General features: G+C 75.0%; 49 protein-coding genes (1 of these 49 running past the window's edge). 34 read left to right on the forward strand and 15 right to left on the reverse strand.

The annotated features are described in order from the left end of the window. Positions 1 to 59 precede the first annotated feature (59 nt). Together ACFQ8E_RS20295 and acs are read right to left on the reverse strand one after the other, a co-directional pair. A complete protein-coding gene (locus tag ACFQ8E_RS20295; RefSeq protein ID WP_430552372.1) occupies positions 60 to 1,451 on the reverse strand; it encodes a cellulase family glycosylhydrolase in 1,392 nt (463 codons plus the stop codon). Positions 1,452 to 1,605: 154 nt separating this feature from the next. After that, positions 1,606 to 3,621 (reverse strand): acetate--CoA ligase, encoded by a 2,016-nt coding sequence (gene acs, locus ACFQ8E_RS20300; protein ID WP_430552373.1) that lies wholly within the window; start codon positions 3,619 to 3,621, stop codon positions 1,606 to 1,608. 258 nt (positions 3,622 to 3,879) lie between these two features. On the opposite strand from acs, the gene ACFQ8E_RS20305 reads away from it, so the two are divergent. Next, positions 3,880 to 4,455, forward strand: a complete 576-nt coding sequence (locus ACFQ8E_RS20305; RefSeq protein ID WP_430552374.1) for a GNAT family N-acetyltransferase — start codon at positions 3,880 to 3,882, stop codon at positions 4,453 to 4,455. A 203-nt stretch (positions 4,456 to 4,658) separates the two neighbouring features. On the opposite strand, the gene ACFQ8E_RS20310 is transcribed toward ACFQ8E_RS20305, so the two are convergent. Further along, entirely contained in the window at positions 4,659 to 5,489 is an 831-nt protein-coding gene (locus ACFQ8E_RS20310) for an HAD family hydrolase (RefSeq protein ID WP_430552375.1), read from the reverse strand. 104 nt (positions 5,490 to 5,593) lie between these two features. Here ACFQ8E_RS20310 and ACFQ8E_RS20315 point away from each other — a divergent pair, with 104 nt between their 5' ends. From ACFQ8E_RS20315 to ACFQ8E_RS20355, 9 genes are all read left to right on the forward strand, one after another. After that, positions 5,594 to 6,220: a winged helix-turn-helix domain-containing protein gene (locus ACFQ8E_RS20315; protein ID WP_430552376.1), complete on the forward strand. Its 627-nt coding sequence runs from the start codon at positions 5,594 to 5,596 to the stop codon at positions 6,218 to 6,220. Continuing rightward, a complete protein-coding gene (locus ACFQ8E_RS20320; protein WP_430552377.1) occupies positions 6,217 to 7,539 on the forward strand; it encodes an MFS transporter in 1,323 nt (440 codons plus the stop codon). The genes ACFQ8E_RS20315 and ACFQ8E_RS20320 overlap by 4 nt, the downstream gene beginning before the upstream one ends. Before the next feature lie 91 nt (positions 7,540 to 7,630). Beyond that, positions 7,631 to 8,476, forward strand: a complete 846-nt coding sequence (ssd, locus tag ACFQ8E_RS20325; RefSeq protein WP_430552378.1) for a septum site-determining protein Ssd — start codon at positions 7,631 to 7,633, stop codon at positions 8,474 to 8,476. Next, positions 8,473 to 9,633, forward strand: coding sequence for a TadA family conjugal transfer-associated ATPase (locus ACFQ8E_RS20330; protein WP_430552379.1), 1,161 nt, complete (start codon positions 8,473 to 8,475; stop codon positions 9,631 to 9,633). The genes ssd and ACFQ8E_RS20330 overlap by 4 nt, the downstream gene beginning before the upstream one ends. Before the next feature lie 397 nt (positions 9,634 to 10,030). Then, a complete protein-coding gene (locus ACFQ8E_RS20335; RefSeq protein WP_430552380.1) occupies positions 10,031 to 10,315 on the forward strand; it encodes a hypothetical protein in 285 nt (94 codons plus the stop codon). After that, positions 10,312 to 10,956 (forward strand): type II secretion system F family protein, encoded by a 645-nt coding sequence (locus tag ACFQ8E_RS20340; protein WP_430552381.1) that lies wholly within the window; start codon positions 10,312 to 10,314, stop codon positions 10,954 to 10,956. The genes ACFQ8E_RS20335 and ACFQ8E_RS20340 overlap by 4 nt, the downstream gene beginning before the upstream one ends. Positions 10,957 to 11,105: 149 nt before the next feature. Then, positions 11,106 to 11,372 carry a DUF4244 domain-containing protein gene (locus ACFQ8E_RS20345; protein WP_430552382.1) on the forward strand — a complete coding sequence of 89 codons (267 nt, stop codon included), beginning with the start codon at positions 11,106 to 11,108 and terminating at the stop codon, positions 11,370 to 11,372. Between the two features lie 83 nt (positions 11,373 to 11,455). Continuing rightward, a complete protein-coding gene (locus tag ACFQ8E_RS20350; protein WP_430552383.1) occupies positions 11,456 to 11,773 on the forward strand; it encodes a TadE family type IV pilus minor pilin in 318 nt (105 codons plus the stop codon). Beyond that, a complete protein-coding gene (locus ACFQ8E_RS20355) occupies positions 11,770 to 12,342 on the forward strand; it encodes an Rv3654c family TadE-like protein (RefSeq protein WP_430552384.1) in 573 nt (190 codons plus the stop codon). Before ACFQ8E_RS20350 ends, ACFQ8E_RS20355 begins: the two co-directional genes overlap by 4 nt. A 35-nt stretch (positions 12,343 to 12,377) precedes the next feature. On the opposite strand, the gene ACFQ8E_RS20360 is transcribed toward ACFQ8E_RS20355, so the two are convergent. Then, positions 12,378 to 13,247 carry an HpcH/HpaI aldolase/citrate lyase family protein gene (locus ACFQ8E_RS20360; protein ID WP_429765942.1) on the reverse strand — a complete coding sequence of 290 codons (870 nt, stop codon included), beginning with the start codon at positions 13,245 to 13,247 and terminating at the stop codon, positions 12,378 to 12,380. Continuing rightward, entirely contained in the window at positions 13,244 to 15,835 is a 2,592-nt protein-coding gene (locus ACFQ8E_RS20365) for a DEAD/DEAH box helicase (protein WP_430552385.1), read from the reverse strand. The genes ACFQ8E_RS20360 and ACFQ8E_RS20365 overlap by 4 nt, the downstream gene beginning before the upstream one ends. A gap of 202 nt (positions 15,836 to 16,037) precedes the next feature. On the opposite strand from ACFQ8E_RS20365, the gene ACFQ8E_RS20370 reads away from it, so the two are divergent. Then, positions 16,038 to 16,889: an LPXTG cell wall anchor domain-containing protein gene (locus ACFQ8E_RS20370; protein WP_430552386.1), complete on the forward strand. Its 852-nt coding sequence runs from the start codon at positions 16,038 to 16,040 to the stop codon at positions 16,887 to 16,889. Between the two features lie 154 nt (positions 16,890 to 17,043). Further along, positions 17,044 to 17,835: a transglycosylase family protein gene (locus ACFQ8E_RS20375; RefSeq protein WP_430552387.1), complete on the forward strand. Its 792-nt coding sequence runs from the start codon at positions 17,044 to 17,046 to the stop codon at positions 17,833 to 17,835. Positions 17,836 to 17,857: 22 nt separating this feature from the next. On the opposite strand, the gene ACFQ8E_RS20380 is transcribed toward ACFQ8E_RS20375, so the two are convergent. Genes ACFQ8E_RS20380 through ACFQ8E_RS20390 form a run of 3 tightly spaced genes read right to left on the reverse strand, consistent with a single transcriptional unit; the run spans position 17,858 to position 21,222 of the window. Continuing rightward, a complete protein-coding gene (locus tag ACFQ8E_RS20380; RefSeq protein ID WP_430552388.1) occupies positions 17,858 to 19,153 on the reverse strand; it encodes a M18 family aminopeptidase in 1,296 nt (431 codons plus the stop codon). Between the two features lie 42 nt (positions 19,154 to 19,195). After that, the gene (locus ACFQ8E_RS20385) at positions 19,196 to 20,641 is read right to left on the reverse strand and encodes a hypothetical protein (RefSeq protein ID WP_430552389.1); all 1,446 of its coding nucleotides are present in this window, start codon (positions 20,639 to 20,641) and stop codon (positions 19,196 to 19,198) included. Continuing rightward, positions 20,638 to 21,222 (reverse strand): sigma-70 family RNA polymerase sigma factor, encoded by a 585-nt coding sequence (locus ACFQ8E_RS20390; RefSeq protein WP_430552390.1) that lies wholly within the window; start codon positions 21,220 to 21,222, stop codon positions 20,638 to 20,640. The genes ACFQ8E_RS20385 and ACFQ8E_RS20390 overlap by 4 nt, the downstream gene beginning before the upstream one ends. 211 nt (positions 21,223 to 21,433) lie before the next feature. Between ACFQ8E_RS20390 and ACFQ8E_RS20395 the strand changes: the two genes are divergently transcribed. Continuing rightward, a complete protein-coding gene (locus tag ACFQ8E_RS20395) occupies positions 21,434 to 23,722 on the forward strand; it encodes a sodium-translocating pyrophosphatase (protein ID WP_430552391.1) in 2,289 nt (762 codons plus the stop codon). A gap of 66 nt (positions 23,723 to 23,788) precedes the next feature. Here the strand turns inward: ACFQ8E_RS20395 and ACFQ8E_RS20400 are convergent, their stop codons facing one another. Continuing rightward, on the reverse strand, positions 23,789 to 24,367 hold the full coding sequence (locus ACFQ8E_RS20400; protein WP_430552392.1) for a DinB family protein: 579 nt from the start codon (positions 24,365 to 24,367) through the stop codon (positions 23,789 to 23,791). 193 nt (positions 24,368 to 24,560) lie between these two features. On the opposite strand from ACFQ8E_RS20400, the gene ACFQ8E_RS20405 reads away from it, so the two are divergent. Next, complete coding sequence (locus ACFQ8E_RS20405; RefSeq protein ID WP_430552393.1) at positions 24,561 to 27,209, forward strand: M14 family zinc carboxypeptidase; 2,649 nt, start codon at positions 24,561 to 24,563, stop codon at positions 27,207 to 27,209. 63 nt (positions 27,210 to 27,272) lie between these two features. Here the strand turns inward: ACFQ8E_RS20405 and ACFQ8E_RS20410 are convergent, their stop codons facing one another. After that, the gene (locus tag ACFQ8E_RS20410) at positions 27,273 to 28,145 is read right to left on the reverse strand and encodes a hypothetical protein (RefSeq protein ID WP_430552394.1); all 873 of its coding nucleotides are present in this window, start codon (positions 28,143 to 28,145) and stop codon (positions 27,273 to 27,275) included. 53 nt (positions 28,146 to 28,198) lie between these two features. Beyond that, on the reverse strand, positions 28,199 to 28,741 hold the full coding sequence (locus ACFQ8E_RS20415; protein ID WP_430552395.1) for a DinB family protein: 543 nt from the start codon (positions 28,739 to 28,741) through the stop codon (positions 28,199 to 28,201). A gap of 99 nt (positions 28,742 to 28,840) precedes the next feature. Between ACFQ8E_RS20415 and ACFQ8E_RS20420 the strand changes: the two genes are divergently transcribed. The 4 genes from ACFQ8E_RS20420 to ACFQ8E_RS20435 all read left to right on the forward strand — a co-directional run bounded on the left by ACFQ8E_RS20420 (position 28,841) and on the right by ACFQ8E_RS20435 (position 32,357). Next, positions 28,841 to 29,440: a hypothetical protein gene (locus ACFQ8E_RS20420; RefSeq protein ID WP_430552396.1), complete on the forward strand. Its 600-nt coding sequence runs from the start codon at positions 28,841 to 28,843 to the stop codon at positions 29,438 to 29,440. 43 nt (positions 29,441 to 29,483) lie between these two features. After that, entirely contained in the window at positions 29,484 to 30,080 is a 597-nt protein-coding gene (locus tag ACFQ8E_RS20425; RefSeq protein WP_430552397.1) for a hypothetical protein, read from the forward strand. Next, complete coding sequence (locus ACFQ8E_RS20430; protein ID WP_430552398.1) at positions 30,077 to 31,714, forward strand: methyltransferase; 1,638 nt, start codon at positions 30,077 to 30,079, stop codon at positions 31,712 to 31,714. Before ACFQ8E_RS20425 ends, ACFQ8E_RS20430 begins: the two co-directional genes overlap by 4 nt. A gap of 103 nt (positions 31,715 to 31,817) precedes the next feature. Further along, positions 31,818 to 32,357 (forward strand): hypothetical protein, encoded by a 540-nt coding sequence (locus ACFQ8E_RS20435; protein ID WP_430552399.1) that lies wholly within the window; start codon positions 31,818 to 31,820, stop codon positions 32,355 to 32,357. A gap of 85 nt (positions 32,358 to 32,442) precedes the next feature. Here the strand turns inward: ACFQ8E_RS20435 and ACFQ8E_RS20440 are convergent, their stop codons facing one another. Further along, positions 32,443 to 33,867 carry a TrkH family potassium uptake protein gene (locus tag ACFQ8E_RS20440; RefSeq protein WP_430552400.1) on the reverse strand — a complete coding sequence of 475 codons (1,425 nt, stop codon included), beginning with the start codon at positions 33,865 to 33,867 and terminating at the stop codon, positions 32,443 to 32,445. A 116-nt stretch (positions 33,868 to 33,983) separates the two neighbouring features. Between ACFQ8E_RS20440 and ACFQ8E_RS20445 the strand changes: the two genes are divergently transcribed. After that, positions 33,984 to 35,135, forward strand: coding sequence for a S1 family peptidase (locus ACFQ8E_RS20445; protein WP_430552401.1), 1,152 nt, complete (start codon positions 33,984 to 33,986; stop codon positions 35,133 to 35,135). Between the two features lie 196 nt (positions 35,136 to 35,331). Here the strand turns inward: ACFQ8E_RS20445 and ACFQ8E_RS20450 are convergent, their stop codons facing one another. Next, positions 35,332 to 35,979, reverse strand: a complete 648-nt coding sequence (locus ACFQ8E_RS20450) for a TetR/AcrR family transcriptional regulator (RefSeq protein WP_430552402.1) — start codon at positions 35,977 to 35,979, stop codon at positions 35,332 to 35,334. 101 nt (positions 35,980 to 36,080) lie between these two features. On the opposite strand from ACFQ8E_RS20450, the gene ACFQ8E_RS20455 reads away from it, so the two are divergent. The 9 genes from ACFQ8E_RS20455 to topA all read left to right on the forward strand — a co-directional run bounded on the left by ACFQ8E_RS20455 (position 36,081) and on the right by topA (position 50,241). Continuing rightward, positions 36,081 to 38,654, forward strand: a complete 2,574-nt coding sequence (locus tag ACFQ8E_RS20455; RefSeq protein ID WP_430552403.1) for a beta-glucosidase — start codon at positions 36,081 to 36,083, stop codon at positions 38,652 to 38,654. A gap of 82 nt (positions 38,655 to 38,736) precedes the next feature. Next, positions 38,737 to 40,416 (forward strand): ABC transporter substrate-binding protein, encoded by a 1,680-nt coding sequence (locus ACFQ8E_RS20460; RefSeq protein ID WP_430552404.1) that lies wholly within the window; start codon positions 38,737 to 38,739, stop codon positions 40,414 to 40,416. After that, positions 40,416 to 41,522, forward strand: a complete 1,107-nt coding sequence (locus tag ACFQ8E_RS20465; RefSeq protein ID WP_430552405.1) for an ABC transporter ATP-binding protein — start codon at positions 40,416 to 40,418, stop codon at positions 41,520 to 41,522. The genes ACFQ8E_RS20460 and ACFQ8E_RS20465 overlap by 1 nt, the downstream gene beginning before the upstream one ends. After that, a complete protein-coding gene (locus ACFQ8E_RS20470; RefSeq protein ID WP_430552406.1) occupies positions 41,519 to 42,499 on the forward strand; it encodes an ABC transporter permease in 981 nt (326 codons plus the stop codon). Before ACFQ8E_RS20465 ends, ACFQ8E_RS20470 begins: the two co-directional genes overlap by 4 nt. Before the next feature lies 1 nt (position 42,500). Beyond that, positions 42,501 to 43,523, forward strand: a complete 1,023-nt coding sequence (locus tag ACFQ8E_RS20475; RefSeq protein ID WP_430552407.1) for an ABC transporter permease — start codon at positions 42,501 to 42,503, stop codon at positions 43,521 to 43,523. After that, entirely contained in the window at positions 43,520 to 44,554 is a 1,035-nt protein-coding gene (locus tag ACFQ8E_RS20480; RefSeq protein WP_430552408.1) for an ABC transporter ATP-binding protein, read from the forward strand. Before ACFQ8E_RS20475 ends, ACFQ8E_RS20480 begins: the two co-directional genes overlap by 4 nt. 149 nt (positions 44,555 to 44,703) lie before the next feature. Then, positions 44,704 to 46,305: a hypothetical protein gene (locus ACFQ8E_RS20485; protein WP_430552409.1), complete on the forward strand. Its 1,602-nt coding sequence runs from the start codon at positions 44,704 to 44,706 to the stop codon at positions 46,303 to 46,305. Positions 46,306 to 46,369: 64 nt separating this feature from the next. Continuing rightward, positions 46,370 to 47,353, forward strand: a complete 984-nt coding sequence (locus ACFQ8E_RS20490; RefSeq protein ID WP_430552410.1) for a phosphatase PAP2 family protein — start codon at positions 46,370 to 46,372, stop codon at positions 47,351 to 47,353. 134 nt (positions 47,354 to 47,487) lie between these two features. Then, positions 47,488 to 50,241 carry a type I DNA topoisomerase gene (gene topA / locus ACFQ8E_RS20495; protein WP_430552411.1) on the forward strand — a complete coding sequence of 918 codons (2,754 nt, stop codon included), beginning with the start codon at positions 47,488 to 47,490 and terminating at the stop codon, positions 50,239 to 50,241. Between the two features lie 29 nt (positions 50,242 to 50,270). Here the strand turns inward: topA and ACFQ8E_RS20500 are convergent, their stop codons facing one another. Further along, positions 50,271 to 50,477, reverse strand: coding sequence for a hypothetical protein (locus ACFQ8E_RS20500; RefSeq protein WP_430552412.1), 207 nt, complete (start codon positions 50,475 to 50,477; stop codon positions 50,271 to 50,273). A gap of 73 nt (positions 50,478 to 50,550) precedes the next feature. On the opposite strand from ACFQ8E_RS20500, the gene ACFQ8E_RS20505 reads away from it, so the two are divergent. Both ACFQ8E_RS20505 and ACFQ8E_RS20510 read left to right on the forward strand, forming a co-directional pair. Continuing rightward, a complete protein-coding gene (locus tag ACFQ8E_RS20505; RefSeq protein WP_430552413.1) occupies positions 50,551 to 51,009 on the forward strand; it encodes a MarR family winged helix-turn-helix transcriptional regulator in 459 nt (152 codons plus the stop codon). A gap of 46 nt (positions 51,010 to 51,055) precedes the next feature. After that, a complete protein-coding gene (locus ACFQ8E_RS20510) occupies positions 51,056 to 52,117 on the forward strand; it encodes a Gfo/Idh/MocA family protein (RefSeq protein ID WP_430552414.1) in 1,062 nt (353 codons plus the stop codon). Positions 52,118 to 52,139: 22 nt separating this feature from the next. Here the strand turns inward: ACFQ8E_RS20510 and ACFQ8E_RS20515 are convergent, their stop codons facing one another. Then, positions 52,140 to 52,556: a pyridoxamine 5'-phosphate oxidase family protein gene (locus ACFQ8E_RS20515; protein WP_430552415.1), complete on the reverse strand. Its 417-nt coding sequence runs from the start codon at positions 52,554 to 52,556 to the stop codon at positions 52,140 to 52,142. A gap of 102 nt (positions 52,557 to 52,658) precedes the next feature. Between ACFQ8E_RS20515 and tmk the strand changes: the two genes are divergently transcribed. The 4 genes from tmk to ACFQ8E_RS20535 form a co-directional block, all read left to right on the forward strand. Then, positions 52,659 to 53,351: a dTMP kinase gene (gene tmk, locus ACFQ8E_RS20520; RefSeq protein WP_430552416.1), complete on the forward strand. Its 693-nt coding sequence runs from the start codon at positions 52,659 to 52,661 to the stop codon at positions 53,349 to 53,351. Further along, a complete protein-coding gene (locus ACFQ8E_RS20525; protein WP_430552417.1) occupies positions 53,348 to 54,499 on the forward strand; it encodes a DNA polymerase III subunit delta' in 1,152 nt (383 codons plus the stop codon). The genes tmk and ACFQ8E_RS20525 overlap by 4 nt, the downstream gene beginning before the upstream one ends. Before the next feature lie 108 nt (positions 54,500 to 54,607). Next, on the forward strand, positions 54,608 to 56,293 hold the full coding sequence (locus ACFQ8E_RS20530) for an enoyl-CoA hydratase-related protein (protein WP_430552418.1): 1,686 nt from the start codon (positions 54,608 to 54,610) through the stop codon (positions 56,291 to 56,293). After that, on the forward strand, positions 56,290 to 56,822 hold the 5' portion of the coding sequence (locus ACFQ8E_RS20535; protein ID WP_430552419.1) for a hypothetical protein. The gene runs 73 nt beyond the window's last position; the window shows 533 of its 606 coding nt (coding positions 1-533); its start codon is at positions 56,290 to 56,292; the stop codon falls past the right edge of the window. The genes ACFQ8E_RS20530 and ACFQ8E_RS20535 overlap by 4 nt, the downstream gene beginning before the upstream one ends.

Genomic DNA, 56,822 nt, shown 5'->3' on the forward strand with positions numbered 1-56,822 from the left:
GTGGCGCACGTTCTGGACCGTCAGAACGTGCGCCACCGCATGGTCGGCGTCCGGGCGGGTCAGCTCGTCGTGCAGGTGGCGGTCGGCGCGGCGGACGGCGCGCTCCCCGTCCCGATGAACCCGGCGGTCGCCGTGGCTCCCGCGGCGAGCGTGCGGTTCCAGGCGGCGTGGGTCACGTGGACGCCGTCGGCGTCCGACGTCGCCTCGCCACCCCAGACCTGGGCGACCGTGACGCCCGTGGGCAGCGCGAACGCGACGTCCCAGCCGTCGACGGCGGCGTCGCCGGCCGTCACGATCACCTCGCCCTGCCAGCCGCCGGACCACGAGGCGACGACCCGCACCGTGGCGGTGCAGGCGTCGTCGGTGGGCGGGTCGGTCGGCTCGGTGCCGCCGCCGAACCACGACGCCTCGACGGCGGTCTCCCGCAGGCCGTCGGCGCCGTCGATGATCCGGGTGCCCCACGCGCTGGGGTTCGTGGCGTCGAAGCCGAGCACCATGTCGAGGTACGGGTCGGTGTTGCCGCTCCACGACCAGGCGAGCCAGCCCAGGTCGAGGCGCTCCGCCTCCGACAGCACCCAGTCCTCGTCGACGTCGGCGGAGGTCTGCTGCCAGCCGAACTCGCCGACGATGATCGGCAGCCCCGCGTCCACGAAGAACTCGAGGTAGTCCGTCACCGTCTGGTGCTGGTTGTACACGCTGTACATGTGGATCGAGAAGATCGTGTTGGCGTCGGGGTCGGAGGCGAACACGTCGGCGGCCGCGGGCCGCATGTAGTTCTTCCAGTCCTGGCCCCAGTTGGGCGCGTCGACGACGAGCGCGTGCTCGTACCCGATGTCGCGCAGCCGCACGATGGCGTCGGAGGTCGCGCTGCCCCAGGTCTCGTTGGTGGCGTCGTCGTTGCCCATCGGCTCGTTGCCAATGTTCACCACGACGAAGTCCTCGGTGCCCGCGAGCGTCGGGTACAGGTCCTCCCAGTAGTCGACCGCCTGGTCGAGGGTGGCGGCGGCGGGCGCGGACGTGTCGCCGTACCCGGTGGTGTCGTGCACCTCGAGGATGCAGACCAGCTGGTTCTCCTCGCACAGGTCGACGACGTCGGCGACGTCCTCCGGGCTGTTGCGGGTCCACTGGTCGCCGCTGGACAGGACGACCCGCACGCTGTTGGCCCCCGCGGCCTTGATGTCCGCGAACGACGCCGTCTGCTGGGTGTACCAGGTGTGCGCGTGGTTGACGCCCCGGAGCACGAGGTCGGTGCCGTCGGCCTCGACGACGCGGCCGTCGGCGACGTGGATGCCGGGCGGGGTGTCGGCCCGGGCGTCGGCCGCGGTCGCGACGAACGTGGCCGCCGCGCCGGCCGCGAGCGCGGCCGCGGCGACCGCCGCCGGGACGACGCGCCGCGCCGCACGGCGGGTCGTCGTGCCGGGAGGAAGGGGTGGGTGGGGTGAGCGCTGCATGGCGGGACGTCCTCGTCTCTCGTGCGACTCGGCACGCGCTGCGCGTGCGGTCCCACCCTGGTCGAGGTGCCGGAGCCGGTCAGGCCGATGAAACGCTTAGGCCGAGCCTGCCGGGACGGTGCGGTCCCGGCAGGCTCGGCCTGTCGTGCCGGTCTCAGTCCTCGTTGGCCGCCGACGGCTTGGCGAGGCCCGCGGAGATGAGGTCCATCACCGACGAGTCGGCGAGCGTGGTCGCGTCGCCCACGGTGCGGTTCTCGGCGACGTCGCGCAGCAGGCGGCGCATGATCTTGCCGGACCGGGTCTTGGGCAGCTCCGGCACGACGAGGATGCGGCGCGGCTTGGCGATCGGACCGATCTCCTTGGCGACGTGGTTGCGCAGCTCCTGCTGCACCTCCTCGGCGCCCTCGGGGGTGGACGCGCGGTCGGCGTGCTCGCCGCGCAGGATCACGAACGCCACGACGGCCTGGCCGGTGGTCTCGTCGTTGGCGCCGACCACGGCGGCCTCGGCCACGACGTCGTGCGAGACGAGGGCGGACTCGATCTCCGTCGTCGACAGGCGGTGGCCGGAGACGTTCATGACGTCGTCCACGCGGCCGAGCAGCCAGATGTCGCCGTCCTCGTCCTTCTTCGCGCCGTCGCCGGCGAAGTACAGGCCCTCGAACCGCGACCAGTACGTGTCCTTGAAGCGCTGGAGGTCGCCCCAGATGCCGCGCAGCATGGACGGCCACGGCTCGGAGAGCACGAGGTACCCGCCGCCGCCGTCGGGCACGGAGCGCGCCTCGTCGTCCACGACGTCGGCCACGATGCCGGGCAGGGCCACCTGTGCCGAGCCGGGCTTGGTGGCGGTGACGCCGGGCAGCGGGCTGATCATGATCGCGCCCGTCTCGGTCTGCCACCAGGTGTCGACGATGGGTGCCGTGTCGCCGCCGATGACGCGGCGGTACCACATCCACGCCTCCGGGTTGATGGGCTCGCCCACCGAGCCGAGCACGCGCAGGCTCGACAGGTCGAAGCCGGCGGGGATGTCCTCGCCCCACTTCATGCAGGTGCGGATGGCGGTGGGGGCGGTGTAGAGGATCGAGACCTTGTACTTCTCGACGAGCTCCCACCAGCGGCCGCGGTGCGGGGTGTCCGGGGTGCCCTCGTAGATCACCTGGGTGGCGCCGTTGGTCAGCGGGCCGTACACGACGTACGAGTGCCCGGTGACCCAGCCGATGTCGGCGGTGCACCAGTAGACGTCGCTCTCGGCCTTGAGGTCGAAGACGTTCCTGTGCGTGTACGCCGCCTGCGTCAGGTAGCCGCCCGTGGTGTGCAGGATGCCCTTCGGCTTCCCCGTGGTGCCCGACGTGTACAGGATGAACAGCGGGTGCTCCGCGTCCACCTCGACCGGCTCGTGCACCGGGTCGGCCTGCTCCAGGGCGTCGTGCCACCAGACGTCGCGGCCGTCGGTCCACTCGACGTCCTGCTCGGTGCGGCGCACGACGAGCACGTGCTGGACGGTGGTCGCGGGCTCGCCGTCCTTGGGTGCGAGCGCCGCGTCGACGGCGGGCTTGAGGGCGGACGGCGCGCCGCGGCGGTAGCCGCCGTCGGCCGTGATGACCAGCTTCGCCTCGGCGTCGGCGATGCGGCTGCGCAGCGCGTCGGCGGAGAAGCCGCCGAAGACCACGGAGTGCGGGGCTCCGATGCGGGCGCACGCGAGCATCGCGACGACCGACTCGACGAGCATCGGCAGGTAGACGACGACTCGGTCGCCCTTGGTGACGCCCAGCGACGTGAGCGCGTTCGCGGCGCGGGAGACCTCGCGCTGGAGGTCCGCGTAGGTGACAGTGCGGGTGTCGCCCGGCTCGCCCTCGAAGTGGAGGGCGACCCGGTCGCCGAGCCCGGCCTCGACGTGCCGGTCCACCGCGTTGTACGCGGCGTTGAGCTTCCCGTCGGCGAACCACTTCGCGACCGGGGCCTCGGACCAGTCCAGCGTCTGGGTGAACGGCGTGGACCAGCTGACCAGCTCCCGTGCCTGGTCGGCCCAGAACCCGAGCCGGTCGGCCGCGGCCTCCTCGTACAGGGACGGCTGGGCGTTCGCCTGCGCCGCGAACGCGGGGCTGGGCGGGAACGCTCGCGTCTCGTGCAACAGGTTCTCGAGGCTGGGGGCGGTGGTCTCGTTCTCTGGCACGCTTACCTCCGGTGCGCATCGTCGCTGGTGCGTTCCCCGGCGAACGACGGCGCGTCGCGACCCCGGGGACGGCGGCGCCCCGCAGGGCCCGCCGTCGGGAGTCTAGACCTGGCGCGTGACCGGGGTCACGCCGTCCCACGGTTCGGCCGCACTCCTTGCAAAAAGGTCGGCGGATCGGTCGTCGCCCGCCTCGCCGGGTGCCCGGGTGGCGACGAAAAGCCGTGGGCCCGCCGCCGTCGCGCCTGGTAGACGTGCATCATGACGACCCCCGAGGTGACGTGGCCGCGACGGTCGGGCCCGATCGTGCTGCGCCCGCCGACGTCCGCCGACCTGGACCAGGTGCTCACGTGGCGCAACCGGCCCGACGTGACGCGCTGGCTGCTGCGTACGCAGGTGGACCCGGAGCGGTTCCGCGCGTCCTGGCTCGCGTCCGTGGACGACCCGACCGATCACGCGGCCGTCGCGGACCTGGACGGCGCCGTCGTCGGGACGGGGACGCTGTCCGTGAGCGACGCCATGGGGCAGTCGCAGGGCGACGTCTGGCGCGGGGCCCAGGGGTCCCTCGGCTACCTGGTCGACCCGGCGTACGCGGGCCGCGGCGTCGCGACCGCGATCGCGGGCGGTCTGCTCGAGGCCGCGTTCGCCGAGCTGGGGCTGCACCGGGTCACGGCCGGCTGCTTCGCCGCCAACACGGCGTCGTGGCGCGTCATGGAGAAGGTGGGCATGCGGCGCGAGGAGCACGGCGTGCAGGACTCGTGGCACGACGAGCTGGGGTGGGTGGACGGCTACACCTACGGGATCCTCGCGGCGGAGTGGCGCGACCGGGACCGGTGAGCCGACACGAGGACGGCGCCCGGGAGACGTGTCGTCCGAGCGCCGCTCTCGCCAGCCCGGACGCGGGTAGCAGGCGCTTGGTCCGATCACTGGGCGGGGTCGTTCCCACCGAGTGGGTCCTCAACCGGGGACTTCCTTAGCGTGGGTCCCGCGTCCGGCTGTCTCCCTCCATGGAACGCCCGCCCGGGCGGTCCTGCAAGCGCTCAGGCGTGCCGACGCCGCCACCAGCGCCGGAGCAGCCAGGCGGCCACACCGGCGAGGACGACGCCGCCCGCGGCGAGGGCCACGGCGGGCGGACGGATCGCGGAGCGGAGGGCCACGGGGCGGGAGAACGTGAGCACGCCCCAGCCGTTCTCGGCGGCCACGCGGCGCAGCGTCTTGTCGGGGTTGACGGCGAAGCCGTGCCCGACGGCGCCCAGCATCGGCGCGTCCGTCACGGAGTCGGAGTAGGCGTAGCTGCGCTCGAGGTCGTAGCCGCGCCGGGCGGCGAGCTCGCGCACGGCCTCGGCCTTCTGCTCCCCGTAGGCGTAGAACTCGATCTCGCCGGTGTACCGGCCGTCCTCGACGGCCATGCGGGTGGCGACGACGTGGTCGGCCCCGAGCACGGTGGCGATCGGCTCGACGAGCTCCGTGCCGGAGGCGGACACGATGACGACGTCGTGCCCGAGCTCGTGGTGCTCGGCGATGAGCTCGACGGCCTCGGCGTAGACGTACGGGTCGATGAGCTCGTGCACCGTCTCGGCGACGATCTGCTGCACCTTGCTCACCTCCCAGCCGGTGGCGAGCTCGGACAGGTGCTTGCGCATCCGCTCCGTCTGGTCGGCGTCGGCGTTGCCGGCGTAGAAGAGGAGGTGCGCGTACGCGCTGCGCAGCACGTCGCCGCGCGTGATGAGGCCTCCGGCGTAGAACGGCTTGGAGAACGCGGCCGACGAGCTCGTCGCGATGATCGTCTTGTCGAGGTCGAAGAAGGCCGCGACGCGCGCCCGGGGTGTCGCCGGTGCCGCCTCGCGCGGTCCGGGTCGCTGGTCGGTCACGGGGCGAGCCTAGCCGTGCGGGTCGCCGCGTCGAGCCGGAATTCATGCACAACTCTTGTGCAGAAGCCTTGTGCACAAGAGTTGTGCATGGTTACTGTGCACGCATGGAACCGACGCCGGAGCGCCCGTACACCCACCTCGAGCTGACTGCCGAGGCCGCCAAGGTCCTCGCACACCCGTTGCGCTCGCGGCTGCTCGGCGCGCTGCGGCGCGGGGGCCCGGCGTCGGCGACGGCGCTCGCGGCCGAGCTGTCCACCAACACCGGCGCCACCAGCTACCACCTCCGCAAGCTGGAGTCCGTCGGTCTCGTGACCGACACCGAGGAGGGGCGCGGCAAGGAGCGCCTCTGGCAGGCGGCCACGCAGAGCCACGGATGGCGAGACTCCGACTTCGGCGGCGACGAGGACGCGCAGACGGCGCTCGGCTGGCTGGTGCGCGACTATCACCGCCAGTTCGACACGAGCTACGCCCACTGGCTCGACGTCGCCGAGAGCTGGCCGAAGGAGTGGACCGACGTCGCCGGCATGACCGACACCTGGGTGGACGTCACGCCCGAGCAGGCGGCCGCGATGGCGGAGGAGCTCGAGGCCGTGGTCAACAGGTACCTGCGCGTCGGCACCGGCGACCCCCGCGCGCGGCGCCTGCACCTGTGGCGGTTCCTGTTCCCGCTCGACGCCGACGACGTGCCGGCCGCCGTCGACCGGGCCTCGGAGAGCAACGACGAGTCATGAGCCCGCAGCGCGTCTTCCTCCTGCTCACCGCCACCCGGTGGTTCCCCGTCGGGCTGGTCGTCACCGTCACGACGCTGCTGCCGATCGAGCGCGGCCTCACCGTGGCCCAGACGCTCACCCTCGCCTCCGTGACGGGCCTCGTCGTGTTCGCGCTCGAGCTCCCGACCGGCGGCACCGCCGACGCGGTCGGGCGGAGGCCGATGCTCATCGCCTCCGCCGTGGTGCAGGTCCTGGCCGCCACCACGTTCCTGCTGGCGCAGTCGGTCTGGGCGTTCGTCGTCGCGGCCGCGCTCATGGGCATGTTCCGCGCGCTGGACTCCGGTCCGCTGGAGGCGTGGTTCGTCGACGCCGTGCACGCGAAGCACCCCGGGGCCGACGTCGACCGCACGCTCGCGCACCAGGGCACCGTGCTCGGGGTGTCGATCGCCCTCGGCGCGCTCGTCTCCGGCGGGCTCGTCTGGTGGCACCCGTTCACCGGGTGGTCGGCGCTCGCGCTCCCGTACGCGACGTACGCGGTGCTGGCGGTGGTGCACCTCGTGATGGTCGCGATGCTCGTGCGCGAGGTGCCGCGTCGCCCTGCCGCCGTCGGCACGGGCGCGGTGCCGGCGCGACGCCACCGCTGGCGCGCGGCGCTGTGGTCCACCGCCGCCTCCGCCCGGCAGATGCCCGCGGTCGTCGCCTCCGGACTGCGGCTCGCGCGCGACAACCGCGTGCTGCGCGGCCTGCTCCTGGTCGAGCTCTTCGCGGCGACGGCGATGGTCGTGTTCGAGTCCTTGCAGCCCATCCGGATGGCGGAGCTGCTCGGCGGCGAGGCGGCGGCGGGCGCCGTCATGGGTCCGGTCGCGTCGATCGGGTGGGGGGCCTTCGCCCTCGGCGCGGCCCTGTGCGGCCTCGCCAGCCGCCGGTTCGGGGTGGCCCGCACGGCGATGGCCGCCCGCGTGCTCAACGGACTCGGCGCCGTGTGGATGGGGCTGGCGGGCGGCCCCACGATGCTGGTGGTCGCCTACCTCGTCACCTACGGGCTGCACGGCAGCTCGGGGCCGAGCTACAACGCCCTGCTGCACCGCGAGGCGCGCCGCGACAACCGCTCCACCGTGCTGTCCATGGCGTCGATGGTGGGGTTCGCGTCGTACGCCGTCGCGTCGCCCGCGCTGGGCTGGGTGGCGCAGAGCGGGTCGACGCCGCTCGCGATGATGCTCGGCGGCGCGTTCAGCGTGCTGGGTGTCCTGTGCTTCCTGCCGGCGCTGCGCGCCGAGCGGGAGCGGGGGCGTCGGGCCGACGACGTCGCGCCCGTCCAGGAGGACGCCGCCGCGGCCTGACGCGGCACGGAACGCGCCCCCAGGCGACCGCCGTCCACAGATCGTCGCGCGCGACCCCGGCGGGTCCGCGGTGCGGACGAGCCTGGGGCGCATGGACGACGCACCCACCCGCACGCTGCCCCGGCCGCCGAGCACCGTGCCGACGGACCCCGGGCCGACGACCACCCGGCCGACGACCACCTGGCCGCCGCACGGGCCCGCGCCCTGGGCACCGGGGCGGGGGCGCCGCACGGTCGCCGTCGTCGGCGCGTGCGGAGGCGCCGGGGTGAGCACCCTGGCCGCGGCCCTCGCTCAGGGGCTCCGGCGGGCGGGGGAGGGCGCGGTCCTCGTGGACCTCGACCTGCCGGGCCCCGGCGTCGACGTGCTGCTCGGCATCGAGGACGAGCCCGGGGCACGCTGGCCCGAGCTCGCCGCCGCCCGCGGGGACGTGGACGGGGTCGGGCTGGTCGCCGCGCTGCCCCGCTGGCGTGCGGTACCCGTGCTCTCCGGTGCACGGCTGAGCCCCGCCCGCCCCGACGACGCGGTGGTCGTGGACGTCTGCACCGGGGTGCTGCGCGGCGGCGAGACGGTGGTGCTCGACCTGCCTCGCCCCGCCGCGTGGACCGCGGCCGCGCGGATGCTCGTGGCCACCGCCGACGCGGTGCTGCTCGTCGCGCCGTGCACCGCGCCCGGAGTCGCCGGCGCGCTGGCGACGTGGTCCGAGCTGGTCGAGCTCGGCGTGCGGGACCCGTGGCTCGTCGCGCGGCGGCCCGCACCCGGTCGCGTCGACGCGGCTGCCCTGGGCGACGCCGTCGGGCTCCCGGTGGCCGCGACCGTGCGCGCGGACCCCCGCCTCGCCGCCGCCGTCGACCGCGGCGACGGGCCACCCGTCGGGAGGCGGACCCCGCTCGGTCGTGCCGCGGCCTCGCTCGTGACGGCGCTGGCAGGTGCGTCGTGACGGGACGAGCGCTCGTCGACCGCGACCTGCTCGACGACGTGCGGGCCCGTGTCGGCCCGTCCGGGACGGCGCTCGACGACGCCGCCGTGCGGGTGGCCCTCCAGGCCACCGGGCGCGTGTTCGGGTCGGCGGCGCTGACCGACCTCGCGCGCGCGGCCCGGGCCGAGCTCACCGGCGCCGGGCCGCTGCAGGAGCTGCTCGACGCGCCCGACGTCACCGACGTGCTCGTCAACGGGCCGCACGACGTCTGGGTGGACCGCGGCGACGGGCTCCGGCGGGTGGACCTCGACCTCGGCACCCCCGACGCCGTGCGAGCACTCGCCGTGCGGATGGCGGCCGTCGCCGGGCAGCGCCTGGACGACGCCGCCCCGACCGTGGACGCGCGCATGCCCGACGGCACACGGTTGCACGCCGTCGTGGAGCCGGTCGCCCCCGCCGGCGCGGTGATCGCGCTGCGGGTGCTGCGGCAGGCGGCGCACTCCGTGGAGACCCTGGTCGCCGGGGGCGGGCTGCCGCCGCGGTGGGAGGCCGTGCTGCACGCGCTCGTCACCGGCCGGGCCAACCTGCTCGTCACGGGCGGCACCGGCACCGGGAAGACCACGCTGCTCGCCGCGCTGCTCTCGCTGGTGCCGCCCGCCGAGCGGGTGCTCGTGGTCGAGGAGGCCCGCGAGCTCGCGCCCCGGCACCGGCACGTGGTGTCGCTCGCAGCCCGGCGCCCCAACGTCGAGGGCGTCGGGGAGGTCACCCTCACCGAGCTGGTGCGCGGCGCCCTGCGGATGCGGCCGGACCGGATCGTCGTCGGCGAGTGCCGCGGCGCCGAGGTCCGTGAGCTGCTCCTCGCCATGAACACCGGCCACGACGGCGGGATGGCGACGGTGCACGCCAACGCCGTCGAGCACGTCCCCGCGCGGCTGGAGGCGCTCGCGGCCCTGGCCGGGATGCCGCGGGACGCCGTGGCCGCGCAGGCGGCCGCCGCCCTCGACGTGGTGCTGCACCTGCGGCGGCGTGGCGGCCGTCGCCACCTGGCCGAGATCGGCCTGGTCGGGCGGGACGGCGACGGCCGGCTCACGGTCCGTCGTGCCGCCGAGTGGTCGCCGGGCGCGGACCCTCGGCCCGACGGCGCGTGGGAGGAGCTCGTGGGGCGGTGGTCGTCGTGACCGGACTCGCCGCGGGGCTCGGGGCGGGCCCGCCGGCCGTCGGGCTCTGGGTGGCGCTCGCCGCGTGGCTGGTGCTGGGACGCGGCGGACGCCGCGCGGACCGCCTCGCGCGCCGCTCGGTCCCGCGTCGCCGCCGGTCGGGGGCGCTGCGGCGCCGCGGACGGGACGCGTCGACGGAGGCGGACGCGGTGCGGGTCGCCGTCGCGCAGGTGATGGCGCTGCTGCGGTCCGGGGCGCCGCCCGCGGCGGCCTGGTCGCGCGCGCTCGCGGTGCCCGTCGACGCGACCGGCGTGCCTGACCTGGCGGCCCTGGCGCCGGTGGTCGGCGGGGCGGGGCATGCCCGGTCGGTGGTGGCCGCGGCGGTGCTGTCCCGTGACGTGGGGCCCCGCTCGCGTCGGTGCTCGACGCCGTGTCCGGGGCGCTGGTGGCCGAGGCGGAGGCCCGCGGGGAGCGGGAGGCGTCGTTGGCCGGGCCGCGCGCCACCGCGCGCGTGCTGATGTGGCTGCCGCTGCTGGGAGCGGCGCTCGGCTGGGTGCTCGGCGCCGACCCGCTGGCGACGGCGCTCGACGGTGGGGTCGGATCCGTCGCGGTGTGCCTGGGACTCCTGCTGCTCGCGGCCGGGTGGGTGTGGACCCGCCGGCTGGTCGCGGCCGCCCGGGCTGCGGGGGAGGGGGCGACATGACCGAGATCTCGGCCGGGCCCGGCGCGCTCACGCTCGCGGCGGCCGCATGGACGGTCGCGGCGGCCGTGCTGCTCGCGCTCCTGCCCTGGTGGCTGGCGCGCGGTGCCGCCGACAGGCGGGTGGCGTGCCTGGCCCTGGACGGTCGCGCGCCCACCCACGCCGACGGGCGCGTTGCGGATCCCGTGGACGTGCCCGTCGTGCTGGAGCTCCTCGGTGCCGCCCTGCGCGCGGGAGCCGGGGTGCCCCGCGCCGTCGAGGCGACGGGCGCGGCACTCGACGGCGCGTCGTGGTCGGGGGCGTCCGGCTCGAGGTCGCCCGACGGCGTGGCCCTGCGCGCGGCGGCGGACGCGCTACGCCTCGGCGCCGACTGGGAGGGCGCGTGGCGCGACGCCCCGGACCGGCTCGGCCCGGCGCACCGGGCGCTGCGCGGGGCCTGGACCGACGGTGCGTCCCCGTCCGGCGCGCTGCGGGCCGCGGGCGAGGAGCTGCTGCGTGCGCGGCGTGGGGCCGCGCGCACGGCGGCGGCGCGCCTGGCCGTGCGGCTCGTGCTGCCGCTCGGCGCGTGCTACCTGCCCGCGTTCGTGCTGATCGGCCTCGTGCCCGTGCTGCTCGCGCTGGGCGTCGACCTGTTGTCCGGGTGACCGTGCCCGGCCCACGACGACCCGGGCGCCGCCCGGGTCCGCCGCGCCCGCCCGGCCGGGTGGACGCGGCACGACCGGCCCGGACCGTCCGGGCCAGGTCGCGCGAAGGACACCGCAAGGAACACCCACGAGAGGAACACGGAGGAGCCATGACGAACGAGGACGACGGCCGCGCGGCGGCCGAGGGCGAGCAGGTGCCGGGGACGGCGCCGGAGGTCGGCGCGACCGGCGGCCGGGGCCGGGGGACCGAGGCGGCGCCTGCCCACCCGGATCCGGAGGCGGGGCTGGCCACCGCGGAGTACGCCGTCGCCACCGTGGCGGCGGTCGGGTTCGCCGGCCTGCTCATCGCGGTGCTCAAGAGCGACACCGTCCGCGGTCTGCTGGAGAACATCATCAGCTCGGCGCTGTCCGTCTGATGCGCCCGCACCGCAGCAGAAGGGCACGCCCGGCGCGTGCCCACGGGGGACGGCCGCCGGGAGCCGACGGCGAGCGGGGTGCGGTGACGGCCGAGCTCGCCGTCGGCCTGCCGGTGGTGGTCCTCCTGCTGGTCGCGGTGCTCAGCCTCGCGGCCGCGTCCACGGCGCAGATGCGCGCCCTGGACGCGGCCCGGGCCGGGGCACGCGCCTACGCCATCGGGGAGGACGACGCGGCGGCCCGGCACGCCGTCGCGCAGGTCGGCGGCGACGACGCCGAGCTGGCCGTCACGCGCGACGGCACGTGGGTGCGCGTCTCAGTGACGCGGCCGGTCGTGGGCGGCTGGTTCGCCGGAGCGCCCGTACGGGCGTCCGGCGACGCGACGGCGTGGGTCGAGCCGTGAGCGCCGCGTGCGACGCGACGCGCGAGGGCAGGTCGCGCGGCGGCGCAGCACACGGCGGCGCAGCACACGGTGGCGGAGTACACGGTGGCGCAGCGGGCGGCGGCAGGACGCGCGAATCCAGGGCGGAGCAGGACGGGACGTCCGCGAGCCGGGAGCGCGGCGCGGGGACCGTCGTCGTGCTCGCTCTGACGTCGGTGGTCGTGCTGCTCGCGCTGGCCGTCGGCGCGCTGGGGGCCGCGCAGCGGGCGCGAGGTGCGGCCCAGGCCGCCGCGGACCTGGGTGCGCTCGCCGCCGCGACCGCGTGGCGGCAGGGTGCCGACCCCTGCGCGACGGCCGCCGAGGCCGTGCACCGCAACGGCGGGCAGGTGATGGCGTGCGTCCCGGAGGACGGCGGCACGGTCGGCGTCCGGGCGTCGCGTGCCGCCCTCGGCCCGGACGTCGGGCCGTGGGCGGGGTCGCTCGGCGACGCCACGGCGCACGCCCGCGCCGGGCCGAGACCCGGCGCGGCACCCGGCCGCGAGCCGGCGGCCGGGACCGAGCCTGCACCTCGGCCTGGGGCATCGCCGTGAGGCGTGCCGGGACCGAGGTGCGGCCGGGGCCGGGATCAGGAGGGGTTGACGTTGAACAGCGCGGCGCGCTCGCTGATCTTGCGGGCGCGGGCCAGGCGGGGCTTGTCCGACCCGTCGCGGATCACGGAGCCGGACGCCTCGAAGTCGGCCAGGAAGTCGATCGCCCATGCGACGTCCGCGCTGGACGGGCTGAAGGACTCGTTGATGACGGCCGGCGTCTCCAGGTCCAGGCAGAGCTTGCCGGTGAGGCCGAGGGCCACGCCGTCCGCCGACTGCTCGCGCAGCAGCGAGTGGCTGGTGCCGACGGTGGGGCCGTCGATCGGGCCGGGCAGCCCGCCGATCCGGCTGGCGGTGACGAGGCGCGAGCGCGGGTACGCCATCGCGAGGGACTCGTTGGCGGTGCCCGTGTCCCGGCGGTAGTCCCCGGAGCCGAACGCGAGGCGGAAGGCCCCGGGGGCGCGCGCGATGCTCACGGCGTCCTCGATGCCCAGCGCGGACTCGACCAGCGGGATCACCGGCACGCTGCCGCCGAGCCGCTGGGCCGTGTCGATCACCTGGTCGGGCGACTCGGTCTTGGCGAGCATGACGCCGCGCAGGCCCTTCGAGTCCCACAGGGCGCGGACGTCGTCCGCCCACGCCTGCGAGCCGCGCTCGTTGATGCGCACCCAGGCGCGGCCGCCCGCGGAGAACCAGTCGAGCACCTTCTGACGGGCCTCGTCCTTGCGGCTGTCGTCGACCGCGTCCTCGCAGTCGAGGATCACCTGGTCGGCGCGGGAGAGCTGGGCGGCGTCGAACATGTCGTCGCGCAGTGCCGACAGCAGCAGCCACGAGCGGGAGTTGGCTGGGTCGACGCGCGTGTCCTCGCGGGAACGGCGGCGTTCGGCGAGGTCGATCTCGGTAGTCACCTCACGATGGTAGGTTCCGCTGGCGCGTGGCTCAGCACGGCATCCAACAAGCGCACGGCCGCGGACTTGTCGAGGGGCGCGTTGTCGCTGCCGCACTTGGGCGACTGGACGCACGCCGGGCACCCCTCCGCGCAGGCGCACGCGGCGATCGCGTCGCGGGTGGCGCGCAGCCAGCGCGCGCCCAGCTCGTACCCGCGCTCGGCGAAGCCGGCGCCGCCCGGGTACGCGTCGTACACGAAGACCGTGGCCTCCCCGGTGTCGGGGTGCACCTCCGTCGAGACGCCGCCCAGGTCCCACCGGTCGCACGTCGCCAGCAGCGGCAGCAGGCCGATCGACGCGTGCTCGGCCGCGTGCAGCGCGCCCGGCGTCTCGTCCGCGGAGATCCCCGCGGCGCGTAGCACGAAGTCCGGCACCGACCACCAGACGGCGGTCGTGGCCAGCGTGCGCGACGGCAGGTCGAGCGCCTCCGTGCCGAGCACCTGCATGTCGGGCAGCCGGCGGCGCTGGAAGCTCACCACCTGGCTCGTCACCTCCACCGGGCCCAGGCCCCACCGCACGGGGCCCCAGTCGCGGCCCTCGACCGGCCGGTGCCCCTCCTCGTCGATCGCGATCTCCATGACCTCGTGCGACCAGGTGCCGTGCTCCACGTCCTTGCGCACCACGAGCGCCACGTGCTCGGCGAGATCCAGATGATCCACGACGAACGTCGCGCCCTGGTGCACGTACACCGCGCCGTCGTGCACCTGCCCGTCCGCCGACCCGGCGTCCACGGTGCCGAGCAGCCGCCCCGTCGTCGCCTCGACCACGCGCACGGGCCGCCCGCCCGTCCCGCGCAGGTCGGCCATCGCCGACGCGGGCTGCGCGTGCGTCCAGTACCAGCCGGAGGGGCGGCGTCGCAGCGCGCCGCGGGCGACGAGCACGTCGAGCACCTCGCGCACCGCCACCGGGTCCCCGAAGGCGGCGAGGTCGTCGGCGCGCAGCGGCACCTCCTGCGCGGCGGCGCACAGCTGCGGCGCCAGGACGTGCGGGTTGGCCGGGTCGAAGACGGTGGCCTCGAGCGCGGCGTCGAACACCGCCTCGGGGTGGGTCACGAGGTACGTGTCCAGCGGGTCCTCGCGCGCGACGAACGCGACCAGGCCCTCGGCGCCGGCTCGCCCGGCGCGCCCCGCCTGCTGCCAGAGGGACACGCGGGTGCCCGGCCAGCCCGCGACGAGCACGGCGTCGAGCCCCGAGATGTCGACGCCCAGCTCGAGCGCGTTGGTCGTGGCCAGCCCGCGCAGCTCGCCGGTGCGCAGCGCCTCCTCCAGCTCGCGGCGCTCCTCCGGGAGGTACCCGCCGCGGTAGCTCGCCACCCGTGCCTCCAGCCCCGCGGCCACCGGTCGCAGGTGGTCACGCGCCTGCTGCGCCACCGACTCCGCCCCCCGCCGCGACCGGGTGAACGCGAGCGTGCGTGCGCCGTGCGCCGTGAGGTCGGCGAGCAGGTCGGCCGTCTCGGCGGTGGCCGAGCGGCGCGGGTGCTCCGCGGCACCGCGGGTCGTGAGCACGGCCTCCGCCTCGTGCTCGGAGTGGGTCGGGTCGAGCGGGTCGGGCAGCGCCCACGGGTCGTCGTCGTGCGACGGCGCCTCGCCCGTGGCCCGCGACCGTTCGAACCCCGCCACCTCCGGAGGCTGCCACAGCGCGAACGTGCGCCGCCCTGCCGGCGACGCGTCCGCCGTGACCGCGACGACGTCCTCGGGCGCCACCCCCACCAGCCGCGCCGTGCTCGCCGCGGGCTCCGCCGTCGTCGCGCTGGCCACCACGAACACGGGCGACCTGTCGGACCGAGGGTCGGCGCCGGCGCGCGGCGCGTCCGACCCGTCCGCGGCTGCCTGGCGGTCGGACGCCGCGCCCACCCCGGCGAGCTGGGTGTCCGACAGGGGGCGGTAGTGGGCCGCCAGCCGGGTGAGCCGACGCAGCACGAGCGACACGTGCGCCCCGAAGACGCCGCGGTACGCGTGCCCCTCGTCGACGACGACGTACCGGAGCCCGCGCAGCAGCCGCGCCCACCGCCGGTGGCCGGGCAGCAGCGAGAAGTGCAGGAAGTCGGGGTTGGTGAGCACGACGTCGGCGTGCTCGGTCACCCAACGACGCTCCTCCGTGGGGGTGTCGCCGTCGCAGGTCGCCACGCGGGGGCGCGTCCCGGGCATCCCCGCGACCAGCCGCTCCAGGCCCGCGAGCTGGTCGGCTGCCAGCGCCTTGGTGGGGGAGAGGTAGAGCACGGTGGCGGGCTCGGCCCGGCGCACCGCCGTGAGCGCGGGCAGCCAGAAGGCGAGGGACTTGCCCGAGCCGGTCGACGTCGCGAGTGCGACGTGCCGCCCGGACCGGGCGGCGTCGGCGGCCTCGACCTGGTGCGCCCAGGGGCGGTCGACACCGAGCGTGCGGTAGCCGTCGACCACGCCCGGGTCCGCCCAGGCCGGCCAGTCCGACGTCACCCCGGCGCGCGCGGGGAAGGTGCGCACGTGCGTGAGCCGGTCCGCCCGCGCGCCGTGCGCGGTGAGCACGTCGAGCAGCGGGTGCTGCTCGGGCTCGAGGTCGGGGGCGGCGGGCACGGGCGACAGTCTCGCACCGCGCGCAGGGCGCGCGGTCGTGCCGACGGACGCACGGCAGGAGGGTGAAGTTTGTCCCGACATCAGGCTGAAATCATGCGAAAGACGCATTTCCCCGACGGATCGACCCTAGGATCTTTCGGCTGCAGGCCGCTCCGTCTCCCGGGGCCCGGCCGCACCCCCGACTCCGACGAAGGACCCCTTCATGCGCCATGCCACCGTCGCGGCGACCGCCGCCGCCCTCCTCCTGATCTCCGCCGGGCCGGCTGCCGCCGGCGGCTCCGACGACGAGCCGCCCTACCAGGTCACGGCGGACGGGCTCACCCTGCCCGCGGGCGACGCCTTCCGCGACGGCGGGCACGTCAACATCCGGTACACGACGCCAGGGGCGGGACAGCAGGGCGCCGGCATCCACTTCGAGACCCTCAACCAGAGGCCCTCGGGGGCGTACGTCGGGAAGCAGTTCCTGCCGTGGTCCGCGGTGCTCGGCGAGGTCCCCGCCGAGCTGTGCATCACCTGGGTCCAGGTCGAGGGCTACAACGAGCACTTCGGCGAGGGTGGGCAGGAGCCGGTGTGCACGCCGGCCACCGGGTCGGTCCCCGAGGCGTCCGAGACCCCCGAGCCCTCGACGCCCCCGGCCACGGGGACGCCGTCCACGCCCGACGTCGAGGCGCCCGGTCCCGAGACCCCGTCCCCGGTCACGCCCCCGCGGGAGGACACGACCGAGGAGCCGGCCGTCCCCGGCGGCGAGCCCGAGACGCCGGGCGCCGCGTCCGATGACGACACGCAGCCCGCGCCCGCGGACGAGCCCTCGGCGTCACGCCCCCAGGCGACGGGGTCGTCGCACGACGTCGCGGGCGGCGCGCTGCCGCTGGTCGACGCCGACGCCCCGGAGCAGGCGGTCGCGCTGGCGGGGGACCAGGCCGACGGGACGACGGACGCCGTCGCGCAGCTGCCGCGCACGGGCGCGACCGTGGCAGGGCTGGTCGTCGCCGCGGCCGCGCTGCTCGGCGCGGGGGCCGCACTGCTGCTCGTGCGCCGTCGCCGCCGCGCCTGAGGCGCAGTTCGGGCATGTCAGCCCATGGGCGAAGCGTGCGGTAGTGGCGTGATGTCGCCGTTTGACCCGGGATGGCGTCCGCATCCGGTGAAGAGGGCGTGAGCATTCCCGAACGGGTTTTGTTATCCGATCGTGACATCGTTCCCTGGTACGCATGCCTCGATCCACCCCCCGTCGTTCCGTCGTGGCCGCAGTCGCCGGCGCGCTCGTCACCTCCGCCATGGTGGTACCGGCCGCGGCCGCTGCGAGCCCCGCCTCCGCGGCCCCCGCGTCCGCCGTCACGCAGTCCGTGCGCACCGCCGCCGGCGGTGGCGGCGTCCGCTGGGTGAAGTGGAACAAGGCCCCCATGACGAAGACCCCGTCCAGCAAGTCCCGGACCGTCGCCCGGCCCGACGACGGCACGCGGCTCCGCGTCCTCGACCGCGGCACGCACCGCCTCCAGGTGCGCACGCCCGCCGGCAAGGTCGGCTGGGTGTCCAAGAAGGCCGTCACGGCGACCAAGCTCAAGGACGTGTCCGGCACCCGGTACACCAAGGGGAAGGTCACGCTGACCAAGGACATCGGCTCGCGCTCGACGAAGGTCACCAAGGCGCGCCTCGGTACCAAGGTCACCGTCCTGGCCCGCACCACCGGCCGCGACACCAACCGTGTCAAGGTGCGCGTGCCCGGCGGCAGGACGGGCTGGATCTCCACCAGCCGCATCACGAAGCGCAACGTGTGGGGCCAGCTCGCGCGCTGCGAGTCGGGTGGCAACCCGCGCACCAACACGGGCAACGGGTTCTACGGCATGTACCAGTTCACCGGCCGCACCTGGCACGCCGTCGGCGGCAAGGGCCTGCCGCACCGCCACGGCAAGTCCGAGCAGACCAAGCGCGCGCAGATCCTGCAGGACCGCGCCGGCTGGGGGCAGTGGCCGCACTGCACCCGCAAGCTCGGCCTGCGCTGACGGCACTCACCACGACGGGGGGTCAGCCGGCGAGGACCGCCTGCATCGCGCGGGACAGGTACCAGGGGTCGACGACGGCGGTGAGCTCGCGCGCCGAGTGCATCGACAGGATGGCGGCGCCGACGTCGACGACGCGGATGCCGAGGCGCGTCGCGGTGATCGGCCCGGTCGTGGAGCCGCAGGGCACCGTGTTGTTCGAGACGAACTCCTGGCTGGGCACCCCGGCCGTGGCGCACGCGGCCTGCCAGCGGGCGGCCCCGTGCGCGTCCGTCGCGTAGCGCTGGTTGGCGTTGATCTTGAGGATCGGGCCGCCGCCCGCGTGCGGGTGGTTCGCCGGGTCGTGCCGCTCCGGGTAGTTCGGGTGCACCGCGTGGCCGACGTCGGACGACACGCACAGCGACGCCGCGAACGCCCGCGCCCGCTCGTCCTCCGAGGCACCCAGCCCGGCCGACACGCGCCGCAGCACGTCCTCCAGGAACGGGCCGGCCGCGCCCGAGCGCGAGCCCGAGCCGATCTCCTCGTGGTCGAACGCCGCGACGACGCCGATCCCCGTGAGGTCCTCCGGCGCGACGCCGAGCAGCGCCGTGATCGCCGCGTGCGTCGAGAGCTGGTTGTCCAGGCGGGGCGACGCCCACAGCGCCGCGCCGATGCCGAACGCGCGCGGGGGCTGCGTCTCGGCCAGGACGACGTCGTAACCGAGCACGTCGGACGCGGCGATGCTCGCGTCGGCCGCGGCGGCGAGCTCCGCCAGCACGTCGGCCTGCGACACGTCGCCGAGCCCGACGACGGGCTGCGTGTGCCGCTGCTTGTCGAGCGTCAGCCCCTCGTTCGCGGAGCGGTCCAGGTGGATCGCGAGCTGCGGGATGCGCGCGATCGGCCCGGTGCGCACCAGGTGCTCCGTGCCGTCGGAGGTGACGAGGCGGCCGGCGAGCTCCACCTCGCGGTCCAGCCACGAGTTGAGCAGCGGCCCGCCGTACACCTCGACGCCGGCCTGCACCCAGCCGTCGCGGCCGGTGGTCGGCTTCGGCTTGAGCTTGAACCCGGTGGAGTCGGTGTGCGTCCCGAGGATGGTGAACGGCGTCGTCGCGCCGGCGGTCGGCGGCACCGCGACGGCGATCGCCGAGCCGTCGCGGACGACGACGTAGCGCCCGCCCGGCACGACGTCCCACGCGGACGTCTCGTCCAGCCGGACGTAGCCGGCGGCCTCCGCGCGGCGGGCCACCTCCTGCGCGGCGTGGTACGACGACGGCGAGGCGGAGACGAACGCCCCCAGGTCCTCGGTGTGGGCGCGGGCGGCTGCGGGGACGACGTCGGGCATGACCGTCATCTTTCCACGTGACCGGAGCGCGCGGCGGGCCGCTCAGTCGCCGCGCGGCCCCAGCCAGCCGTCGACGAGCTGCATCCACCTGCCGTCCCCGTCGACGGTCAGCCGCCACCCCTCGTACCCGTCCGGTCCCGCCGCGCGCATCGTGTCGGACTCCTGCCGCGTGATCGCGCCGGCGCCCACCGCCGCCTGCCAGTCGGCCTCGGCCGAGGGGCAGCCGCCGCCCATGGACATGCGCGGCCAGCCGTACGCGCGCTGGACGCCGTCGTCGCCGACCGGCTCGACGGCGCACACCCGCGTCCCCGACAGCAGCCGCGCGAGGATCGCGTACACGTCCTCCGTCTCCTCCGCCCCCGGCAGCTCGAGGAGCTCGCGCGGCGAGCGCGCGCCCCAGTTCTCGTCGACCCGCCGGGGCGCCTCGGCGAGCTCGATCAGCCGCTCGTCGTCGCACGCACGGGCGGCGTCGAACAGCGAGACCACGGTGACCTGCGCCGCCTCCGGGAGGTCCGCGACGTCCGGGTCCGGCAGGTCGAGCCCGCGGGCCGAGCACTCCGGGCCGCTCGCGTCCGACGTCCCTGCGGGGGCGCGCGCGGTTCCCGCCCCGGCGACCGGGTCCTCGAGCGTGACGGTCACCGGGTCGGACAGGACGAGCTCGACGTCCGTGAGGTCGGGCGACCACAGCTGCACGAACGCGCGCACCTGGTACGTCCCGGCGCCGAGCACGGTCCGGAACTCGTCGGTCGTGACACCGTCCACCGCGCGGGGGTCGGGATCGCAGGTGCTGAGCGGCGTGTCCTCGGCGTCACGTGCGGCGGGCGCGTCGCCCACCTGGTCCATCCCCGGCTCGGTGGTGTCGATACCGACGTCGACGACACGGGCACCCAGCTGCCACAGCAGCGTGGGGGCGCTCACCCGGTGCCCGGCGTCGGCCGCCTGCTCGACCGTCAGCCGGGTGGGTGCGCGCCAGGTCCGGACGGTCTCGGTGCCGTCGGCGCTGGTGTCGTCCTCGAGCGCGGGCTCCCCGAGGAGCTCGAGCCGGCGGCCGTCGGTGTTCCCCGGCAGGTCGTCGAACCGCATGCCGCACTCCAGGTCGGTCCCCTCGAGCCACGCCGGCTGGTAGCCCGTCGCGGTGCCCGCAGTCTCGGGCGGGGAGGCGGTCCCCGTGCCCGTGTCCGGGGAGGGTTCGCCCGAGGGCGACGGCGTGGGCGTCGGGCTGGTCGCCGGGCCGGGCAGGGGCTGCGGCGCGTCGGGCAGCAGCGCGGCGCCGCCCAGCGCCAGCCCGGCGGCGACGGTGAGCACGGTGGCGCCGATGCCGGCCTGCTTGGCGGTGCGCCGTCGTCGCACCCGGTGGCGCACCGATCCCAGCGCGTCGTCGAGGCCCGAGGCCGACGCGCCCAGGCCGGCGAGGGCGTCCAGCTCGCGGCGCAGCGTCTCGTCGGTGCGGGCGTCCGCCCAGTCGTCCCGCGCGCGGTTCGTGCTCATCGTCCGGCCCTCCGTCCCGTGGTCGTGGTGGTGGTGCGCCCGGTCCCGTCGTCGGCGACCCGCAGCACGTCGCGCAGCGTCGCCGTCGCGTCGGCGAGGTAGCGCTTGACGGTGCCCTGCGCGAGGCCGAGCGCGTCGGCCACCTGCGGCACGGTGAGGTCCTCGAGGTAGCGCAGGACGACGCACGCCCGCTCGCGCGGGGCCAGGCGGCCGAGCGCGGCGGCGACGTCCGCCCGCGCCGTCGCGCCCGAGGCCGCGCCGCGGGTCCGGTCGGCGGTGGCCACGAGCGGCCGCGCCGCCGCCCAGCGCTTCGTGCGCCGGTGCTCGTCGAGGAAGAGCGTGAGGATCGCGCGCCGCACGTACGCCTCGCTCGTCCCGCCGCCGTCCAGCGGGTGCACGCCCGCGCCGCCCCGCGCCTCCCCGGAGGTGCCGCGGCGCAGCCGCGCGAACACCTTGACGAGCGCGTCCTGCACCAGGTCCTCCGCGAGCCTTTGGTCCCCGCACAGCACGTAGGCGTACCCCACCAGGGCGCGGCCCCGTGCCCGTGCGAGCTCGGCGAGCTCGTCCTCCCAGCGACTCATCGTCGACCCACCAGTCCCTCCCGTGCCGTCGTCACCCGCTTGGACGGCCGGCGGACGGGAAACGTTGGGGCCAGGATTCCACGGTGGTTCGTGACGGCCGTCACATGTGGGTAGACTCCCCGCATCCCGCCGTCAACGGCGACGGCGGGACCTTACCGACGGGCGGTCACCGCCGTCCCGCCGGGTCGAGGAAGCACGTCAAGGAGGACGGATGCTCACGTTCGGTTCCAGCAGCATCACGATCGTCGCGGTCATCGCCGTCATCGGGCTGGCCGCGCTCGTGTGTGCGGCCACCCTGCGGCGGCAGGTGCTCGCCGCCCCCGAGGGCACGCCCGGCATGCAGGAGATCGGGCGGGGCGTCCAGGAGGGGGCCTCCGCCTACCTCAACCGCCAGTTCCGCACGCTGGCCCTGTTCGCGGGGGCGGTCTTCCTGCTGCTCTTCGCACTGCCCGGCGACGGCGGGGTCCGGGTCGGGCGGTCGATCGCGTTCCTCTTCGGTGCGGCGTTCTCCGCCGCCATCGGGTACCTGGGCATGTGGCTCGCCGTGCGCGCCAACGTGCGGGTGGCCGCAGCCTCGACCCGCCCCGACGGGCGTGCGGAGGGTGCACGGATCGCGTTCCGCACCGGCGGCGTCGTGGGCATGTCCGTGGTGGGGCTCGGGCTGCTGGGGGCGGCGCTCGTCGTGCTCGTGTACCGCACGGAGGCACCGGCCGTGCTGGAGGGCTTCGGCTTCGGCGCCGCGCTGCTGGCCATGTTCATGCGGGTCGGCGGCGGCATCTTCACCAAGGCGGCCGACGTCGGAGCCGACCTGGTCGGCAAGGTCGAGCAGGGCATCCCCGAGGACGACCCGCGCAACGCCGCCACCATCGCCGACAACGTGGGCGACAACGTGGGCGACTGCGCCGGCATGGCCGCCGACCTCTTCGAGTCGTACGCCGTCACCCTGGTCGCCGCCCTCATCCTCGGCAAGGCCGTGATGGGGGAGCAGGGCCTCGTCTTCCCGCTGATCGTCACCGCCGTCGGCGCGTTCGTCGCGCTGCTGGGCGTGCTCGTCACCCGCGTGCGGGGCAGCGAGAACGGCCTCAAGGCCATCAACCGTGGCTTCTACCTGTCCGCCGTCGTCGGGGCCCTGCTGGCCGCGGTCGCCGCGTTCGTCTACCTGCCGTCGTCGTTCGCCGACCTGTCCGGCACCGCCGAGCTCGGCGAGGTCACCGCCGACCCGCGCGTCGTCGCGTCGCTGGCCGTCATCATCGGCGTCGTGCTCGCCGGGATCATCCTGTGGATCACCGGCTACTTCACCGGCACGACGTCGAAGCCGACGCTGCACGTCGCGGCGACGTCGCGCACCGGCGCGGCCACCGTGGTGCTGTCCGGCATCGGGGTGGGCTTCGAGTCCGCCGTCTACACCGCGGGCGTCATCGCCGCCGCGATCTGCGGCGTCTTCCTGCTCGCCGGCGGCTCGCTCTGGCTGTCCCTGTTCCTCGTGGCGCTCGCGGGCTGCGGGCTGCTCACGACCGTCGGCGTCATCGTCGCGATGGACACCTTCGGGCCGGTGAGCGACAACGCGCAGGGCATCGCCGAGATGTCCGGCGACGTCGACGACGAGGCCGCGCAGATCCTCACGGACCTCGACGCGGTGGGCAACACGACCAAGGCGATCACCAAGGGCATCGCGATCGCGACGGCGGTGCTCGCCGCGACCGCGCTCTTCGGCTCGTACGCCGACGCCGTGTCGACGGCGCTGGCCGACGTCACGGAGGCGGGCGCGGGCCTGGTCCCGGCCATGCTGAGCTTCGAGATCGTGTCGCCCGTGACGCTCGTGGGCGTGATCCTCGGCGCCGCCACGGTGTTCCTCTTCTCCGGCCTCGCCATCGACGCCGTGACCCGCGCGGCGGGCGCGATCGTCTTCGAGGTGCGCCGCCAGTTCCGCGAGCACCCCGGGATCATGACCTACGAGGAGCGGCCCGAGTACGGCCGCGTCGTGGACATCTGCACCCGCGACTCGCTGCGCGAGCTCGCCACCCCCGGCCTGCTGGCGGCCTTCGCGCCCATCGCGGTCGGGTTCGGGCTCGGGGTCGGGCCGCTGGCCGGGTTCCTCGGCGGCGCGATCGGCGCCGGCGTCCTCATGGCCGTGTTCCTTGCGAACTCGGGGGGCGCGTGGGACAACGCGAAGAAGATCGTCGAGGACGGCGCGTACGGCGGCAAGGGCTCCGAGGCGCACGCCGCCACCGTCATCGGCGACACGGTCGGCGACCCGTTCAAGGACACCGCCGGCCCCGCGATCAACCCGCTCATCAAGGTGATGAACCTGGTGTCGGTGCTCATCGCGCCTGCCGTGGTGATGCTGAGCGTGCCGGCCGACGCGAACCAGGCGGTGCGCATCGTCATCGCCGTCGTCGCGGCGGGCATCGCCTTCGGCGCGGTCATCATGTCCCGCCTCCGCGCGGCGCGCGTGGACCGCGAGCAGGCGGACGAGACGGCGAGCGTCCCCGCGACGTAGCGGCCCGGTGGCCGAGCCTGTCGAGACCCGCGGCAGGGTCTCGACAGGCACGACCGGCGGCCGGGGTCACTGGCCGGTGCGGCCGTCGATGCACTCGCGCAGCAGGTCGGCGTGCCCGGCGTGGCGGGCGTACTCCTCGACGAGGTGCTCGAGGATGTCGCGCACCGTCGAGCTGGTGCCGTCGAACGGCACGACCCGCCCCATGTCCGCGTCGGTCTGGGTGGCGAGCCACGCGTCGGCGGCCGCCGTCTCGCGCCGCCAGGAGGTCCACGCCTCCGCGACGACCTCAGGGTCCGCGACCGCGCCGTCGAAGTCCCAGTCCGGGCCGCCGTCGGCGACGTAGAGCTTCGGCAGGTCCATCGCGCCCTGCAGGACGCGGCGGGACCAGGAATGCTCCACCTTGGCCAGGTGGCGCACCAGCCCCAGCAGCGACAGGGTCGACGGCGGCACGGAGCGGCGGGCGAGCTGCTCGGCGTCGAGCCCTTCGCACTTCATCTCGATCGTGGCGCGGTAGGACCGCAGGTAGGACCAGTGGGTCTCCAGCTCGCCGACCGGGTCGGCCCACTGCTGGCGGGGGTCGTCCTCGGGGTCCACCCACAGGTCGGGGAACCGGCGTGCCTCGGGCGTCGTCGCGGGATCTGTCATGGCGACATCCGACTCCCCCCGACGACGCGCACGCAAGGGGATAGTCCCCGGTCGGTCGTCGTTCCCCGTGAACGTCGTGTTTCCGGCCGTGCCGAAGCTCCCGGGTCGCGACATGCTGGGCCCGGGACGGCGCTCGGCGCCGGCCCCTGGCGGGACGACGGAGTCCACGCCGCCGACGAGGAGAAGGAGACCCATGAAGCTCCCACGCACCGTCGCGGTGCTCGGCACCCTCACCCTCCTGGCGACGACGTTCGTGAGCGCCGCGGCCGCCGACGACCGGCAGGACCGCCAAGGCCGCGGGCCCGAGCGGGACGCACCTGCCGCCGGCGCGGCGTCGTTCGCCGAGCTGGCGCGCACGGCACAACGCTCCGGGCCCGGCCACGGCGGCGGGACGACCGGCGGCGCGATCGACATGCCCCGCGCCTACCCGTCCCAGCCCGACCTCACCGTGTACCCGCCGGCGGACGACGACGCGACCGACCTCAACGGCACGATCAGCTACGCCGAGATCGCCCCGCGGCTGACGGCCCTCATGGACTCGAGCGACCGGGTCTCGACCCAGGTGGTGGGTCGGTCCACGGCGGGCCGCGACCTGTACCTGGTGACCGTGACGGCGCCGGAGTCCCGCCGCGAGACCGCGCGGCAGACCGGGTGGCGGGAGGAGATCCGCACGTCCCCGGAGCGGGCCGCGGCCGACCGCCGCCTCGCCGAGGGCTACAAGACGCCGCTGTGGATCAGCGCCAACATCCACGGCAACGAGTGGGAGGGCACCGACGCCGCGATGCAGGTCATCGACGAGCTGGCGACGTCCGACGACCCGGCCACCGCGGCCCTGCTCGAGGACCACCGGCTGTACTTCTCGCTGACGCTCAACCCCGACGGGCGCACCCTGGGCACGCGGGCCACGAGCCTGAGCCTCGACGCGAACCGCGACATGATCACCGGGGCGACGCCGGAGTCGCGGTCCTTCGTCGCGACGGCGCGGGCGCTGCAGCCGCTCTACGCGGCCGACTTCCACGGGTACACCGACGTGCTGCAGGTGGAGCCGTGCGGCCCGCCGCACGGCGAGAACTACGAGTACGACCTGTTCATCCCCCATGGGTACGCGATCGCGCGCCAGGTGGAGGACGACGTGGTCGCCGCGCAGATCCCCGGGAACACCTACTACGACCCGGCCACGGACGAGGCGGTCGACGAGAACACCGGCTTCATCAAGATCCCGTACCGCGACACCCCGTCCGGGTGGGACGACTACCCGCCGATCTTCACCGCGCAGTACGCCGCGTTCCACGGCGCCACGACCAGCACCGTCGAGCTGCCGAAGGGCCGCACCGGCCCGGCCACCACGCCCGAGGACGCCGTGATCAACACGGCGGTGGCGAAGCAGACGATGACCTCGATGATCGACTACGTGGCCGGGCACCACGACGCCATGCTGGACGACCAGATCGAGGCGTTCCGCCGGGGCGTCGCGGGGGAGCCGAAGGACGCGCTGACGGTCGACGACGTGGCGGCCGTGCCCGAGCCGGACGAGTGGAAGCAGCACTGGGACGTGGTCGACGACCAGGACCCCGTCGACCTGCCGCGCGCCTACGTGATCCCGGTCGGCGACGGGCAGCGGTCCGCCGCCGACGCCGAGGCGCTGGTGGACCAGCTCCTGTTCCACGGCATCGAGGTCGGCACGCTGACGCGCGCCACCCGCGTCGGTGGCACCACCTACCCGCGCGGATCGTTCGTCGTCGACCTGCACCAGCCGCTGCGCGGCCTGGCGAACGCCCTGCTCGACCTCGGCACCGACATCTCGGCGAAGGTGCCGTCGATGTACGACATCTCGGCGTGGAGCCTGTCGTCCCTGTGGGGCGCGACGGTCGACAGCGTCGGGTCGACCACGGACCGGCCGGTCGGGAAGGTCGTCCCGCTGCGCGGCGAGCCGTCGGACGCCCGCGTGCCGCACGGGGCGCGGCACGTCGCGTTCGACGTCGCGGGCGTCGAGGACTACCGCGCCCTCAACGCGCTGCTCGAGGAGGACGTCCCGGTCTGGCTCCTGGACGACGGGCGCGCCGTCGTCGGGCGCGGGGACGGCCGGACCGTCCGGGAGGTCGCGCGCGAGCACGACGTCCCGTTCGAGGCCGCGACGCGGCAGGAGCTGCGCCGGCTCGACGAGGCGGCGGAGCTCGACGACCTCACGGTCGCCTACGCGGGCAGCCAGGACGACCTGCTGTCCCTGACCGAGCTCGGCTTCGACGACCTGGTCCGGGTGACCGCGGCCGGCATCGAGGCCGGCGCGGCGACCGGGACGACGGGCCTCGAGGACGCCGACGTGCTCTGGGTCGGGTCGTCGCTGACGCTGCCCGCCGGCAGCGCCGGCCGGGAGGCGGTGCAGGGCTGGGTGGACGACGGCGGCTCGGTCGTGGGTCGCACGGCGGCCGCGTTCGCCGTGGCCGAGACGTACGGGCTCGTGGAGGGCTCGGCCGTCACGGGCAACCGGTCGGGCAACGGGATCGTCGACGTCGACACCGCGCGCTCGTCGTTCCTGTCCGCGCACCCCCAGGACCAGGCGTTCGTCTATCCGGCGACCTGGTTCACCGACCTGGGCGAGGGCACCACGGCCGAGCAGTCCTACGACGCGGACCGGCCGTTCCTCGCCGGGCACTGGACGCCGTCCGGCGCGGGGTCGGACGGCCCTGACGCGGCGGCAGGGCACGCCGCGGTGGTCTCGGGCGAGGCGGAGTCGGGCGCGCGGGCCGTCGTGTTCGGCACGTCGGTGTTCTTCCGCACCCACCCGAAGGGCGGCCTGGGCCAGGCGGCGCAGGCCCTCTTCTGGGCCACCTCGGACGCCTGACCAGGCGTTCGACCTGCCCTGCCGCCCGGGCCGACGCCCGGGCGGCAGGGCCGTGCCGCAGGATCAGGACGCGCGCCCGCGGCGCAGCACGCCGGCCGTGACCCCCGCGCCGACCCCTACGGCCGCGGCGACCCCGAACGCCCACCAGAGCCGGGTGCGCAGCGGCACCAGCAGCGCGTCGACGGTGTCGTCGAGCACCTGGCGTCCCGCTGCGCCGACGTCGAGCCCGGCGAAGACCGCCTGCACGGCCTCCGGCAGCAGCACGAGGAGCACGAGCATCGCGACGGCGGTCAGCACCCCGGTCACCGCGACCGTGCGCAGGCGTCGTCCGGGCCGGGCGACGAGGGCGGCCAGGACGGCGAGCAGCACCGTCGCCGGCAGCGCCCACGGGGTCCACCGGTCCAGCAAGGCGACGGCCGACTGGGCGGTGGCGAGGTCGTCGGACGCGTACAGGACGACGTCGGCGCCGGTCGTCGCGAAGCCCTCGGGGACGGGCAGCCCGCGGTCGCGCAGCGCCTGCCCGACCGCCTCCAGGAACGGGTCGAGGGGGAGGGTCACCACGCCGTCGGCGGCGTCGACGACGTCGCTCTCGTCGCGCAGCACCGCCACCGTCGCGGCGTGCCCCTGCCGGCTGGCCTCCTCCCAGGCGGGCGGGAAGGCGTCCGAGCGCACGAAGACGTCGGCCACCTCGCCGATCACCGGGCGCAGCGCCCCGGCGAGCACCCCCGAGTCGATCTGGCCGACCACGGTGCCGGTCAGCGCCTCGGCCACCGCGTCCTGCGTGGTGATCTCGTCCGCCAGCGGCGCCGTCGCCGCGACGTACGCGTCCGTGTCCAGCAGGGTGCCCTCGACGTACCGCGCGGGCACGGTGACCACCGCCGCCAGCACCGCGAGCAGGACCAGGACGCCGCTGAGGAAGCTCCGCACACCCGCCATGGTCGGCACGCTACGCGGCCGCGCGGGGTCGGGGCGCGGGGTGGGGCGCGGGGCTAGAGCCCCGTGCGCCCGTCGATGCACTCGCGCAGCAGGTCCACGTGGCCCATGTGCCGGGCGTACTCCTCGAGCACGTGCAGCAGCACGTCGCGGGCCTCGACGGTGCCGCCGTCGTAGGGCACCTCGCGGCTCAGGTCCTCGCCGGCGAAGCAGTCGTCCGCGACCTCGACGGCGCGGTGCCAGGCGTCCCACGCCTCGTCGACGCAGGTCGCGTCCGGGAGGGCGCCGTCGAAGTCGACGTCGGGGTAGCCGGGCAGCTCGAACGGGCCGCGCTCGTCGAGGCCCTCCAGCACCCGCCGGAACCAGTGGTGCTCGACGTTCGCGAGGTGCCGGACGAGCCCGAGCAGCGAGAGCGTCGACGGCGGCACGGCACGGCGCGCGAGCTGCGAGGCGTCGAGGCCCTCGCACTTCATGACCAGCGTCATGCGGTAGCGGCAGAGGTATTCCCAGAGGGTCTCCTTCTCGCCGACCGGGTCGACGCCCGTCGCTCGCGGGTCATTCTCGGGATGCACCCACAGGCCGGGCGTGGTAGAGGTCACGCGCGTAATCTGGCCGAACGCCCGCCACGGGTCAAGCCGCATGCTCCCACCTGCGGCGACGTTCCGGCGTCGTGCGCTCTCCCGGTAGCCTTCGGCAGCATGAGGGCCAGCACGAGACGCGCCGGTGGCGCCTCGCGCGGCGTGGTCGGTCGCCTGAGGCGACCGGTGCCGGGGATCTGGCGTCGCCGCTCGTCGTTCGCGGCCGCCGGCGCCGTCGCGCTGCTCCTGGGCATGGGGGTCGGGGTGGCGTCCGGCTTCGTGGCGGACGCCGGCGCCCCCGCCGAGGCGGTCCTCGCGGCCGGCCCGCCCGACGAGTGCCCGGTGGTGCAGGCCGCGTGGTCGCGGTCGGCGTCCCTCCAGGTCGAGATGACGGCCGACGACCCGGCCACCCTGCGGCGCGGCTTCGTGGGTGCCCGTGACGCCCTCGCCGAGGTCCGGCCGCCCACGGAGGTGCGTGACGACTGGCTCACCGTGGCGACCTACGTCGGCGCGGTCGCCGACGAGATCGAGGCGGCCGGCGAGGGCGAGGTCGCGACCGCCGTCGCCGAGGCCCTGGCGGAGCTCGACACCCCGGCGATGACGGCGGCGTCGAACCGCGTCACCACCTTCCTCAAGGACGATTGCGGCGCGACCGACGCGCCTGACGAGACCCCGGACGACACGTCGGACGACACCCCGGACGACGCGCCCGCCGACTGAGCGGAGATTTCCGCGCGCGCGGGCGGTGACGCACCATAGGGGGATGCGCCGCGCCCGCCTCCTGCCCCGCCACCTCCCGGTCGTCGTCGTGGGGATGCTCGTGACCGGGGCCGCGCTGGCCGGCTGCGGGCAGTCCGACGGCGGCGAGGAGCCGGTCGCGGAGCCCGCCCCGGCGGTCTCGATCCCCGGCGACCTCGCGATGGGCGTCGAGGGCGAGCCGAGCCGGTCGAAGGACGCGGCGTCGGACCCGGAGGCGTCGCCCGACCCGAGCGCGGACGCGACGGACGGCGAGGGCCTCGACCGCGAGACGTGCGCCGGGCTGCAGCAGGCCTGGTCCACGACCAACCGCGCGCTCGTCGACCTCAGCCCGGAGCACCCGCGCGCGCTGGTGCAGAGCTTCCGCACCGCGGACACCGCGATGGCAGACGCCGAGCCGCCGGAGGGCGTGGCGGAGCCCTGGGGCGCGATGGCGGACTACCTCGACAGCGCCGTCACGGCGTTCGAGGGAGTCGACGCGGACGACGCGAACGCCGTGAGCTCCGCGATGGCCGGCGCGATCACCGCGGACGACACGGCCGACGCCACGACGGCCGCCAAGGACATCACCACGTTCCTGTCGACCGAGTGCGCGGGCCGATGACGACGGACGGCCTCGCCCCGACGCCTGCCTCCACGACTGTCTCGGCGCCCGTGTCCGGCGCGGCGGGGCACGCCGGGTCCCTGGTCGACGCGCTGCGGTCGGACCTGACGGCGGCGGGCTACACCGTCGACGGCGTCGGCGAGGCGCTGGGCGAGGTCGCGTCCGCGGCGCTGCACCGCGAGCAGACCGTGCCGGCCCGCCGCGCGCTCGCGGACGTCGGGCCCGCGCACGAGCCACGCGCCGTGCTCGCCCGGCTGTTCCTGCTGGCCGACGAGGTGCCGCGCGGGGCGCTCGACCGGGCGCTGCCCGGCCTCGGCACCGCCGGTGCCGCCCACCTGGGGCTGGTGGCCGCGGCGGGTGAGGGTGACGACGACGCCGTGCGCGCCGTCGTCGACCTGCGCCCGTACGCCGCCGTCGACGCGGGCGGGGAGGCGTCGTGGTGGCTGGCGAGCGACCTCGCCGAGCTGGCCACGGGCGGTCGGCTCGCGACGGACCACGTGCTGGGCGCCGGCGGCGCGTCCACGACGCTCGCCCAGGTCACGGCGCGCACGCCCGTGGGCCGCGTGCTCGACCTGGGCACGGGCTGCGGCATCCAGGCGCTGCACGCCGCGCGGCACGCCCGGCACGTCGTGGCGACCGACCTGTCCCGGCGCGCGCTGGGCTTCGCCCGGTTCAACCTCGCGCTCAACACCCCGGCGGCGGGGGTCGACGTCGCGCTGCGGCACGGGTCGATGCTGGACCCGGTGGCGGGGGAGAGCTTCGACCTGGTCGTCTCCAACCCGCCGTTCGTCATCACCCCGCACGCCGGCGCGGCGGGCGCCGCGGTGGCGGAGGCGCTGGGCGACTACGAGTACCGCGACGGCGGCCGCTCTGGCGACGACCTGGTGCGGGACCTGGTGCGTGACGTCGGCGGCGTGCTCGCCCCCGGCGGTGTCGCGCAGCTGCTGGGCAACTGGGAGCACCGGCGCGGCGAGCCGTGGGACGAGCGCGTGGGCGCGTGGCTCGACGCCGCCGGCCTGGACGGCTGGGTGATCCAGCGCGAGGTGCTCGACCCGGCGGAGTACGCCGAGACGTGGATCCGCGACGGCGGCACCACCCCGGAGCGCGAGCCGGGCGCCTGGGCCGCCGCGTACGGCGCGTGGCTGGACGACTTCGCGTCCCGCGACGTGGAGGCTGTGGGCTTCGGGATCGTCACCCTCCGCCGGCCCACGGGCGGCGCGCGGCCGACGCTGCGCCGCCTCGAGGAGCACACCGGCTCCGTGCACCAGCCGCTCGGCGCGCACGTCGCGGCGTCGCTCGCGGCGCACGACTGGCTCGAGGCGCGCGACGACGCGGCGCTCGCCGGCGCCCACCTCGTGGTCGCGGACGACGTCACCGAGGAGCGGTTCCACACGCCCGGGCAGGCGGACCCGAACGTCGTCGTGATCCGGCAGGGCGACGGGCTGGGGCGCGGGGTGCACGCCTCCACCGGCCTCGCGGCGTTCGTCGGGGTGTGCGACGGCGAGCTCGCCGTCGGGCAGATCGTCGGGGCGCTGGGCGCGCTGCTCGACGTCCCCGCCGACGACCTGCGGGCCGAGCTGTTCCCCGCCGTCCGCGGCCTGGTGCGCGACGGCTTCCTCCGCCCCGCCGACTGACGGCGCCGCCCGGGGGCCTGCCGGGCGTGGGCCGTGCCACATGGGGAGAACTCCCCGTCGCGCCGGGGCGCAGGAGCGGCGCCCGTCGGTCACGATGGTCCCCATGCGCAACCGACTGACGATGACCCGTGCCACCGCCGTGGCCGCCGCCGCCCTGCTCTCCCTCGGCCTCGCCGCCTGCAGCGGCTCCGGCGACTCGGGGTCCGGCTCCGGCGAGGGCACGCCCGCCGCCGAGGAGCAGGCGCCCGAGGAGAGCCCGGCCGAGGAGAGCCCGGCCGAGGAGGAGGCCCCGGCCGACGAGGCGGCTGGCGGCGACGTGTGCGGCGCCGTCCAGGCCCTCACCGAGGCGTCCTCCGCGATGGGCGACGTCGACCCGTCCGACCTGCAGCCCACGGTCGACAAGCTCGAGGACCTCACCACCACGCTCGAGAGCGTCGGCGAGCCGCCCGCGGAGATCGCCGACGACTGGGAGGCGCTGACCACGTCGTTCCGCACCGCGACGGACGGCCTGAGCGCCGCGGCCGAGGACCCCACCGACGCCGAGGCGATGACGAAGCTGCAGGACGCCATGTCCGCCATGACCGGCTCGGAGTTCCAGGAGGCCGCGCAGGCCGTCGGCACGTACGCCGGGACGAACTGCTGACACGCGGGGAACCGTCGGTGCTGGATTGATCCTCAGACCGGCCGTCTGAGGATCGATCCAGCACGCTCGCTGCGTGGCGGGGGCGTCAGCCGATGACGACGGCCGCCTCCGGGCGCCGGTACAGGCGCTGCCGGTCGCGCATCGCGAGGCCGGTGCCGAGCGTGATGGGCCCGAGCCGGCCGAGGAACATCAGGGCCACGAGCACGAGCTGGTGCCAGGGCTGCATGTCCGCGGTGATGCCGGTGGACAGGCCGGTGGTGCTGAACGCGGAGACCACCTCGTACAGCACCTGGTCCAGGGTGAACAGGCTGGTGGACAGCGTGATCGCGAGGGTGGGCAGCACCACGGCGGCGACGCCGACGAGCGCGACGGTGAGCGCCTGCCGCTGGGTGCTCGGTGTCAGGCGCCGGTCCCAGAGCGTGGCGTCGGGGTCGCCCCGCAGCTCCGACCAGATCGCGACGGCGAGGACGGCGAACGTCGTCACCTTGATGCCGCCGGCGGTGCCGCCCGACCCGGCGCCGATGAACATCAGCATGTCGGTGAAGAACCACGTGCCGTTGTTGGCCTGCGACAGGTCCACGGAGTTGAAGCCCGCGGTGCGGGGCATCACCGCCTGCGTGAACGCGGCCAGCACCTTCGCGGGCGGGTCGAGGGGGCCGAACGTGCCCGGGTTGCGCCACTCGGCCGCGAGGAAGAACACCGTGCCCACCACGAGCAGCACCACCGTCATCAGCACGGTGAGCCGCGTGTGCACGCTCCAGCGCGACAGGCGCTGCAGATCGGTCGGCCCGTCCTCGGTCCTGCGGGTGCGGTGCAGGCGCCACAGCTCCAGCAGCACCGGGAAGCCGAGGCCGCCGATGATGATCGCCGCGCAGATCGGCAGGCACACCCACGGGTCGGCGACGAACGGCACGAGGTTCTGGCTGTAGATCGAGAAGCCCGCGTTGTTGAACGCGGACACCGCGTGGAACACGCCGGACCAGACGGCGTGGCCGAGCGGCTCGTCGTAGGCGGCGGGGAACCGCGCCGTGAGCACCGCGGCCACCACCAGCTCGGTGACGACGGTGAACCGCAGCACGCCGAGCAGCACGCGCCGGACGTCGCCCATCCCGACCGAGCGGGTCGACTCGGTCGCCACCAGGCGGGTGCTGAGCCCCAGGCGGCGGGTCAGCAGCAGGCCGAGCAGCGACGCGAGGGTCATGACGCCGAAGCCGCCCACCTGGATGAGCAGCAGGATCACGACCTGCCCGAACGGCGTCCAGAACGTCTCGGTGTCCACGACGGCGAGCCCGGTCACGCAGGTCGCGGAGGTGGCGGTGAACAGGGCTTCGACGAAGCTTGCGGTGCGCCCCGTGGCGCTGATCGGCAGGCTCAGCAGGAACGTTCCGGCCGCGATCGTCGCGAGGAACGCGAGGGTGACCACCTGCGCCGGACGACGGCGCAGGCTCGCGGGCGAGGCGGGGGACGTCGCGGGCACCCGGTGCGGGCGCAGCCACGGGATCGGGTGCACGAAGGATCAGTGTGCACCCGGCGGCGGGCTGGACGCGCCCTGGCCGCGGGCTGGTCACCCCCGTAGCGTGTGGTGCGCCGGGCAACCGTCCGGTACCTGACGGAAGGGATTCTCCGATGAGACGCACGACCTTCAGGACGATGGCCGCCACGGCTGCCGGGCTCACGCTCGCGGCGACCGCGGCGACGGCCCAGGCCGCCGGTCCGGACCCCGACGACGACGTCGCGGGCGCGGACCGATATCCGGCCGGGCTCCTGCGGGCCATGACGGACGACCTCGGCGTGTCGAAGGAGCGCGCCGTCGAACGGCTGGACTTCCAGGACGACGCCGCGGCCGCGCAGGAGCGGCTGCGGGAGAAGCTCGGTGACGACTTCGCCGGCGCGTGGCTCGACCCCGAGCTCGACCGGCTGTTCGTCGCCACGACGGGCGACGCGGGCGGTGCCGTCGAGGCCGCCGTGCGCGCCGCGGGCGGTCGGGCGGTGGACGCCCGGTACTCGCTGGACCAGCTCGAGGGCTGGGCCGCGGACCTGGGCGACGATGCCGCCGCGGCCGCCGGCGTGACCGGCTGGCACGTGGACGTGCAGGACAACACCCTCGTGGTCGAGACGCTGGCAGGGGCGGACGCCCGGGCGGACGTCGACGACGCGCTGGCCGCGGCGGGCGTGCCGAGCGGCGCCGCCACGGTGCGCACGACCGCCGAGCGGCCACGGGTGCTCGACGACGTCGTCGGGGGCAACGCGTACTACATCAACGGGGCGTCGCGCTGCTCGGTGGGCTTCGCCGTCACGGACGGCTTCGTCACCGCGGGGCACTGCGGCTCCGCGGGCGACCCGACGTCGCAGCCCACGGGCACGTTCGCCGGGTCGAGCTTCCCCGGCGACGACTACGGGTACGTCCAGGTGGGGCTCGGCAGCACGCCGGTCGGTGCCGTGAACGACTGGGCGGGCGGCCAGGTCGCCGTCGCGGGCGCCGAGCCGGCGCCGGTGGGGGCCCAGGTGTGCCGCTCCGGCTCGACGTCGGGCTGGCACTGCGGCACCGTCGAGGCGCTCGACGTCTCGGTCTCCTACGCCGAGGGCACGGTCGACGGGCTCATCCGCACCGACGTGTGCGCGGAGCCGGGCGACTCCGGCGGCTCGCTGCTGGCGGGCGACCAGGCGCAGGGCGTGACGTCCGGCGGTTCCGGGGACTGCACGTCCGGCGGCACGACGTTCTTCCAGCCGGTGGGCGAGATCCTCGACGCCTACGACCTCACCCTGGTGACCGGCTGACCGCCGGGAGGTAGTCCAGAGATCCGCGAGGTAGCTCGGAAGACCGCGAGGTAGTTCACAGGTCGGCCCGGTGGCGCTCCACCGTGGCCCGACGAGCTACCTCGCGGTTCTTCGAGCTACCTCGCGGTTCTTCGAGCTACCTCGCGGTTCTTCGAGCTACCTCGCGGTCTTCCGAGCTACCTCGCGGGTTTCGGGTCTACCTCGCGGGGACGACGCGCGGGGCGTCCGGCCCGGCGAGGACGGCGGCGAGGATCGCCTCGATCGCGAACGCGGTCTCCTCCGCGAGGTCGACGGCGTCCGGGTCCAGGAGCCACTGCACCTGGAGGCCGTCCATGACGCCGATGACGGCGCTGGCGGCGCTGCGGGCGCGTGCCTCCTCGAGCGCCACGCCGCGCTCCTGCGCCACCTGCCGCAGCGCCGTGGTGATCTCGCCGCGCAGCACCGTGAAGCGCTCGGTGACCCAGGCGGCCGCCGGGTGGCCGTCGGTGACGGACTCGCCCGTGAGCACCGAGTAGGCCTGCACGATGCCGCGCCGGTCGGCGTTGATCCGCGCGGTCGTCATGAGGTGGCGGAACAGGTCGAGTCCGCCGGGGATGTGCTGCCCCTCGAGGTGCTCGACGTCGACCCGGTCGCGGTACTCCAGCACGGCCCACAGCAGCTTGTCCTTGCTGCCGAAGTGGTGCAGCACGCCCGCGTGCGTGATGCCCACCTGCTCGGCGACGTCGACCAGCGACCCCGCGTGATAGCCCTTCGAGCCGAACACGCGCGTCGCCGCGCCGAGGATCTCCTCGCGCCGCTCGGCCTTCGAGGGGCGGGTCCGTCGCGGGGTGCTGCCGTCTGCCATGGCGTCACCATACTGTGACCTTCGTCTACTTACTTACCTGTCAGTAACTGTGCTTCACTGGGCGCCAGTCGACGCCGACCAGGACGAGGGAGTACCGCCGCGTGTCATCGCAGACCGCTGTCACCAGCACCGACACCAGCACCGACGCCAGCACCGAGATCGAGATCGACGCGCTCGTCGACCTCCTCGGGGTCGACGAGAAGGCCGCCCTCGTGGTCGGCGCGTCCATGTGGGCGACCCGCGCCGTCGAGCGGATCGGGCTCCAGCCCGTCGTCATGTCGGACGGCCCGGTGGGGGTGCGCGACCCGCAGGGCCACGGCACCTCCGCGATGCTGCCCGCGCCGTCGGCCCTCGCCGCCACGTGGGACGTCGAGCTGGCCCGGCGCACGGGACGGCTCTTCGCGGCGGAGGCCCGCCGGCACGGGGTGGACGTGGTCCTGGCGCCGCAGGTCAACCTCCAGCGCACGCCCGTCGGCGGGCGGCACTTCGAGTGCTACTCGGAGGACCCGCACCTCACGGCCGAGGTCGCCGTCGCCCTCGTCACCGCGGCGCAGGAGCGCGGGGTCGGGATGTGCGTGAAGCACTACGTGGCCAACGACTCCGAGACGGACCGCACCCGCTACCTCGCCCGCGTCGACGAGCGGACGCTGCGGGAGGTGTACCTCGCGCCGTTCGAGCGCCTCGTCACCGCCGGCGCGTGGAGCGTCATGGGCGCGTACAGCGGGGTCGACGACGGCACCGTCGCGGCGCCCGCCCTCGAGCACCGGCCGCTGCTCACCGGCGTCCTCAAGGAGGAGTGGGGCTTCGACGGCCTCGTCGTGAGCGACTGGGTCGCCACGCAGTCCGTCGCGCCCGCCGTACGCGGCGGCCTCGACCTGCAGATGCCCGGGCCCGACGGCCCGTGGGGCGACGGCCTGCTCGCCGCCGTCCGGTCCGGGGAGGTGGCCGTCGCCGACCTCGACGACAAGGTGCGCCGCCTGCTGCGGCTCGCGCACCGCGTCGGGCGGCTCGCGCTGCCGGGCGGACCTGTCGTCGACGGCGAGCCCGTCCCGGCCGAGGACCCGGTGCCGCTGCTGCGCGAGCTCGTCGGACGCTCCGTCGTCGTGCTCAAGAACGACGGCCTGGTCCCGGTCGCGGACGGGCCCGACGGCGCGCCCCTGCGCGTGGCGCTGCTCGGGGCGCACGCCGTGGAGCCGTTCTTCCAGGGCGGTGGCTCGTCGTTCGTCGTGCCGGACCGCCTCACGTACCCCGCCGAGGCGCTGCGCGCCGCGCTCCCGGCGGGCTCGGTCGTCGATCTCGTCGCCGGCTCGCGCGTGCTGCGCAACCCGCCGGCGCTCGACCCGGCCCGCTGCACCGACCCCGTCACCGGCGCGCCGGGCGTGCGCCTGGAGTGGCTCGCCGCCGACGGCACCGTCCGCCGCGTCGAGACCCGCGGCGCCTGGGACGGCTGGTGCGCCGACGTCGGCCCCGACGACGCGACCCTGCGCCTCAGCGCACGGGTCCGCACCGACGAGCCGGGCACCCACGAGCTCGGGGTGGGCACGGTGGGGGCGCACCAGGTCACGGTGGACGGCAGGACGGCCTCCGCCGGCGACGTCGTCGTGGACGAGGACGTCATCCTCGCCTCGGGCCACAACCACCCGATCGCCTCGACCCTCGCCGTCGAGGGCGGCGCCGACGGCACCCTGCTGGAGGCGGAGCTGCAGGTGGTGCACCCCGTCGGCTACGACCGGTTCGTGCGCGGCGCGCTGGTGCACCGGCTGCCCGGGCCGACGGCCGAGGACGAGCTCGAGGCGGCGGCCGCCGCGGCCAGGGAGGCCGACGTCGCCGTCGTCGTCGTGGGCACCACGCACGAGGTCGAGTCCGAGGGCTACGACCGCGCCGACCTGGCGCTGCCCGGCACGCAGGACGAGCTGGTGCGGCGCGTGCTCGCCGCCAACCCGCGCACCGTGGTGGTCGTCAACGCCGGTGCGCCGGTGCTGCTGCCCTGGTACGACGAGGCGCCGGCCGTGCTGTGGGGCTGGCTGCCCGGCCAGGAGGCCGGGACCGGCCTCGCGGACGTGCTCACCGGAGTCACCGAGCCGTCCGGCCGCCTGCCGTGGACCCTGCCCGCCCGGGCCGCGGACGTGCCCGTGCCGCACGCGATCCCCGCCGGCGGCGTCGTCGACTACGCCGAGCGGCTCGACGTCGGCTACCGCGCCTGGGAGCGCCGCCTCGACGCCGGGCCGGCGGCGGGAGGCCCCGAGCCCGCCGCCCCGTTCGGGCACGGGCTCGGCTGGACGACGTGGGAGTACGAGGCCGCAGAAGCCGTGCCCGCCGACGCCGTGCCTGCCGACGCCCGGGAGGACGTCGTCGTGCGCGTCGCCGTGCGCAACGCCGGCACGCGCCCGGGGCGCGAGGTCGTGCAGGTCTACGTGACCCCGCCCGCCGGCACGGTCGCCACCGACCCCGAGCGCCCCGTGCGCTGGCTCGGCGGCTTCGCCGTCGTCGACGCCGCGCCGGGAGAGCGCGCCACCGCCGAGGTGCGCGTCCCCCGGCGCGCCCTCCAGACGTGGGACGCCGCCGCCGGCGGCTGGACCACCCCGCCCGGCACCTACCGGCTCACCGCGAGCCGCTCGGTGCGCGACCCCCGGCTCGACGTCGACCTCGTCGTCGCGCCCGACATCCAGCCCTGACCATCCAGCCCTGACCATCCAGCACCGATCACCTACCCATCGCCCCGCCATCGGCGGCGGGGCTCGTGCAAGGAGGCACACCGTGAGAATCCGCAAGCTCAGCACGGCGGTCGCGAGCGCCGCGGTCGTGGCCCTGCTGGCCGCGGCCTGTGGCGGCGGCGCCGGCGGGAACAGCCCGTCCGCCTCTTCCGGCGGCGTCGGCACGGAGACCCTGACCGTCGGCATGCCCAACGGCGTGCAGACCCAGAACCAGTCGCCGTTCGCGACCGGTTCGTCCGCGCTCTCCCTCGGCTACGCGTTCGTCATCTACGAGCCGCTCATGATGCGCAACCAGGCCAAGCCGTCCGAGGACCCGGAGCCCTGGCTCGCCGAGAAGATCGAGTGGAACGAGGACTACACGCAGGCCGTCATCACGCCGCGGTCGGGCGTGACCTGGTCGGACGGTGAGGACTTCACCGCGGACGACGTCGCGTTCTCGATCCAGCTCCGTATCGACCACGAGGGCCTCAACGCGGCCGCGCTGCCGTACGACAAGGTCGAGACCGACGGCACCACCGTGACCGTGTCGTTCACGGCCCCGCAGTACGTCAACCAGTCCAAGCTGTACGACCTGCTCATGGTGCCGGAGCACCTGTGGAAGGACGTCGACGACCCGACGACGTTCACGAACGAGGAGCCCGTCGGCACCGGCCCCTACACGCTCGAGTCGTGGACGCCGCAGGCGGCCACCGTGAAGGCGCGCGACGACTACTGGGGCGGTCAGCCCAAGGTCCCGGAGATCCGGTACTCGTCGTACAACGACAACAACGCCCTGACCACGGCCCTCACCACGGGCGAGGCGCAGTGGGGCTGGACGTTCATCGCCGACTACGAGAACGTCTACATCGCGCAGGACCCGGAGCACTACCACCAGTACGCCGCCGCCGGCCTCGGCATCGACGCGCTGTTCCTCAACAACGAGAAGAAGCCGTTCGACGACGTCGCCTTCCGGCAGGCGCTCAACATGGTCGTCGACCGGCAGGAGCTGGTGGACGTCGCCACCTCCGGCGTCAACCCGCCGCTGACGAACGCGACCGGCCTGCCGCTGCCCGCGGGCGAGCCGTTCCTCTCCGACGCCTACGCGGACACCGACCTCGCCGTCGACGTCGAGGGGGCCAAGGCGCTGCTCACCGACGCCGGCTACACCTGGGAGGGCGAGAAGCTCGTCGACCCGGACGGCGAGAAGGTGACCTTCGAGCTCACCAACCCGGCGGGCTGGAACGACTACCTCACCGCGCTCGACCTCATCAAGAACGCGGCCGCGACGCTGGGCGTCGACGCCACGGTCAACCCCGTCAACCAGGACGGCTGGTTCGCCGACGTCATCCCGCCGGGCGACTTCCAGGCCACGCTGCACTGGACCGACGGCGGCGCGACGCCGTGGGACATGTACGCCGACCAGTTCGACGGCGCGCAGTACAAGAAGCTCGGCGAGCCGGCCACGTGGAACTTCGGCCGGTTCCAGGACGACGCCGCGACGAAGGCGTTCGCCGACTACGCGGCGGCGACCGACGACGCCACGCGCCAGGCCGCGATGGACACGATCCAGCAGGTCTACGTGGAGCAGGTGCCCGCCATCCCGATCTGGTCGCGCCCCGCCACCGCGCAGTACTCGTCGCTGAACTACGTCGGCTGGCCGTCCGAGGACGACCCGTACAACCAGCCGCAGCCCACGGGGGTCCAGGCCGCCCAGATCGTCATGCACCTGGAGCCCGCGTCCTGATGTCCCTCCACACCACCACCCCCGGGGCGCCTGCCGGCGCCCCGGGGGGCACCCCCAGCACCGACCCCGGCGCGCCCGTGCTCGAGGCCGTCGGGCTCACGAAGCACTACCTGGTCAAGGGCGGCGGCCGAGGCTCCGGGCGCGGCGCCGTCGTGCACGCCGTCGACGGCGTGGACCTCGCGCTGCACGCCGGACGCGTCGTGGCCCTCGTCGGCGAGTCCGGCTCCGGGAAGTCCACCGTGGCGCGTCTGCTCTCCCAGCTCCAGCCCGCCACCGCGGGCCGGCTGCTGCTCGGCGGCACCGACGCGCGGGCGCGCGGACGCCGCGCGTTCCGCCGCTACGTGAACCGCGTCCAGATGATCTTCCAGGACCCGTTCTCCTCGCTGAACCCGGTGCACCCCGTGCGGTACACGCTCACGCGGGCGCTGCGCATCCACCGCGGCCGCCTGCGCGGGGACGAGCTGGAGCGGGCCCTCGCCGAGCTGCTCGAGCGCGTGCACCTCACGCCCGCCGAGCGGTACGTCGACAAGTTCCCGCACGAGCTGTCCGGCGGCCAGCGCCAGCGCATCGCCATCGCGCGGGCGCTCGCGGCCGACCCGGAGGTGCTGCTGGCCGACGAGCCCATCTCGATGCTCGACGTGTCCATCCGGCTCGGCATCCTCAACCTGCTCGCCGACCTGCGCGACCGGCTGCACCTGGCGATCCTCTACATCACGCACGACATCGCCTCGGCGCGGTACTTCGCGGACACCACCCTGGTCATGTACGCGGGGCAGGTCGTGGAGTCGGGGGACAGCGAGTCGGTCACCCAGGACCCGAAGCACCCGTACACGCGGCTGCTCCTGGCGTCGGCCCCCGACCCGGAGAACCTCGCCGAGCGGCCGGCGGGCGCCCCTCGCGGGGAGCCGCCCAGCCTGGTGCGGCCGCCCTCGGGCTGCCGCTTCCACCCGCGCTGCCCGTTCGCCACCGACCTGTGCGCGGCCGAGGCGCCGCCCCTGCTCGACGTCGGCCGCGGGCCGGCGGGCGAGCCCCGGCAGGCCGCCTGCTGGGGGTACGCCGACCGCGCCGACGCCCCGGTGCTGACGCCGACGGGAGGGGACGCATGAGGTTCGTGCTGCGCCGCGCGCTGTTCTACCTGTTCACCGCCTGGGCCGCCATCACCATCAACTTCTTCGTGCCGCGCCTGCTGCCGGGCGACCCGGTCACCGCCCTCATGGGGCGCATGCAGGGCCGGATCGACTCGAACGCCGAGCAGTCGCTGCGTGTGCTGTTCGGGCTCGACCAGGACATGTCGCTGTGGGACCAGTACGTGCACTACTGGCAGATGCTGCTGCACGGCGACCTCGGGCTGAGCTTCACCCACTTCCCGACACCCGTGTCCGACATCGTCACGCAGGCGCTGCCCTGGACGGTCGGCCTGGTCGGCATCGCCACGATCATCGCGTTCCTGCTCGGCACGGCCGTCGGCACCGGCATCGGCTGGCGACGCGGCACCTGGGCGGACTCGCTGCTGCCGATCACGACCTTCTTCTCGGCGGTGCCGTACTTCTGGCTGGGCCTCATCGCCATCGCGGTGTTCGCCGTCAACCTCGGCTGGTTCCCGTCCAACGGCAGCTACGACCGCGGCATGGTGCCGTCGCTGAGCTGGGAGTTCGTCGGCTCGGTGATCTACTACGGCACCCTGCCCGCGCTGACGATCGTCGTGTCGTCGATCTCGGGCTGGATCCTCGGGATGCGCAACATGATGGTCACCGTCTCCAGCGAGGACTACGTCACCGTGGCGCACGCCAAGGGCCTGCCCGCGCGGGCGGTCGTCGTGGGGTACGCGGCGCGCAACGCGATCCTGCCGCAGGTCTCCAGCTTCGCCCTGGCACTCGGCTTCGTCGTCGGCGGCACGCTCGTCATGGAGATGGTCTTCAGCTACCAGGGCATCGGCTACACGCTCTACCAGGCGGTCTCCACCCACGACTACCCGCTGATGCAGGGCTGCTTCCTCGTCATCACGCTGTCCGTGCTGGTCGCCAACCTCGTGGCGGACCTGGCCTACGCGGCGCTCGACCCCCGCACCCGGCAGGAAGGCTGACATGGCCACATCGACCACCGCGATCGAGGTCGCGGCACCTACGGGGCCGGACGACGTCGGGCAGGGCGTCGCGCGCCCGGGCCGGCGCCCCCGGCTGCTGTTCCTGCGCAACTCCAAGGCGCTCGTCGGCATCGCGATCCTCGTGTTCTTCGGGATCCTCGCCGTCGTCGGCCCGTGGATCGCGCCCTACGACCCGAACCAGGTGAGCACCGCCCTGCTGCAGCCGCCGTCCGGCGCGCACTGGCTCGGCACCGACCACACCGGGCGGGACATCCTGTCGCAGATCATCGTCGGGACCCGGGGCGTGCTGGTCGTGGGCCTGGTCGCCGGGCTCGGGGCCACCGTGCTCGGCGTGCTCGTCGGCGTCACGGCCGGGTTCGTCGGCGGGCTGGGCGACGAAGGGCTCTCGGCGCTGTCGAACGTGTTCCTCGTCATCCCGCAGCTGCCGCTCATCATCATCATCGCGGCGCAGCTGCCCAGCGCCGGCGGCATCACCGTGGCGCTCGTCATCGGCGTGACCGGATGGGCGTGGGGCGCGCGCGTGCTGCGCGCCCAGACGCTGTCCCTGCGGAAGCGGGACTTCGTCGAGGCGGCGCGGGCCACGGGCGAGCGCACGTGGCGCATCGTGCTGGCGGAGGTGCTGCCCAACCTCACGGCGATCATCGCCGCGGGCTTCGTCGGCACCGTGACGTTCGCCGTCCTCAGCCAGGTGACGCTCGCGTTCATCGGCATCACGCCGGTGAGCGAGTGGAACTGGGGCACCATCCTGTTCTGGGCGCAGAACAACCTGGCGCTGCAGCGCGGCGCCTGGTGGTGGTTCGTGCCCGCCGGCCTGTGCATCGCGCTGCTGGGCATGGCGCTCACCCTGATCAACTTCGGCATCGACGAGCTGGTCAACCCGCGCCTGCGCAGCACCGGCATGCACGCCCGCACCCTGCGCCGCCGTGGCATCCGCCCGCGCGTCGGCTTCACCCCGGTGGTGAGGCCGGCGCGCCCCACCGAGCCCACCCAGGAGGACAGATGAGCGAGCCCGTGCTGGAGATCCGCGACCTGCACGTGGACTACGGCTTCGGCGACGACCCGACGCACGTGCTGCGGGGCGTGGACCTGACCCTGCACCGCGGCGAGGTGCTCGGCCTGGCGGGGGAGTCCGGCTGCGGCAAGTCGACGCTCGCGTACGCCGCGACCCGGCTGCTGCCGCCGCCCGGCCTCATCACCGGCGGGGAGGTGTGGCTCACCGACCGCGAGGGCCGGCGCAGCGACGTCCTCGGCCTGACCGACGCGCAGCTGCGCGCCGCCCGCTGGCGCGACGTCGCCATCGTGTTCCAAGGCGCGATGAGCTCCCTCAACCCGGTCTTCCGGATCGGTCGGCAGCTCACCGACGGCATCCGGGCGCACCGGCCCGGGCTGTCGCCCCGGGACCTCGAGGCGCGGGCGGCGGAGCTGCTCGAGATGGTCGGCATCTCCGCGGACCGCCTCCGCGCGTACCCGCACCAGCTCTCGGGCGGCATGCGGCAGCGCGTGATGATCGCGATGGCGCTCGCCCTGGAGCCGCAGGTGCTGCTCATGGACGAGCCGACGACGGCGCTCGACGTCGTCATGCAGCGCCAGATCCTCGAGCAGATCATGGAGCTGCGCGACCGGCTGGGGTTCTCCGTCGTCCTGATCACCCACGACGTGTCCCTGCTGGTGGAGGTCGCCGACCGCATCGCCATCATGTACGCGGGCGAGATCGTGGAGGAGGCCACCGCGCAGGAGGTCTACCGCAGGCCGCGGCACCCGTACTCCGCCGGCCTGCTCGGCTCGTTCCCCCCGCTGCGCGGGCCGCGGCGCGAGCTGTCCGGCATCCCCGGCGCCCCGCCCGACCTCCAGCGGCTCGGCGCGGGCTGCCCGTTCGCGCCGCGCTGCCCGCACGCGATGGACGTCTGTCGCGACGTGCGCCCCGTGCTGGGGCCGCCGCGCACGGGCGAGGAGCGGCGCGTCGCGTGCCACCTGCACGACGCCGACCTGGTGGGCGCGGGCTCGGGCGGCCTGCCGCCGGAGCTCGCCCGCTGACCGGTCGACGACACCCCCGGGAGGTATGAAGTTTCACGGTCGGGCAAGGGGCGCCCTCGGAGGTCTGGATCGGCGTCTGACCTGCCGCTATGTTGCACGCGGGCTCGACTGGAGGCGGTGTGCGCGTGGGCGCAGGAGTACGGCGGTGGATGGCGTCGGTCGGTGCGGCGGTCGCGCTCGCCCTGGTCGCGACGGGGCTCGTCGTCCCGCCCGCGACGGCGGACGACGCCGGCGGCGACGCCACCGTCGTCGTCCCGACGGAGGAGCGCTGGTGGGTGGGGCAGGACGTCACCCTCGAGGTGACCGTCACCCAGGACGGCGCGCCGGGCATCGGCCAGATCACCTGGATGGCCGACGGCTACAGCTCGTCCCAGTGGCGGGCCTCCCTGACGGACGGTCGGGCCACGATCGTGGTCCCGACCGTCGACGACGCCGCCGGCCTGCACCGCGTCGTGGTGCGCCACGTCGACACGTCCGCGGCCGTCGACCCGGCCACCGGTCAGTACCCCGTCCGGTCGTGGGGCGCGGCCGATATCGAGCTCGCCGACCCCACGGTCCCGCTGCTGAACGCGACGTCGTGGCACTACGGCGACGCGCACGAGCTCCGCTTCGACCTCACCGGCACGGACGAGCCGAGGGAGGGCGAGGTGACCGTCGACCTCGGCGGCGGGGTGGAGCGGTCTGCGCCGCTGGTGGACGGTGTCGCCGCGTTCGCCCTCGACGGCACGGAGGTGGCCCGCTGGCGGACCCTCCGGTTCGTGCACAGGACCCTCGCGGGGGAACCCGTGTCGAGCTGGGGGGCCTGGGTGCAGGCCACGAGCAAGCCGGTCACGGTGAAGGCCACGGTGCCGTCCTCGGTCCGCTACGGCTCGGACGTCGTCGTGCCGGTGCGCGTCACGTCCACGCTCGGGACGCCCGTGGGGCGCGTGTCCGTCACGCGCAGCAGCGACGGGAAGTCGCTGGCCTCCGCCGCCGTGGTGGGCGGGAAGGCGACGCTGCGGTTCCCGGCGAGCAGGCTCGCGTTCGGCTACTCGTACCTGGCAATCGAGTTCGACGGCGCCCCGGAGTACGAGGAGCACGTCGACCGGTGGCACACGCTCGTCGTCCGCCCCCGGGCGACGTCCGTCGCCGTGTCGACCGGGAGGACGTGGACCTACGGCAAGGGGCGCCGGATCGCCGTGACCGTCTCGTCGCCCGGAGCCACGCCGACGGGCCGGGTCGAGCTGTGGTCGTACGGCAAGAAGCTGCGCACCGGCACGCTCGCGAAGGGGAAGGCGTCGCTGTACGTCCCCGCCACCGGCGTGAAGGCGCAGGGCGGTGAACCGCAGTACATGGTGGTCAAGTACGTCGGGCCGTCCACCTTCGAGCGGTCGCAGCGGGCCTGGAGCCAGAAGGTCGCCGAGGCGCGGCCGAAGGTCACGTTCCGCATGGACCGCACGTCGTTCCCCGCCGACTGGTCGGACCGTCGCTCGGTCCGCGCGACCGTCACGGTCACGACGGCGGGGCTCCCCGAGCGCGGCCGCCTGTGCCTCTGGACGCGCGACCCGCAGTCGTCGCAGTCCCGCTGGGCCGGCTGCTGGACCAACTGGTCGTGGAAGGTCGACGACGGGCGGCGGACCCTCCGTGTGCCCGGGGTGCTGCTGTCGGGCTCGCCCGGGAAGTCCTACATCAAGGTCCAGTACACCCCCAAGGACCAGAGCGTCCGCCAGGTCTTCTCCAACACCGTCACGCTGAGGCACACCCGCCCGTAGCGCGCGGAGAGGTCCCCACGCCGCGCATACGTTTCCGACACACCGGAATGGGTAGCGTGGCCCCGTGCTCACCGAGACGCGCCCCCCGACGCCGCCGACCCCCTCGCAGGGGACGGCGGGCGTCGGCGCGCCGATCCTGCCGGTCGGCGCGTGGCGTGGACGTCGGACCGTCCCGCAGGCGCGGACGGCGCCGCGCGTCGCCGCCGGGGTCGTGGCCGTCCTCGCCGTGCTCGGGGTGTGGCTCACCTGGCGGTTCTTCGTCGGGACGACCGCGGGCCAGCGCGTCGACGAGCTCGCGTTCGGCGGCGCGACCTACGGTCAGGGGCGCCTGTGGCAGGTCGCCGAGCCCGTGCTCGACGTCGTCTCCGTGGCGTTCGTCGTCGCGGGGGTCGGGGTGGCGATGCTCGTCGCCCTGGTGCGGCGCCGCTGGGTGCTGGCGCTGCAGGTCGCGGTGCTCGTGGCCGGCGCGAACGTCACGACCCAGGTGCTCAAGCACGGCGTCCTCGACCGGCCCGAGCTGCTGCCCGGGTGGACCGGCCCCAACACGCTGCCCAGCGGGCACACGACCGTGGCCGCGTCCGTGTCGGTCGCGCTGCTGCTCGTCACGCCGCGGGCCTGGCGGCCGGTGGTCGCGATCCTCGGTGCCGCCTACACGGCGGCCACCGGCGTCTCGACGCTCGTGGGGCAGTGGCACCGGCCGTCGGACGTCGTCGCCGCGGTGCTCGTCGTCCTGGCGTGGGGGGCCGCGGTCTGCGCGCTCGCGCCCGCGTCGTCGACGGACGAGCCGCACCGACGGGGCGGATCCTCGTCGGCACCGGGGTCGTACGTCGTGGCAGGCCTGCTGCTCGCCGCGTCGGCGGTCGGCGTCGTCGTCTCCGGCGGCACCCTCGTGGGGCTCGTCACGAACGGCGACCCGGTGCCCCTGTCGCCGGACCTCACCGCGTACGCGGCGGGCGTCCTGGGGGTGCTCGCGGTGACCGCGGCGGCGTTCGCGGCGCTCCTCGTGCTCCGGCAGCTCACCGCGCAGCCCCGCCGCACGTCTCGGTAGAGTGCCGCCCGGCGGCCGTGTCGGGGAAGTGACGAGCAGATGTCGTACCGTGACATGACCGGTCGGCCGGCCACCATCACCACCGCAGCAGCACGCCGCCCGCACCGCCGCAGCACCAGGGAAAGCAGGAACGGATGCCCCAGCCACGCAAGCTCGTGATCGTCGAGTCGCCCACCAAGGCCCGCAAGATCCAGGGCTACCTCGGTGACGACTTCGAGGTCGAGGCGAGCGTCGGGCACATCCGCGACCTGCCGCAGCCGCGCGACCTGCCGACGGACATGAAGAAGGGCCCGTACGGCAAGTTCGCCGTCGACGTCGACAACGGCTTCGACCCCTACTACGAGGTGCACGCGGACAAGAAGCAGAAGGTCCGCGAGCTGAAGAAGGCCCTCAAGGAGGCCGACGAGCTCTACCTCGCCACCGACGAGGACCGCGAGGGCGAGGCCATCGCCTGGCACCTCATCCAGGAGCTCAAGCCGAAGGTCCCGGTCAAGCGGATGGTGTTCCACGAGATCACCCGCGAGGCGATCCTGCGGGCGCTGGAGAACACCCGCGAGCTCGACGAGGACCTCGTCGACGCGCAGGAGACCCGCCGCATCCTCGACCGCCTCTACGGCTACGAGGTCTCGCCCGTGCTGTGGCGCAAGGTGCGCCAGGGCCTCTCCGCGGGCCGTGTGCAGTCCGTCGCGACGCGGCTGGTCGTGGAGCGCGAGCGGGAGCGCATGGCGTTCGTCCCCGCCGACTACTGGGACGTCACCGGGCAGTTCGCGCCGACCGAGGGGGACGACGCCGGGCAGGCGTTCCGCGCCCGCCTCACCGGCCTCGGGGCCGACCGCGTGGCGTCCGGCCGCGACTTCGACGACCGCGGCCGCCTCAAGGTCCGCACGGGCGTGGTCCAGCTCGACGAGGCGTCGGCGCGCGCCGTCGTCGCGGGCCTCGCGGACGCCGCCTTCGCCGTCCGGTCGCTCGAGACCAAGCCCTACTCCCGCAAGCCGGCCGCGCCGTTCACCACCTCGACGATGCAGCAGGAGGCCGGCCGCAAGCTCCGCATGAGCGCGCGCCAGGCGATGCGCACCGCGCAGGCGCTGTACGAGAACGGCTACATCACCTACATGCGTACGGACTCGCCGTCGCTGTCCGCGGAGGCGACCGACGCCGCGCGCCGGCAGGCGGCCGAGCTGTACGGCCCCGAGTACGTGCCGGGCGCCCCGCGCCTGTACGCGTCCAAGAGCAAGGGCGCGCAGGAGGCGCACGAGGCGATCCGCCCCGCGGGCGACTCGTTCCGCACCCCCGCCCAGGTGGCCCGCGAGATCTCCGGAGACCAGTTCAAGCTGTACGAGCTGATCTGGAAGCGCACCGTGGCCTCGCAGATGGCCGACGCCAAGGGGTCGACGGCGTCCGTGCGGCTCGCGGCCTCGCTGACCGGCGCCGCGGGCGAGCTCGTGGGCCGCGACGCCGTGTTCTCGGCGTCCGGCACCGTCATCACCTTCCGTGGCTTCCTGGCCGCGTACGAGGAGGGCACGGACGTCGCCGAGGGGGACGGCGCCGGCGCGTCGGGCAAGGACGCGCGGCTGCCGCGCATGGCCGAGGGCGACCCGCTGCGCGGCGACGACCTCGCCGCCGAGGGGCACTCGACCACGCCGCCCGCCCGCTACACGGAGGCGTCGCTGGTCAAGGCGCTGGAGGAGCTCGGCATCGGGCGCCCGTCCACGTACGCGGCGACCATCTCGACGGTCCAGGACCGCGGCTACGTGCGCACCAAGGGCCAGGCGCTGGTGCCCACCTGGCTCGCGTTCGCCGTCGTGAAGCTGCTCGAGGAGCACTTCCGCTGGCTGGTCGACTACGACTTCACGGCCGAGATGGAGGCCGACCTCGACCAGATCGCGTCGGGCAGCCGGGACCGCGTGGCCTGGCTGACGCGGTTCTACTTCGGCGACGGCTCGGGCGACAGCACCGGCTGGGGCCTGCACGAGCTGGTGGAGAACCTCGGCGAGATCGACCCCGTGGCGATCAACTCGGTCGAGATCGGCGAGGGCATCCGGGTGCGCGTCGGCCGGTACGGCCCGTACGTCGAGGACCTGGGCGCCGAGGTCGAGGAGGGGCAGAGCCCGCCGCGCGCGTCCATCCCCGACGACGTCGCGCCCGACGAGCTCACCGTGGCGAAGGCGCGCGAGCTGCTGGCCGCCGGCGCCGAGGACGGCAAGGTGCTCGGCACGGACCCGGTGTCGGGCAACGAGATCATCGCGAAGAACGGCCGCTACGGCCCGTACGTCACCGAGGTGCTCGACCTGCCGGAGATCGACCCGAGCCTCTCGGCGGCGGCGCAGAAGAAGGCGAAGGCCGCGCAGCCGAAGCCGCGCACCGGGTCGCTGCTCAAGTCGATGACGCTCGAGACGGTGACGATCGACGACGCGCTGAAGATCCTGTCACTGCCGCGCGTCGTGGGCACCGACCCCGAGTCGGGCGACGAGATCACCGCCCAGAACGGCCGCTACGGCCCGTACCTCAAGAAGGGCACGGACTCGCGGACCATCGCGTCGGAGGAGCAGCTCTTCACCATCACGCTGGACGAGGCGCTGAAGATCTACGCCGAGCCGAAGCGCGGGCGGGGCGCCCGCGCGGCCACCCCGCCGCTGCGGGAGCTGGGCGACGACCCGACCAGCGGCAAGCCGATCGTGGTCAAGGACGGCCGCTTCGGTGCGTACGTCACCGACGGCGAGACCAACCGGACGCTGCCGCGCGACCTGACGCCCGAGAGCATCACGCCCGAGCGGGCCGTCGAGCTGCTGGCGGAGAAGCGGGCGGCCGGCCCGGCCAAGAAGCGCACGACGACGCGCAAGCCCGCCGCGAAGAAGCCGGCGACGAAGAAGCCGGCCGCCAAGAAGTAGCGCGACGGCCCTCGCACGGCCTGAGGCGGTCAGTCCTCGCGCTCGACGAGGTACACGTGCCCGTCGGGGCGGGTGACGCGCTGCAGGGAGCGGCGCAGCGCGGCGTCGCGGGCGAGGTCCTCCGCGCTGGGCGGGATCGGCGGCGTACGGCGGATCGACGCGGGCCCGAAGAACCTCAGGAGGCTCTCGGTGACCTTCATGCCCCAGGTCCGGTCGTCGTCCTCGCGGCGTGCCATGACACTCCCTCAGCAAAGCTTGGTGGGCCAACCATTGGTGCGCCAACTATATGCCGACTCGTAGGGTGGGCGCATGGACCTGCCCGCCGACCCGCTGCGCCTCGAGGCGCAGGTGTGCTTCTCGCTCTCGGCGGCCGCCCGGGCGATGGTGTCGATCTACCGCCCGATCCTCGAGCCGCTCGGGCTCACCCACCCGCAGTACCTCGTGATGCTCGGGCTGTGGCAGGACGACCGCGCCGGCGCGACGACGACGGTCACCGGGCTGAGCGCGCGGCTCCTGCTCGACCCGGGCACGCTCTCGCCGCTGCTCAAGCGGCTGGAGCGCCAGGGGCTGCTGGAGCGCCGCCGCGGCGCCGGCGACGCGCGCGTCGTCGAGCTGCACCTCACCGCGACGGGTCGCGCGCTGCGGGACCAGGCGGAGGAGGTACCTGCGAAGGTGGTCGCGGCGAGCGGGCTGAGCCTGGTGGAGCTGGAGCAGGTGCGGGACGTCGCCAACCGGGTGGTGGCGGCGTCGGGCGGCGTCCCGGCCTGAGACCCGACCCTCCGCGGGTCGCCGCCCGGCGGGTACCGTGTCGGCCATGACCGACGTCACACCCGCCTCGTTCGCGCCCGGCCTCACCACCGACGACCTTCTCGGGACGGTGCCCGACCCGCGGACCGCTCCGGCCGTGCGCTGGGGCGTGCTCGGCGCCGGCAACATCGCCGGGTCCTTCTCCGACGGCGTCCGGCAGCACACGGCGGCGTCCGTCGTCGCGGTGGGCTCGCGCGACGTCGCCAAGGCCGAGGCGTTCGCGGCGGCACACGCCCCGGGCGCGCGGGCGCACGGCGACTACGACGCGCTGGTGACCGACCCCGACGTCGACGTCGTGTACGTCGCGACGCCGCACTCGCACCACTACGAGCACGCGCTGCTGGCGATCCGGGCGGGCAAGCACGTGCTCGTCGAGAAGGCCTTCACCCAGGACACCGCGCAGGCCCGCGAGGTGCTCGACGCCGCGCGCGCGGCCGGCGTCTTCGTCATGGAGGCGATGTGGACGCGGTTCCTGCCGCACGTCGCGGCGCTGCGCGGCGTGATCGCGCGCGGCGAGATCGGCCGCGTCGTGGGCGTGATCGCGGACCACGGCCAGCAGTTCCCCTTCGACCCCGCCCACCGGCTCTACGCCCCGGGGCTGGCCGGCGGCGCGCTGCTGGACCTCGGCGTCTACCCGGTGTCCTTCGCGCACGACCTGCTCGGCGCGCCCGAGACCGTCACCGCGGTCGGCGCGCTCACCGAGACGGGCGTCGACGGCCAGATCGGCATGGTGCTGGGCTACCCCGGGGGCACGCAGGCCACCCTGTCCACCACGCTGTGGGCGCGCACCGCGAACACGGCCGTGATCTCGGGCACCGAGGGACGGATCGAGGTGGCGCGCACGTTCTACGCGCCGACGTCGTTCACGGTCGAGCGGCACGACGGCGCCACCTGGGCGTACGACGGCTTCCGCGGCGAGGGCAAGCAGTACCAGGCCGCCGAGGTGGCGCGCCGCGTCGCGGCGGGGGACGTCGAGAGCCCGCGCATGTCGTGGGACGGCACGCTCGAGGTCATGCGCACCATGGACGACGTCCGCCGCCAGGTGGGCGTCGTCTACCCGGGGGAGTGACCCGGGCCCTCGGCGGGGACGGTCAGCGCAGGTCGCCAGGCACGAGCCGGCGGCCGGAGACCTCGCTCGGCGCGATGCGGATCCACACCGTCTTGCCGTCCTCGAGGTAGCTGACGAGCCCGGTCGTGCGCGCCTCGGCCAGGTCGTCCTCGTGCTCGAGGATCTGGGCGCGGCCCTTGACCACGACGCTCCACGCCCCGTCGTCGCCGATCTCGTCGGCCTCGAACGCGACCCGAGGGCTGATCGTCACCTCGGCGAGCTTGGTGCCGGGCTTGGTGCGCAGGAAGATGCGCTGGTCGGCGACCGCGAAGCTCACGGGGAAGATCTCCGGCTCGCCGGCCACCGACGTGACCAACCGGCCGATCTTCTGCCCGGCGAGCAGCGACCAGGACTCTTCCTCGGTGAGCACGGTCTGGGACGGCTGCGGCGGGGTGGACATCGAACCTCCTGCGTGTCGAGGGATCACTGCCATCGTGCCCCCGCACGGTGCCCGGCGCTACGGCGGGCGGCGGTGTCGTCGGTCACGGCTAGGGTGTCCGGCGTGAGCAGCGCACCCGGGTACTTCGTCTCGTTCGAGGGCGGCGACGGCGCCGGCAAGTCCACGCACGTGCGCCTGCTGGGCGAGTGGCTGCACGAGGTCACGGGCCGGGAGGTCGTCGTGACGCGGGAGCCCGGCGGCACGGACCTGGGCGCCACGCTGCGCCGGGAGGTGCTGCACGGCGAGGACCTCGACCCCCGCACGGAGGCCCTGCTGTACGCGGCGGACCGCGCCCACCACGTCGCCACGGTGGTGCGGCCGGCGCTCGCGCGCGGGGCCGTGGTCGTCACCGACCGCTACCTCGACTCCTCCGTGGCGTACCAGGCCGGCGGTCGGGAGCTGTCGGAGGAGGAGATCGAGGCGCTCTCCCTGTGGGCCACGGCCGACCTGCTGCCCGACGTCACGGTGCTGCTGGACCTCGACCCGCTGGTCGGCGCCGCCCGGCTGTCGGGCGAGCCGGACCGGCTGGAGCGGGCGGGCGACGAGTTCCACCGCCGCACGCGGGAGACGTTCCTGCGCCGGGCCGCCGCCGACCCCGAGCGCTGGGTCGTCGTGGACGCCTCGGCGAGCCTGGACGACGTGCAGGCACAGGTGCGCGTGGACGTCGCCGCCCGGCTCGACCTCACCCCCGTGGTCGAGGAGGCCGCGACCGTGCAGGACACCGAGGGGGACAAGGCCGGGGAGGGTCTCGCGTGAGCGTGTGGGACGACGTCGTCGGTCAGCCGGACGCCGTCGCCACGCTGCGCCGCGCCGCCACCGATCCGGCCGCGATGACGCACGCGTGGCTGCTCACCGGCCCTCCCGGCTCGGGCCGGTCGGTCGCGGCGCGGGCGTTCGCCGCGGCGCTGCAGTGCACCGGCACCGACGGCGAGACCGGTGGCTGCGGGCGGTGCCGCGCCTGCACGACGACGCTGGCAGGCACGCACCCGGACCTCACGGTCGTCGCCACGGACAAGGTCGTCATCACCATCGACGAGGTGCGCGACCTCATCATGACCGCGGCACGCACGCCGTCCTCCGGCCGGTACCGCGTGATCGTCGTCGAGGACGCGGACCGCATGGCTGAGCGCACCACCAACGTGCTGCTCAAGGCCATCGAGGAGCCGCCGCCGCACACCGTCTGGGTGCTGTGCGCCCCGAGCGCGCAGGACGTGCTGCCCACCATCCGGTCCCGCTGCCGCGGCGTCGTGCTGCGCGTGCCGCCCGCGCAGGACGTCGCGGACCTGCTGGTGCGCCGCGACGGCATCGACCCGGCGGTCGCGCTCACCGCGGCGCGCGCCGCCCAGTCGCACGTCGGGCTCGCCCGCCGGCTCGCCCGGGACGCCGACGCGCGCGAGCGTCGCGACGCCGTCCTCGAGATCGCGCGGCGCATCCGCGGCGTCGGGGACGCCGTGCTCGCCGCGGGGGAGCTGGTGGACGTCGCGAAGGCCGAGGCCGTGGCGGCCACGACGGAGCGCGACGCCGTCGAGAAGGCGGAGCTGATGCGCGCCCTCGGCGTGCAGGACGGCGACACCCTGCCGCCCCGGCTGCGCTCGCAGCTCAAGCAGCTCGAGGACGACCAGAAGCGGCGCGCCACGCGCCGCCAGCGCGACGTGCTCGACCGGTCGATGGTGGACCTCCTGTCCCTGTACCGGGACGTGCTCGTGGTGCAGCTGGGCGCCGCGGTCGACCTGGTGAACGCCGAGCACGACGGCACCGTGCGCGCGCTCGCCGCGGACTCGACGCCCGAGCAGACCATCCGCCGGATGGACGCGATCGGCGTCGCCCGCGAGCGGCTCGAGGGCAACGTGGCGCCGCTCCTGGCGCTCGAGGCGATGGCCGTCGCGCTCCGCCCCCAGGGGTGACCACCCCGCGCGGGTCTCGCGGGCGACAGTTGCCTCATCACCCCTTCATGCGGTGAGGTGTTCCGCGGCGGGGGCCATGGTGGCCCCATGACCAGACTGGGGGTTGGCATGAGGATCCTGCTGCTCGTCTCGGCGTTCAACGGGCTCACACAACGCGTGTGGGGGCACCTGGCGGACCGGGGCCACGACGTGGGCGTCGAGCTGGCGCCGGCGTTCGGCTCGCCGGAGGAGCTGACGGCGCGGGTCGAGGAGATCGGCCCGGACCTGATCCTCGCGCCGTTCCTCAAGCACCGGGTGCCCGAGGACGTCTGGCGGCGCTGGACCACCGTCGTCGTGCACCCCGGACCGGTGGGCGACCGCGGTCCGTCCTCCCTCGACCACGCGATCCTCGACGGCCGCGACCGGTGGGGCGTGACCGCGCTGTCCACGGTGGAGGAGATGGACGCCGGCCCGGTGTGGGCGACGTCGACGTTCGCGCTCCCCACGGTCCCCGTCGCCAAGAGCGCCCTGTACAACGGGCTCGTGGCCGACGCCGCGCTGGCGTGCGTCGACGAGGTGCTGCGCAAGGTCGCGGCGGGGGAGGACCCGACGCCCGCCGACCGGCTCGAGCGCGAGGTGCCGGGAACCGGCGAGCTGCCGCTGCTGCGCCGGGCGGCGTTCGAGCTCGACCTGTCCCGCCCCGCCGCCGAGCTGGCGCGCACGATCGCGGCGGCCGACGGTGCGCCCGGCGCCCCCGCGACGCTCCAGGGCGCGCGCTACTGCCTGTTCGACGCCGTCGCGGTCCCCGAGCCGGTGGACCCGCTGGCCGCCCCCGGCATGGTGGTGGGGCGCGACGAGGACGCCGTGGCGATCGCCACCGGCGACGGCACCCTGTGGGTCGGGTACGCCGCGACCCTGGCCGAGAAGCGCGGCACCAAGCTGCCCGCGTCGTGGGTGCTCGACGTCGCCGGCGTGCCGTTCCGCCCGGCGCCGGCCGCTCTCGCCGAGTCCGTGTACGAGCGCGACGGCGACGTCGGCTACCTCACGATCCGGTCGTACAGCGGCGCCATGCACACCCAGCAGTGCCGCCGTCTCACGACCGCGGTCGAGAAGGCCCTGACGGAGGACACGCGGGTGCTCGTGGTGCGCGGCACCGAGCACGCGTTCTCGAACGGCATCCACCTGGGCGCGATCGAGGCGGCCGCCGACCCGGCCGCCGAGGCGTGGGCCAACATCCAGGCCATCGACGACCTGTGCGAGGCGATCGCCGCGGCCGACCAGCTCACCGTGGCCGCGTTCACCGCGAACGCGGGCGCGGGCGGCGTGATGGCGGGCCTGTGCGCCGACGTCGTCGTCGCGCGCGACGGCGTCGTGCTCAACCCGTACTACGACATGGGCATCTTCGGCTCCGAGCTCCACACGTGGACCGTCGCGTCCCGCCTCGGCGAGGTCGACGCCGACCGGCTGCTCAGCGCGAAGCTGCCGGTGTCCGTCGCGGAGGCGGCGCGGACCGGCCTGGTGGACGCCGTCGGCCCGCGCGACCCGGAGCGGTTCGCCGGGTGGCTGGCCGACCGCGCCGCCGCGCTGACGACGCCCGAGCGCCGGGCCGAGGTCGCGGCCGCGGCCCAGGTGCGCGCGCCCCGCCGTCCGCTGTCGTACTACCGCACGATCGAGCTCGCGGAGATGGCGCGCGACCTCTTCGACGACCGGCGCGGCTTCGCGGCCAAGCGGCGCGACTTCCTGCGCAAGGCGGCCCCGCAGGAGACGCCCGAGCGGTTGCGGTTCGCGGACGTCCGCGAGACGGTCGCCCGGTGACGGATCGCACCCTCCGCGCCCTCCGCGGTCCCCTGCTGGCCGGCGCCGTGGCCGCCCTCGCCGTGCTCGTGACGGCCTGCGCGTCCGGTGGTTCACCGGGCAGCGGGTCGACGTCGGGCTCGCCCGCGCCGTCGTCGCCGGCAGCGCCGTCGTCGAGCCCTTCACCGAGCTCGCCGGCCGGCCCCTCATCCAGCCCGGCACCGTCCGACGGCGCGGCCGCACCGGAGCCCGGGGAGCACGTGCGCGGCCTGCCCGACGGCGCCGAGGGGACGTTCGACAGCCCCGCCGGGGCCGCCTGGTCGCCCACCCCCGGTGTGCTGCTGGTGGTGACGTACGGGTCGAGCTCGTGCCCGCGGGTGGCGGAGGCCGAGGCCGCCTGGGACGACGCGCACGAGGCGGTCGTCGTCGGCATGGTGGAACCGGACCCGGGCCCGTGCACGATGGACTACGCGCCGACGACGAGCGCCGTCGCCGTCCCGTCCGACGCCGACGCGGGGACGCCGGTGACCGTGCGCCTCGGGGACCTGGG

Source organism: Isoptericola sp. NPDC056573 (genome assembly GCF_042793335.1).
In the GTDB taxonomy this organism is placed as follows: domain Bacteria; phylum Actinomycetota; class Actinomycetes; order Actinomycetales; family Cellulomonadaceae; genus Isoptericola.

Excerpts from the sequence above, each read along its gene's own strand:
- ACFQ8E_RS20295 (WP_430552372.1), bottom strand. The coding sequence starts at position 1,451 with ATGCAGCGCTCACCCCACCCACCCCTTCCTCCCGGCACGACGACCCGC.
- ACFQ8E_RS20305 (WP_430552374.1), top strand. The coding sequence starts at position 3,880 with ATGACGACCCCCGAGGTGACGTGGCCGCGACGGTCGGGCCCGATCGTG.
- ACFQ8E_RS20315 (WP_430552376.1), top strand. The coding sequence starts at position 5,594 with ATGGAACCGACGCCGGAGCGCCCGTACACCCACCTCGAGCTGACTGCC.
- ACFQ8E_RS20320 (WP_430552377.1), top strand. The coding sequence starts at position 6,217 with ATGAGCCCGCAGCGCGTCTTCCTCCTGCTCACCGCCACCCGGTGGTTC.
- ssd (WP_430552378.1), top strand. The coding sequence starts at position 7,631 with ATGGACGACGCACCCACCCGCACGCTGCCCCGGCCGCCGAGCACCGTG.
- ACFQ8E_RS20340 (WP_430552381.1), top strand. The coding sequence starts at position 10,312 with ATGACCGAGATCTCGGCCGGGCCCGGCGCGCTCACGCTCGCGGCGGCC.
- ACFQ8E_RS20345 (WP_430552382.1), top strand. The coding sequence starts at position 11,106 with ATGACGAACGAGGACGACGGCCGCGCGGCGGCCGAGGGCGAGCAGGTG.
- ACFQ8E_RS20370 (WP_430552386.1), top strand. The coding sequence starts at position 16,038 with ATGCGCCATGCCACCGTCGCGGCGACCGCCGCCGCCCTCCTCCTGATC.
- ACFQ8E_RS20375 (WP_430552387.1), top strand. The coding sequence starts at position 17,044 with ATGCCTCGATCCACCCCCCGTCGTTCCGTCGTGGCCGCAGTCGCCGGC.
- ACFQ8E_RS20380 (WP_430552388.1), bottom strand. The coding sequence starts at position 19,153 with ATGCCCGACGTCGTCCCCGCAGCCGCCCGCGCCCACACCGAGGACCTG.
- ACFQ8E_RS20385 (WP_430552389.1), bottom strand. The coding sequence starts at position 20,641 with ATGAGCACGAACCGCGCGCGGGACGACTGGGCGGACGCCCGCACCGAC.
- ACFQ8E_RS20390 (WP_430552390.1), bottom strand. The coding sequence starts at position 21,222 with ATGAGTCGCTGGGAGGACGAGCTCGCCGAGCTCGCACGGGCACGGGGC.
- ACFQ8E_RS20395 (WP_430552391.1), top strand. The coding sequence starts at position 21,434 with ATGCTCACGTTCGGTTCCAGCAGCATCACGATCGTCGCGGTCATCGCC.
- ACFQ8E_RS20400 (WP_430552392.1), bottom strand. The coding sequence starts at position 24,367 with ATGACAGATCCCGCGACGACGCCCGAGGCACGCCGGTTCCCCGACCTG.
- ACFQ8E_RS20405 (WP_430552393.1), top strand. The coding sequence starts at position 24,561 with ATGAAGCTCCCACGCACCGTCGCGGTGCTCGGCACCCTCACCCTCCTG.
- ACFQ8E_RS20410 (WP_430552394.1), bottom strand. The coding sequence starts at position 28,145 with ATGGCGGGTGTGCGGAGCTTCCTCAGCGGCGTCCTGGTCCTGCTCGCG.
- ACFQ8E_RS20420 (WP_430552396.1), top strand. The coding sequence starts at position 28,841 with ATGAGGGCCAGCACGAGACGCGCCGGTGGCGCCTCGCGCGGCGTGGTC.
- ACFQ8E_RS20425 (WP_430552397.1), top strand. The coding sequence starts at position 29,484 with ATGCGCCGCGCCCGCCTCCTGCCCCGCCACCTCCCGGTCGTCGTCGTG.
- ACFQ8E_RS20430 (WP_430552398.1), top strand. The coding sequence starts at position 30,077 with ATGACGACGGACGGCCTCGCCCCGACGCCTGCCTCCACGACTGTCTCG.
- ACFQ8E_RS20435 (WP_430552399.1), top strand. The coding sequence starts at position 31,818 with ATGCGCAACCGACTGACGATGACCCGTGCCACCGCCGTGGCCGCCGCC.
- ACFQ8E_RS20445 (WP_430552401.1), top strand. The coding sequence starts at position 33,984 with ATGAGACGCACGACCTTCAGGACGATGGCCGCCACGGCTGCCGGGCTC.
- ACFQ8E_RS20450 (WP_430552402.1), bottom strand. The coding sequence starts at position 35,979 with ATGGCAGACGGCAGCACCCCGCGACGGACCCGCCCCTCGAAGGCCGAG.
- ACFQ8E_RS20465 (WP_430552405.1), top strand. The coding sequence starts at position 40,416 with ATGTCCCTCCACACCACCACCCCCGGGGCGCCTGCCGGCGCCCCGGGG.
- ACFQ8E_RS20470 (WP_430552406.1), top strand. The coding sequence starts at position 41,519 with ATGAGGTTCGTGCTGCGCCGCGCGCTGTTCTACCTGTTCACCGCCTGG.
- ACFQ8E_RS20475 (WP_430552407.1), top strand. The coding sequence starts at position 42,501 with ATGGCCACATCGACCACCGCGATCGAGGTCGCGGCACCTACGGGGCCG.
- ACFQ8E_RS20480 (WP_430552408.1), top strand. The coding sequence starts at position 43,520 with ATGAGCGAGCCCGTGCTGGAGATCCGCGACCTGCACGTGGACTACGGC.
- ACFQ8E_RS20485 (WP_430552409.1), top strand. The coding sequence starts at position 44,704 with ATGGCGTCGGTCGGTGCGGCGGTCGCGCTCGCCCTGGTCGCGACGGGG.
- topA (WP_430552411.1), top strand. The coding sequence starts at position 47,488 with ATGCCCCAGCCACGCAAGCTCGTGATCGTCGAGTCGCCCACCAAGGCC.
- ACFQ8E_RS20500 (WP_430552412.1), bottom strand. The coding sequence starts at position 50,477 with ATGGCACGCCGCGAGGACGACGACCGGACCTGGGGCATGAAGGTCACC.
- ACFQ8E_RS20505 (WP_430552413.1), top strand. The coding sequence starts at position 50,551 with ATGGACCTGCCCGCCGACCCGCTGCGCCTCGAGGCGCAGGTGTGCTTC.
- ACFQ8E_RS20510 (WP_430552414.1), top strand. The coding sequence starts at position 51,056 with ATGACCGACGTCACACCCGCCTCGTTCGCGCCCGGCCTCACCACCGAC.
- ACFQ8E_RS20515 (WP_430552415.1), bottom strand. The coding sequence starts at position 52,556 with ATGTCCACCCCGCCGCAGCCGTCCCAGACCGTGCTCACCGAGGAAGAG.
- ACFQ8E_RS20530 (WP_430552418.1), top strand. The coding sequence starts at position 54,608 with ATGAGGATCCTGCTGCTCGTCTCGGCGTTCAACGGGCTCACACAACGC.